This is a genomic window from Nocardia sp. NPDC047038, from assembly GCF_040644075.1.
Lineage (GTDB): Bacteria > Actinomycetota > Actinomycetes > Mycobacteriales > Mycobacteriaceae > Nocardia > Nocardia sichangensis.
Genome location: NZ_JBEYVQ010000025.1, coordinates 1 through 57,279 on the forward strand (window position 1 = coordinate 1; position 57,279 = coordinate 57,279).

The following is a 57,279-nucleotide window of genomic DNA, read 5'->3' on the forward strand; positions in this document are numbered from 1 at the left end:
GACCCGGTCGATACGGGAGAGTCGGTTGATGCGGCAACGCACCAGTACCGCGTGCACGGTCGAGGCTGCCATCCCGAGCCGGCCGGCGATCTGTACCGGTCCCAGCCGGTGACGCCAGCGCAGTGCGACGATGGCGCGTACGAGCTGCGGGGCGGTCTTGTTCGGGCTGGTATGCGGGCGTGAGCTGCGGTCGGTCATCCCGGCTACGCCCTCGGTCCGGTAACGGTCGGCCCACTTGCCGGCCGTGCGGGGGGAGACCATGAACATTTTCGCTGCCGCGCGGTAGGTCCAGCCGCGATCGACGATCAACCGTGCCAGCCGCAGACGGGTGATCGGGGTGAGTGTTGCGTTAGCGTGGGACACGAAGGCCTCCGGGCTCGTGAAGCGGTTCCTAGACAGCTCCACTTCACAACCGGAGGCCTTCACCTGTCAGCCGGACTCACCACAATGAGTAGACCGGACAACCTCCCTGGACATCACAGCAGCCCTGGATCGGGCATCCGGCGTATCCAGCGAGACACCACCGACTTCCCTCGAAGCGGAGCGAGATAGCCAGTGCTCGACTTCGGTCTTCACTCCTCGCTCTTTCAGAATTGGTTCCAAGCGGGCCATGTCGTGCGAACTTCGGCTTCGGCGGCGCGACACGCTGAGGTTTGCGCTTCTGCGTTTTCCTCTCCGCGAACGGCCAGCGTGCGAGGTGTTGTCTGCGCACTGTGTCGCAGGCTTAGGTGACCACACCGCTAAGACCGCGGCCGTGTAGGCGCGCCTGTGGACCATAGTCGGCAACAGAGGTGGTCGCGCCGCCGAAGTCGGGTTCGCTCGCGTTGACGGCTCCAGCCGTCCCGGCCTCGTGGGCCGGAACGGCTCGCACGCACGCGCGTCGGGAACCCTTCGATCGCCCCGTCGACTTGTTCTGGCCAGTCCCGGCGCGATCCCAGCGACGGGGACATCCCGAACTGGCCGTCTCCTCACGCAGCAGGACCGAACTCATCGACGTCGACACGCTCGTCGTTCTGGACCTCGCCCCGTCCGCGCCGGAGAAGCCACCTCCACCCATTCCTAATCCGCACCCGCCGCCCACGGCGAGGTGCCGATAACCGCGCCGAGTTGCAGTCCGGCAGGCCGTCGTGTGTTCCGTACTGATGGGGTGGATATCTCCAGGCGGTGAACGACGCCGCTTCGGCCCGCTCGACGACAGCGCGGCTCCAGCTCCACACTTGCCAACCTCCCCTATTCGGCGTATCGAAACCCGAAACGGTCAGGCCTTGCGAGGATCGGACGCGCTGCTGGCCCGCTCGGCGGTGACCTCGCTGAAATCCTCGGTGCGCCAACCCAACTGCTCGCTCCATGCCTCGATGTAGTCGGGCTGGTCGATGAGTGCGGGCAGGGGCGGGACACCGAAGGCATCGAGCACGGTGGTGTGCAGGTGTGCTGCGAGCGCGGCGTAGCGGTCGGTCAGCTGCCGCTGCACCTCACCGGCACGTTTGGCCGGCAACTGCCGGTGGGCGGCATACCAGGCGGCGTGGGCGTTGATGCGCTCGAGCGCGAACACCGCACCCAGATCCCGCAGGATGGCCTCGGCTTCGGGGTCGTCGGTGGCGGTGGCTGCCGCGATCACAGCATCGGAGGCCAGTCGGTCGGTCACGGCGATCGCCACCTCAGTGGCGGCGGTGTCGGCTCCGACGACGCCGCCCCCGGTGAGTGTGCCTTCTCTCGCAGCCGTGACGATCGCCTCCTCCCTCTCGCGCAGCATCGCGTTCCACCACGGCAGCGGTACGCGCTCGTCGACGACCCGCAGTTGGGAGATGTCGGTGTATCGGGGTGCGCGACCGGTGGCGACGAGTTCGATACTGCGACCGGCCGCCACCAACAACGCACTGTTGGCGCCCTCGGCGGTGACCGTCCCGGCCACCCGGGCAATGTAATCACCGAAGAAATTCATGCTCGATAAACCCTGCGCCCCAACAATTTCACGGCACGTTGTCAGCACGTCGCGTGCGGTGTAGGTGGCCAGGGGTTTGGCCAGCATCGCCATCGGCGCGGCAGTCGGATCCGGTTCGCCGCCTTCTCCAGTGGTGAACCGGCCGCGGGTGAAGTTGCTCAACGCGGTGGCGGCGGTGATGCGCGCGGCCGCGGAGACCAGGTCGCGCTGGATGCCGTCGCGGTCACCGAGCAGGACACCGCCAGCTGTGAGCCGCTGGCGGGCGTAGCGGGTGGCGATGCTCCATCCCGCCCGGGCGCTGGCCAGCGCCGCGCCGGCGTAGAGAGCGCGGCCGGAATCGATGGTGCCGATGGCCGCGTGGAAACGCCGGTGGCGGCTCAAAGCGCAGTGAAAGCGGCCCTCATCATCGAAATGGGCTAGCTGTCCGCACAGCAGCGCGTCCGCGGGCAGCGGCTTTTCGATGAACCGGAAGCCTGCGTGGTCCATTTCCGGTCCACCCACCGACGGCGGGAGCGCGGACAGTTCGATACCGTCGGTGAGTTGGCCGTCGGCGTCGCGCAGCACAACCAGAAACGGCCATACCCCTTCATCGATTCCGGCGACGACCAAGCGGGCCAGAACGATCCCGATCTTGGAGATAGTGGGATCAGCGATGTTCGGCATCCACTTGATCGCCGCCGCGCTCGGTGTGTGCAGCAGGAACCGGCGCTGCTGAGGTTGCCAGACCGCCTGGGTCTGCAGACCAGCCAAGTTCGTGCCGTGACCCAGTTCGGTGCCTGCGAACGCGCCGCTGGCGGTGCCGTCCTCGAGCGCGCGCAGCAAGGACTGCTGGTAGTCGGCTCCGCTACCCAAGCGCAGGATCGGTGCGATGCCGAGATTGAATCCGTGCAGCACGGTCAGCAGTCGCGGAGCGTGGATCGCGGCGGAGTCGTAGATGGCGCACAGGAGTGGGAAATTGCGGGCGATGTCGATGGCTGAGCCGCCGAGCGCGGCCACGACCTGGGCCATTAGCTCGTAACCGTAATGGGCGGTATCGGTGTAGCTGCGGCCCGGCACCGGCCGGTCATCGAGTGCGGCGATGAGGTCGCGGACGCGGCGCTGCTCGAGGGTGCCGGTACCAGCGAGGGTGTGGCGCAAGGCAGCGGGGGCCGGGCTGTGGGTGCGGGTGGAGTGGATGGAATGCCAGTAGGCGCGGCCATCGGCCGCGGCGGATGTGGTCATGACAGGTCCTCGGTGAAAGAGTGAGTGGGTGTGCGTCGCTGCTGGCTGACGCCGGTTACGACGTGGCGGTGTGTGACGGGCGTGGGAGGGTGTGCGCGCGTCGGGACGCAATCACTGGGCCGGTCGGGCGTTGCGCGAGTTCCCGTCCGCGCAGCGGTACCGGGACGAGGTCCAGAGCGGGATCACGCGCGGTCATCCGCGCGTACGCCCGGGCGGTCGACGGCCACGGCGTGACGACCCGGCCGGAGGCGGTCTTGTACCAACTCGGTCCTCCGGTAGGCCAGATGGTTCGAGAGATCGCAACCTGCAACCACCGGTCATAAGTCGCCATGGCGCGATGGCTGACCTCGAGCGCGGCCGCGCCCGAGGTTTCGCGCAGCCGGATCGCAGCCATGATGTAGCGCAGCTGGGATTCCTTCATGCCGATGTTGGATCCGGCAGCGTTGAAGGTATTCGGTCCGGCGACGAAATAGGTGTTGGGAAACTTCGGCGCGGCCAAGCCGAGGAATGTTCCGCCCCCGTTCTTCCAGTATTCGTGCAGCAGCATGCCGCCGCGGCCCACGACTGGAATCGGCTCCAGGAACTCGGTGGCGCGAAACCCGGTGGCATAGACGATCGTGTCGACCTCGTGCACGACACCGTCTTCGGTGCGGATACCGGTCGGGGTGACGCTGTGAATCGGGGTGGTGATCAGCTCGACGTTGTCGCGGCCGAGCGCACGATAGTAGCTGCGCGACAGCAGTATGCGTTTGGCGCCAATACGATGCCGTGGGGTCAGCGCGTCACGAAGCCGCCGGTCACGGACTTGCCAGCGCAGGTAGGCACGAGCGGCCCATTCGGCAGGGCGCGCCGACCATCCACCGGTCATCACCGGCGCCAGCACCAGATCGGCCGCGTAGTACACCAGTGCGCGATACAGCTCGTGGGTGATCGGGATCCTCCGCAGCAGCGCGCGGGTGAGCCACCCGAACTCGGGGCGGGGTTTGGGCAGCACCCAGGTCGGAGTTCGTTGGAACACGCGCACCTGCTCGGCGACAACCGCCAGTTCCGGGACCAACTGCACGGCGCTGGCACCGGTGCCGACGACCGCGACACGTCGGCCCCGCAGCTCTCGGGTGTGGTCCCACTGTGCGGAGTGAAACCAATCCCCGCCGAAGGTGTCGCGGCCGGGGATGTCGGGCAGATGCCGACGGTGCAGCATCCCCACGGCGAAGATCACGGTCTCGGCGTGGACGATATGTCCTTGGGCGGTGGTGAGCCGCCAGCGGCCTGTGTCCTCATCGAAGGCCGCCTGGGCGATGGCGGTGCGCAGACGCAGATGCGGGCGCAGTCCGTGGTCACCGACGACCTGGCGCAGATAGTCCAGGATATCCCGCTGTCCCGGGTAGCGGACTTCGCCGCGATAGGGTTGCGCGGTCAGCGAATACAGATGTGACGGTACGTCGCAGTTGCATCCGGGGTAGGTGTTCTCTCGCCAGACGCCTCCGACATCGTCGGCCTCCTCGAAGATCAGGAAGTCGTCGATCCCGTTCTCGCGTAGCGCGATTCCTGCCGCGAGTCCGCCGAAACCGGCGCCGACGATCGCGACTTTCGCCATGGTCTGTCGCGAATCCGGTGAGTTCATAGTTGTTGCCTCACTTGTCTCAGCTGTCGATACCCGCTCCAGCCGTTTTCCGATGTTTGGTGCGACAGTTCGTTTGTCGCTGCTCGCCCCCCGTGGCTTCGTTTGTCGCCGGTTCGTACGTGTCGGCGCGACCCGGCGGCCGCATCATGGAGGGTGCTGATGGCGGCGTGCGCAGGCGGACGCGGTGAGGCGGCTATCGGTCAGGACATGCCGCGCCCGTGGGCCAGTCGGGGCCAGTGCGAGGGCTATTTCGGCGCGCGCTGGTGGTGGTATTTGCGGTGCGGCGTGATCAATATTCATAGGACCCGCTCTGCGTGGTCAGTATTCGAGCCGGGCGGGCTGCTTGCTTGCGGCTCGGAGTCAGGCCCTGGCACGGGTCGCGTGCGCCGTGGCGCGGACAGCCGCACATCGACCATCGCCTGAGGCGCGTCCCCGCGGGTCAGGACAGTCCAGCGGGCCGCGACGACAACCCAGTCCTCCGCGTCGTCCCAGCGCATCCGCCAGTGATTTCGGGCATGCTCGGTCCCGGATAGCAACTCCGCCCGTAGGGCGGCCAGCCCGGTGATGTCCTCTGGGTGGATCGTGGGCATCTGGTGCAGCCACCGGTCCAGGGGCGGCGGCCCTTGCGAGACCCACTCATGCAGCAGGCCGGTGCGTAGATCCACCACGCCCACGGCGTGCTGGACAGGAATTGGCACCGCTCGGATCAGCCGCGTCGTCATTCCGGGGGCAGGAACTGGATACGCGTCGCTGATGTCGTGGACCAGGGCTTGGACGGTGCGGGTGCGTCCAGTACCGCTGCCGCAGGCGGCAATGGAAACATGCAGCCGCGCTTGGCTCATCACCCCTGCGGTGATGGCGGTGCCCGACCACAATTTCGGGGTAGGGGTGTCGCCGAATAGGTGCAGAAATGCGGTGCGGTCCTCGATGCGTTCGAAATGACGCATGAGGTCCGGCAGCGTGCGGTCAGCCGACCGCATCGAGTCGCTGTCCAATATCCGTTCGAGTGCGCTGGTGGTGTGAACGAGTCCGCCACCGGACGCGGTCCACAGCATGGCGCCGACCTCCGGTCGCAGCGGCACTGCGGCATCGCGCGGGCCGGCCCACAGCTGCACTGCCCACACGTGATCGTTCGGGCCGAGGACCGGGACGGCGAACACCCGCATCGCTCCCCCTGAGGGTGGGTAAAGCGCGCGCACCTGCGGCGCGCCGGTGATAACGGTCTGCTCGATGATCGCGGGAATATGCTGCGCCGCTGCAGAACTGCCCGCCACGCGCGTTCGCGCGACTCGCGAGAATCGCCGGGGATTGGCACCTTCGGCCACCACCGATCGCGGCAAGCCGGGCAGGAATGTCTCCACCAGCACCCACGCCGTCTCTTTTGGTCGGCGGAGACTATCGCTCGCCACGGCCGGTGCGGCAGCTGATTTCTGTTGGGGCCGTGAGCTCTGAGGGCCGGAGGGAATCATCGACGGCTCCTCGCGCGGCTGCGTGCGCAGTCGCGGCAGCACTGACGAGCACATCGGGGTTGATGCCCGCCGATCGTGAGCGCGACGTTGCCTATCACCGTGCCCACCGCGATGACAACCGGATAGACCGACTCGAAGATCAGCACGGTCAGCTCCCGCTGCGCTCCGGTGGCGCACCGGTGTCGGTGTGGGGGGCCGTAGGTCGTGGTGGTGGGGCGGCCACGCCGATCGCGGCGTTGATACTCACCGCCGCGACCGCGAAGGCGGCCAGGATCAGCAGATCCGCGCTCATTGCGCTACCCCACTATCGGTGACCCGCACGGCCAGGCGGATCACGCCGTCAGCCGCGCCTCCACAGCCCACCCAGTCGCCCGAGTGGGCGGGCACGAGCATCACCGTGTTGGTGCTGCTCGGCGGATGCGACGGTTCGGAATTCGGCGACCAGATCGTCGCCCATCCGACGGCGGCCGCGGCAACCACCGCGGCGAGGGCTGTGACCACACTGCTCAACGTCTGCCACCGCCTCGGCAAGGTGTCGTCATCCGGATGCTCTGTATCGCAATGCATCACGATCTCCTGCTCTCGCGGCTTGGGCGGCGGCGACCGCCGAGGAGCGCAGCGATCCGGCCCCTTCTGCGGGCACGGCGGTGCGAACCGACGGCGGGCACGACCCGGTCGCTGGTGTTGGTCAAGGCCGTCACGACGGTGTCCTGGTCACCGTCGAGGCTGGGAACGTGCACTGCGACCGGATCGCTGATCCCTGCCGCCGACAACTGCGCCACCAGCTCGTCCAGACGCATCAGGATCGGTCCGATCCCCCGTGCTGCCGGTGCACCGAGGACGATCGCCACCGCAGCGCTCGCCGACCGTGCCGCTGCTGTGATCGTCGCCAGGTCGATCTCGCCCCGTTGCTGCCGCAGCACGGTCACCGGATGCCCCTCACGCAGCAGAACGATGACGAGACCGCCTGCTTCAGCGTCGTTGTCGTCGATGACGGCGCGCGCAGCGTGCAGGGCGGCCGAGATCGTGTTGGTATTCGGCTGTTGCGGCATCTAGTCGCCTACCGCATCGTCGTGGGGCGGGAGAGGATCGATGCGTTCGCGCATCAGCCGTTCGACCTCCGCCAGTGGCGACAATGCGCGCTCTGCCAGCCGCATCGCGGCCGGTAGCTCGCCGCGGCGGCGATGGGCTTTCGCGATGAGCATCACCGACGCGGACAACTGCGCGAGTAACAGCGTCTCGCGCGCCGCGTCGTGGGCTGTGGCCGACTGTTGAGCCAGCACATACGCCGTCCGCGCAAGACTGGCCGAAGGTGCCCCGTCCGTCTTCGGCCAGGGACCGCTGCCCCGGGCCATGCCGGATCGGGCAACCTGCTCGGACGCCGTGGCCAACGGCCCACCGGAGGCGGGTTCGCAACGCAGCGACCAGATCGCGAGAACTCCGGCGACTCGGGTGGCCGACCACTGCCAGCTGTGGCGATCCGCAGCCTCGCAAAGTTGCAGGCGGTGATGGAACTGCGCGGCGTCTACCAGCGCTCGCTGCCACATCGCCGGGGAGGTCAACAGGATTGATTCCCGCTCCCATCGGCCCATGATGCGCACATGTCGCCACTCCGCCGCCGCTTCCAACCGCGCCTGTTCGCTGGAGTCCCAATCCAGGCGCAGCACCGGCAGCAGGCAATCGCCACCGAGTTCCGCGTCCGATACCTCCGGTCGCAGAAGCGTTGTGCGCGGATCGCGCAGCGAGAAACCGGCGACAGTCGAATCATTCGCGCTGAAGCGTGGCTGCAGCATCATGCGCGGCGTGCGCAGCCGACGGACGAACTCTCCCTCGCTTACGCTGGCGACCGCCGCGGCCCGCACGATCCTGCGCAGCAGATCGAACTCGGTCGCCGGGTCCGCATCGCGGCGTTCGACCTGCGCGAGTTCATGCTCCGCGCCGAGCGGCCCCGACGCGAGAAGACCATCTGCGGGCACTATCCCATAGCGCCCTAACCGGTCCGGTCCGCAACGACCATCATCGTGGTGGCGCGGCTGGCCGTCCTCGGAGGAGCTCATCGTGAATCCGCCCCTCGATGGTGGCGGCCGGGCACATCGCTCCACCCGCCGACCAGTGGCTCGGTTGCCGCATTCGAACGCCCGCTCGTGTTGTGCGCGCACCTCTTTGTGGCAGCGGAGATCGATGCTGGGGAAGTCGCAGACGCCGAGGTGCGCAGACACCCGGCGGCCGCGACGCCTACCCCCAACGACAGCACGGCCACCAGTACGAAGACCGCGTGAAAACCGTCGAGAAACGCCTCGAGCGGCCGGGCGGTGGCCATGGCTGCGATGCCGACAACACCGCCGAGCTGACTGACAGTGAGTATCCGCCAGAACGCAGCCGCACACTCCCCGGCCTCAGCCACCTCGGCGCAGATCACCGACAACGCGGTGATCGCGGTGCCCATGCCCAGTCCCACAAGCGCAACCACCATTCCCCATGCCGGCCACGCAGGTTCGGCACCCACGGCTGAGCTGCCCATGACAGCGAACCCCCCGGCGACCGACGTCATCCCGCCGGCGCACCACCACCGTGCTGAGGAGTCGTTGATGAGGTGACCCGCCACCACGGCCGCGAGCATTGCCTCCACACCCGCTGATCCGACGCAGGCGGCCGCAGTTGGCAACGACACTCCCCACACCGAGGTCAGCAGCTGCGGCGCGGCCAGCAGATAGCTAGATGTTCCCGCACCAAGGCAGAACGACACCAGACTCGCCGTCGCGAGACGCCGCCGCCATCGCCGCACCTGCAGAGCCGGACGTGGATGCCGCGCGCCGCGCGCGACGACTGTGGCTGTAGCTGCTATTCCGCAGGATGCCACCAGCCACCGGGCCAGTGGATCGCGGGCTCCGCCCTCGGCCAGGGCCGCAACGACCGCACCGACACCCAGTGAAAAACCGGTCGCGCCGAGCAGCTCCGGCAGCCCTCGCGGACTGCGCTTCGGTGACGCCATGACATGAGCTGCGGTCGTTGGTGCGGCAGCGGCGCTCGAGGCTACGACATATGGGGTGCGGTCGTGCGGTTCGGCACTCATTGCCCGTTCCCCGCAAGGTCGTGCGAGGCCGCGGCGAACCAGTCGGCGGCCTCGTCGGTCTGGCCGTTGGCGCCATACCCGGTGTGCGCGACAGTGACGGTCGCGTAGTGCAACAGGGTTGCCGGATTCAGCAGGTCCGCGTTCGCCGCGATCTCCGCGCCGACCGCGGCGCCGATCTGATTGACCAGCTTCGGGATCTGCCCTAGCGGGTCGGCAGCGATCGCGCCGACGATGTGACCGACTCTTTCCGCCGCGGCCTGGGTCTGCTCCGGCGTCGCCGTGGGAGTGCGTGGATCTGCCGCCTCCGCCAGGCGCTGCGAGACGGTTTGCGCGGGTGCATAGTTCACCTGGCCGGCCGGATCAACGGTGACATCCGACAGCAACACTGCATTGGCTGCCTCGGTTACCGTCTGGCCCCATGCCCCTGCCAGGCTGCCCGCCGCCGTGATCGGGTCCCGCAGGTCGGCCTGCGCTGCGAGTCCGGCTGCCGTGCGCAGCGCCGCGGCATGACCGGGGGCATCGCACGCCAGATCACCCGCCGCGCAGAACTCGCCCACTCGCCCGGCAAGGGCACCAAAGTCGGTGCCGCGGTCGGCGATGCCGCCGCTCCCTGGGACCGGCGACAGCCGCACCTGTGCCGTGTGCGTGCCGTCGGTGCCCGGCGGGGCACTCGGCGACGCCTGGCCCGCCAGACCCGGTATCGGCCCTGTCCCAGCCGGTCGGGTGGGATCACTCAGCAGCGCAATCGCGGCCACTCGATCCGCAGGCACCGGACCGATACCTGCGCCGATGTCCTGTGCGAAACCGGACACGACCGCGGCGCCGCCGGAGTATCCCGCGGCCGCGATCTGCGTGTGTGGGCAGTGGTCCACGACCTGGGCTGCCGTGGCGTCCAGTCGAGCGCGGGCCTGATCGGTCGAGGAGGCGAACGGATCGGTGCCCGGTCCGGTGCCCAGCACACCACCGAACGACGCTGGGTAGGGAATGTAGACGCGGTCCACGCTCGCTCCCTCGGCGAGCATCGGGGCGAATATCCGGCCGAGCATTCCCGAATCCGCCGTAGGAGAGGCGGTCGGCGACGACTCGGAGGTACCCTGCACGCCCAACACCAGCAGCGCCGGACAGCCGGGCAGCGGGACGGGGCCCTCGTCTGCGGCCGCAGCGCCGGCGCCCGTCGCCATCACAGCGGCGGTGGTCACCGCCACCGCTCCCCATGCGCCGGTTCGTGCGCTCATATGGCAGCGGCGACGCCTGCTCATGCGCTCACCGCCGCAAATGCGCGAGAAAAGGCTTCTTGCGCAGCGTCATGCACGCTGCCGAGCGCCACACGGACGTAGGTCACGATGCGAATGCTGGAATAACGCAAAGGGATTCCCCTATCAAGGATCGAGAAGCATCGGTGCATAGACACCGCAGCGAGGTTGAAGTCTTCGCGGTTTCCCGGGCTCTGCGATGAGCCCGGGAAACGTGGAGACTCCCAGGAGCCAGCCCGCAGCGTGTGGGCCGGATCCCGCCACGCCGCTAGATCACGCCGAACGAGTGCAGAAGCGAAATCCCGTTCGCCAGGAGCGACAGGCCGCTCGAGACGAGATTCGAAACTGCGTAGGCCAGGCCGAGTATGTCCATGAGTTAGGTATTCCTTTCATTACTGACGCACGATGTCCGTACATCGAAATAATGGCCGCACGATATGAACTGATCACATTTCACACCGAGCTCCAGTGGTCGCACGACAGCGAATGGAAGGGATTCCCACACACGTGCAGCGCACAGCGCAGCAACGGAGCACGCGAATTTCCCACCGCCCCCGGCGAATTGTCAGCCTTACACATCTATAAACGGGCAGATTCCCACGGCAGCTACCGCCTGGATGTCCGACCGGATACTGAATGTTCGGGCTACAAGCAGTCTTCGGCAGCAAGATGTACGTGTCAACGCTCTTTGGGTACCCACTTTGTACACATTTTGCAGAAAGACACCCAGACCGTCAGCACCACCGACATATATCGGCAAATTTCACCCACGCTGGGTACATTTTTCCTTCGCATGTTGACTGCATCCAGGTGATCGCACAGGCCTGCTCTACACTCGCACCGCCGGCGACAAAAGGGCCAGCCTACTGCGATCACCCGCGAGCCCCAGTTGCCGGACACCGGAAGGAGCGGAACGCGCCGTATTGCAATATCGGTGCGCTGCTGAACGCCTCGACTCTGACGGTGGCCGCTACAGTTGTAAATGATCGGCAACGGCGGCAATTTACCGTTGGAGTCGGACAGATCGAACCCCATACCCTCCACGTCACGACTGGCTGGGCCCCCACGTCATGGTCTACCGGCAGCGTCCGCGTCGACAGGTGACCGATAGCCAGCGCCGACGCGCTAAGACGGCACCGCGATTCTCGCGATGAGACCGACGCGGAAGTCTGGCAACCCTGCCCTCACCTCACCTGAAACTCGTGCCGAGCATCGTCCCGCCACAGGCTGCCCACCTACCCGTGACGGTAGGGGCAGTTTGGCGCTGTCACGCCGTACAGGCATACACCAGATGAGGTCCCGAATCAGTGGCGCGAGGGCCGACAGGGACCCCGTATGAGGTAAGCAGCTCGATCGCGGAGCGGTCTTCGACATGGGTGTAGCCCAATTCCTGCAAGATGTCGCGTATCTCATCTGCGGTGAAGAAAGTGAGCCACGGTTCGCCCGCTGCGGCAACGCGATCAGCACGTGCTTGCACCTGGGTAGCCGTGGCATCGTCGGGACTCGCGGCGACCGGGTAGAAGTAGTCGAAAACTACTTCGGACTTGGCGTGGCTGGCGATGTACCGGAGCGTGGCGTCGACCGATGCCCTGGTCAGGTAAACGGCAACGCCGAGCCAGATGTACACAGCACTGCGATTGCAGTCGAAGCCCGCTCCTGCCAACCCGGCGGCCAGTGTGGTGTTCTCGAAATCGACTGGAACGAAGGTCAGCGAGTCCGGAATTGCCATGCCCGCTCCGGACACGCGTCGACGCTTCCACTCCTGAGTGGTGGGGTGATCCACTTCGAAGATTCGCGCCGTTGTCCCGTCATGGCGGTAGGCGGTCGTGTCGAGTCCGGCGCCGACGATCACCACCTGGTCAGTGCCTCTGGAGATTGCGGCCGCCACGGTGTCGTCTGCGAATCGACTGCGCGCATTGATGAACAACCTCCTTTGACGAACCAGATCCGGATCCAGACCGTGGTCGAACTCCGTTTCGGCTAAGACGGATTTACCAAGGATTCTCACAGCGAAAGGATCGGTGAACACCCGTGGCTCGTCGGCGAGCTGGTGGTAGGCCCGCGCTTGCGCAACAGCCATCGCGGTTGTGCTCGGACGTCCGGTCTGCATCCTCACCCTCCCATTGCTGGACAACCACGCCGCTCGGGCGTCGGGCGCCATCAGCCCGATCAATGCTCAAATACCACCAGTGGCGCGGTCAGCATCCGGCGAACGTAGCCGGGTCGCAACATCAATCGCCCTGCGGCAGCAATCAACTCGGCTCGAGCATCGAGTCACCTCCCGATGTCCGCTAGCGACACATTGCCATAATCGTAAGATTCGCCGGAATAGAGAATTACCTACGCCTATACTTACCTATACCACTGACAAACCTTTGTGACCGATCGCCGGGCGGGAGTAATGGCACGTCCAGGTGGACACACTGATTGCAGGCAGCAAATTGGCGCACTTCGAACTGCCGAAAGGGTAGGTAGCTACCTACGGACTTACCTACCTATCATCACAGGATACGGTTGGCACGCCTGCCCGTCGTCGATCCTCAGTTGCCAGTCCATGCGGATCGACACGAGAAGGGTTCATATCGAGACACCCACGTCGCGATGGCGTTTCCGCCCCAGTCGGGCGTGAGTGTTGACAACCACGAGTTAGGTCGGCCAGCAGCACTTAGAAGACCGACCATCCTTTTTCGGTTATAGTCCGCCTATGCATAAACCAGGGGTGGGGCGTGTGGGAGGTGTACCGACCCCGACTCAGAACTTTGTCGGACGCGATCGAGAGCTGGAGCAGATCCAGGGCTACCTACTGGCCCAGCGGCTGGTCACGCTTGCAGGTCCGGGTGGGATCGGGAAAACAGCCTTGGCGGCTGAGGCGATCCGGCGCATCAGAGCCAAGGACCGCGGCACTCAGGTCCACTGGGTACCACTCGCACGGCTGCCAGCTGACGCGGACTACGCCGCAGTCGAGCGGGAGACCACCCGAATCGTGTTCCAGGGCGAGTTCTCCGGACGATCAGGGTGGGAAGCTCTAGTCGACGCATTGAACAGCGCCGGCCCCGATGAGCCAGGTCGACCCCAACGCACCATCGTTGTCTTGGACAACTGCGAGCACGTGCTTGACCCCATACTACTTTTCGTCACGGATCTCCTCGATACGCTCCCGGATCTCACCATCCTGGCCACCAGCCGGATCTCCCTCGGCTGGGCCGATGAGCGTGTAGCGAATGTTCCACCGCTGACCAGGGAACAAGCCGCCGCGTTGTTCCGGCAGCGTGTCGAGCTCACCGGCCACCAGGTGATCGGCGAGGAAGAGTCGGGGATTGCTGCTGAGATATGCCGACACGTGCATCACCATCCCCTCTATATCCGGTTGGCCGCCGCCCGGCGGCGTTACCAGTCGTTGGCCGGGATCAGAGATGAGCTTTCGGGCCGAGCCGACGACCAGCGGATGCAGTGGTCGGCCGGGCCACGTGCGGGGGTCGATCCCCGCCACAGGAAGGTCACTGACGTCATTCGGTGGTCGTACGAATTGTGTTCCGATCAGGAACGACTGCTGTTCGACCGCATGTCGGTCTTCGCATCTGGATCCGACACCCATCCCGACGACGCGCGCGCCGCCGCCGCCGATGTCGGAGCTGATCTGCATGCGATCCAAGCCGTGTGCGGTGGCGAAGTCGACGATTTCGGCGACAACAGGGATGTTCGTCAGTCGCTGCCGCGCAATGAGATACAGCAGCTGCTCGACAGGCTCGTCGATCAATCGCTGGTCACTGTCCACATCACCACATCGACGGTGCGCTACAGCCTGCTCGAGACCCTACGGATGTTCGCGTGGAAGCAGCTGGGTCGACGCTCGGATAGCAGCGGAGAAGATCAATCGGTCTGCCTGGCTCATCGACATCTGAGGTACTACCGCGATCGAGTCACCGATGCCGCAGACCGCTGCTTCAGTCCGCAAGAGCGAGAACTGCTGGACTGGGCCCGCGCATCCTGGGACAACATCCTCACTGCTATCGAAACGTCCCGCTCTTCTCCCAGCACGGCCGTGGCGGGTCTGGAAATCTGTGTCGGACTGATAGCTCTCCGTGTCCCCTTTGTACAAGGGAGAATCCAAGATATCCGGCGATTGACGGAGCGGTGTCTGCGTGCCACCGAGACGCTCAGCCCACAGCCGACGGCGCTGCAGGTATCTGCCAAGTCGGTGATCGCGTGGCTTGCCGTGCGGCAAGGGCAAGACGCTCATCGTCTGATCGAGGACTGCGTCGCCGACTGCATTCCCGATACCGACATGGCCAGCTGGCGCAAGCACCCTGAAATCGACTTCGGCCTTCCTCCGCGACTGGATTTGGCCCGTGGCACAGAAATGGTGATGCGCGATCGGGATCCGAGAGCAATCGGAGTGCTCGAGCGGGCCCGGGACAAGTTCGGTGATCTGGGCAATCGCGGCGGCGAGATGATGGCCGGCATGTTCGCCGGCTTCGCGGCGGCCCTGCTCGGATCATCGGAACAAGCTCACGCGATTTCCGAGCGTTGCCTCGAGCAAGCGCAAGTATCGGGCGCACGGTGGGCGGCTTCGTGGGCTGAGCTCAGCCGTGCCGTCGCCCTACTCAAGCATGGCGATCCCAATGAGGCGTTGGCGATCCTGGATGACGCCTTGCGTCATCAGCTGTCCGTGCGTGATCAGTGGGGTGCGGCGTGGGCGGTCGAGCTGCGGATTTGGGCATTGGCAGCCCTCATCACAAGGAACGGCAGCAGCCACACGCAGAATCCGTCTCTGGCAAGGGAGATCGCTTACCTCGCTGGGGGCATGGGCGCTGTGCGAACTCGCCTGGGCATCGACATCGCATCGATGGGGTCGTTCGCTGACCAGTCGCGCCAGGCTCGCGCGGCATCCCGCAAGGTGCTCGGTGCTGCCGCCTACGCGGATGCCGAGAAACGCGGTGCACGCCTCGACCCGGTGAACAACGAGGTGCACCGTGTCGCTCTGCGCGAACTGAGGATGAACTTCGCACCGCTGCCTGCACCCGAGCCGTGGCGCACTCTATCGGAACCCCAACTCGAGATCGCCATCCTGATTGCTGCCGATTACACGAATCGTGCCATCGCCGCACGTCGAGGCGTCTCCCGGCGAACGATCGACGCGCAAGTCGCGGCCATATTCCAGAAGCTGAAGATCAACTCGCGAAAAGACGTAGCAGCGAGCATTCCTGCACATCTCATGCCCAGAATCGACGCCGCAGCACGAGAACGGCCTTCAGCTTCGAATCCTGACGGCATGACATAGGTAAGTGACCTCGGTAGGTATCTGCCGGTCATTCCGCATTCCATCTTCGTTGCGTGCGTGTGAGAGTCGCGCTTAACGACCACAGCTTTCCCGCGATGGAAGGGCGCCATCCGAAGCCGGTGAGTGCTCCCTTACCGCTGGACGCTACAGGCACCGCACGAAGGACCACCATGTCACAAGCTGCTGTCTCGCGTGATGCGATTCTGATCGTTGGTGCTGGGCCAGCGGGTTTGACTCTCGCCCTCGAATTGCTGCGCTGGGGTGTGCCGTGTCGCGTGATCGACAAAAGGTCCGGTCCTGCCACGACATCAAGATCCTTCACCGTCCACATACGAACATTGGAAGGATACGACAGGGCGGGGATCGTCGCGCCACTGCTGGATAAGGGCATCTGGAGCGGCGGTATGGTCTTCCATTTCGAGGGGGCCGAACACGAGGCGGAGCGGCTCGCCTTCGAGCAATTGAGCCACCGATATCCGGGCATCCTCCTGCTCGAGCAGGACCGCTTGGAAAGCGTACTGCGTGCCGAGCTTGCCACACGCGGCGTCCTCGTGGAATGGAACACCGAACTACGCGCCCTCACCACCAGTGACAGCGGATGCATCACCGCGACCCTTGTTCACACAGACGCCGACACCCGAGTGGTAGCGCAGATCGTCAACCCTGACTGGCTGGTGGGATGTGATGGAGTGCGAAGCACCGTGCGCACCCTCCTCGGGCTGGATTTCCGAGGCGACGAGTACACCGGCAGCATGAGGATGATGGATGTCCCGGTGGTCGGCCTTCCGCCCGAAGACAGGGACATCCATTACGACATCCATCGGGGGGAAATGCTGCTCACGGCACCGTTGCCCACCGAAGCGCAGCTTCCAACCAACTACCGTGTCCTGATCCACGACCCCACACCCGCACGGCAAGCCAAACCCGAGCTCCACGCCGCTCGCGCAGAGTTTCAGCAGGCCATAGACAGGCACTTCGACGGCACCGTCATGCTCGGTGAGCCGAAGTGGGCCACTGTCTTCGAGATCTGGCGACGCGTCAGCTCTGCCTACCGCATCGGCAGAACCTTCCTCTGCGGCGACGCCGCACACGTTCATTCACCTGCCGGTGGCCAAGGCATGAACGCCGCAATCCAGGACGCGCTCAACCTCGGCTACAAACTCGCAGGCCTAGCCGCAGGCGAGGCCCCGGAAGAGGTACTGGACACCTACGAGGCGGAGCGCAGGCCGGTCGCCGAGCAAGTCATCGACGGCACCCATAAGCTGCACAGCTTCATGATGTCGCACGGCAAATCCATGGACGACCGCCGCGCGATCATCCGAGCACCAGGCTTCAAACAAGCCGCCGCCAAGCAAATTTCAGGACTGTCATACTCCTACCGCGAGGTCACAGCCCAGCCCCCCGGCCTACTAACATTGGGTGGCCTCAGAGCCGGAGACCGCGCCCCTGACGTGGCCATCACGCCGACGCTGTGGCTTCACGACCTGCTGCGACATCCGGGCTACACACTGCTGGTCTTGCAACGGCATCCGCAGTCCACGCTGGCGGCATGGGCCACGCACGCTGCGCAGCCCTACAGTCGACGACTGCGAGTGGTAGCGATCACCTCGACTGACTCAACCAGGCGCTGGCGGCCCCCATGGCGCAGGGAACGGCGCCGGCACTGCCGATCGTGGCTGGGCTGGCCGCCGCAGAGGATCAACCGGGGCGCGCTCCCTCGCGCATCGAGGTTGACCCCCGAGGTTGACGCGGCCGCGCCAACCCATGCCGTAATCGCCGAAAGCAACGATATTTTCGACACGTACGGCGATTCCGCCACGGACTCGCTGTGCCTGGTGCGACCGGACGGACATATCAGCCTGCGGTGCCGCGGAAACGACAAACCCGCACTACTCGCCATGCTGCAGACAGCACTGATAGCGGCGGCACCTGACCTAGACGACACCCCGCTCCCGCTGAGCCACCGCTGGTCGCGCACGGCGCTGAGAACAGCTGAAGACCGGCCATGACCAAGATCGCAAACCTCTGTCTATTCGCAGTCCCGACACGGCACCGTGGGCACGCCAAGCGTGCGCAATCAGTGTTTCGGCCACCCGGAGTGTGCCCACAACATCGATCCATCCCTCGTCGCGGCACAACCAAAGCCATCAGCGCAGAGAAGGGGCCGTAGGCGCCGTCCACAACCGGCTTCGGCAGCAAGCAACCCGATTGCTCAGCAAGCCACGGCGCGGTGACGAGTCAGTTGCCTCGGCGGCTACAGGTACATGACGAGGGCAGCACACCACAGAAAGACGAAGGCAACAATGAGAAAGTTGGTCGAGCGAATAGAACCACTCGGCACCGGCCCGAACCCGTCGACCCTCGGTGAGTACATCAACTGGGTCCGATTGACCAGCGTCGTGCCAGAGAAGGTCCGACACCTCTCACCCCGGGGCAACGAACGCGGACTTACGTTGATACAGCTAGGCGCATTGCTCGATTCCTCTCTCAACACCGTCCAGAAGTGGATCCGCGACGAACGTACACCCTCCGACACCTATATCGACCTGCTCATCGAGCAACTGAGCGTCCCCTGGTACATCGCGGACGTCATGCGGGCGTTGGTCACCCCGGATCTCTACCCGGTCTCGACCGAGGAGTGGCCGGAGTTGACCGACGACGACCTCTCCTACCTCGAAAACCACAAAGGCCCAGCGTGTTTCCAAGGACTGCTCTACGACATCCCGCCCGGCGGGGCGAACCAGCCATGGTGCGACGTGTTCCCCATGCTGCGGCCGGCACCCCGGGGCTCCAAACGCGCAGTAAACATCATCGACCTGATGCTCAATCACCCCGACTCCGAAAGATTCAGAAAGCGATTCGAGCGCATACAGGTCCTACTCTTCGGCCTACGCATTTTCCGCCCCTTCGCCGACCCCACCAGATTCGCTGAAGTCTACGCAGCCTGCGCCAGATCACCGCACTTCGCAAGACTATGGAAAAACGATCCCCTACCGGAGATCATCGACGACACAACCGTCGGAATATATAACGCCGAAACCGGCCAATACGACATCTACGAAACCAGACAAACCGACGCCCACTTCCCACCCAGCCAACTCAAGACCTACTCGCTCTACCAGCCCACACCGAGACGCAATGACCTACCAGGCACCGCTGGATCGCTCGTTCACCAGCCGATCGCCCCCGCCTGAGAACCTTCGGTTCATGACCACATAGCCGAAGCCACCCAGAACGACAACCGCTCCCCAGTCACCCACTCGCTACTGGGGGCTCTGTCACGCGCCGAGTTCGCGTGATAGTTCGAAAAATACACCCACGCTGGGTGGATTATCGAAAAAGTCACCCACGGTGTACACGCTAAAAGTCTTGACTACCCACCAGCCACGAATGAATGCTTGGGAAGCAATCAGCCGTTTGCCCGACAACACCAGCACAGCGAATCGCCGTTGCCGACAAACGCCCTCAAGCAGCCTGACGCATGTCATGTCGAACAGACATAGCGCTGCGCCTTTGACATCAAGGTGGTCGAAACTTTGCGTACGCGAATGCAGCCATCGCAGGCGCACCTTATGGTGCCGCGTTGCGGGAAGACCAGCACACTGCTAGAAGAAACAGATCGCGTCCACGGACGGATCTGGCCTGCTGGACCCGCCAGCCACCTTCGCCTCTTCTCAGTGTCATCCGATCGGAACCTGCTCCGATCCTCCCCGCATGCGCGATGGCGGCCAAGCGCGCCGCCAGTCGCACCGATGCGGCACGGCGAGCTCGCCAGCGAGTGATGACCGATGAGCCAAGCACAGCCAGAGCATCCCGCAACCGCCCGGACACCGCATTGCGAGAAACCAGCATTGAATTCGGCCAGACATTGCCGACCGATGCTGCGGCCTCACGATGAATCAGTCGTGGGTTTCGACGACCTCTACAGTGCGCGTCCGCGAGTCGTCCAGTTTCCCGGCATCCCCTTTCACTACCCCACCACGGTCATCGAGACACCGATCGGGGTGGCACACTGTGCAACAGCAACCATCGATCAACGCGGCCGCGTCAGCGACAGATCAGCCATCAGGAAGCTCGACTGGCATCCCGGCCAGCCAGTAACAATCGAGCACCAAGACCAACTCGCAGTCGTACACCCTGCCGACGACGGTCGCTCGGCAGTCGGCCCAACCGGATACATCCACCTTCCGGCGAACCTCCGTCACGCCTGTGGCATGCAGCCTGGTGACCGGCTCCTACTCGTAGCGTCGCTTACTCTCCAGCGGCTCGTCGTGTACACGACGCCGCTGGTGGCCGCTGCTATCTCACAATTCCGGCCCAATCCATGGGAGCCTCAATGACTTCCGAAGACGTCAGTACAGCGCTGCACTTGATCTCGAGACTGGGGTTGAGGCTCGAAGACCTGCTCGACGAGTCGACACGACAAGGGCCTGCACCAACTTTCGCACAGTACATCGCACAGGTCTCGGCCTCGGCGTCGGAAAAAACTCTCAAGAACTACGGATCCTATTGGAAGGTCCTCGAGCAGAGGTGGGGTGATAGACCCATCACCGAGCCGACGTACACCGAGATCGAACAACTCGTCAGCGAACACCGGGTACGCGCGGGTGCTGCCGGACGATCGAATTCCCGCGGCGGCGTCGGCGCCGCGGCGACCTTGGTATCAGCAATCCGCAAGCTTTACCGCCACGCCGAACTCGACAGGTTGATCCACCCACTCGACAACCCGGCCGCGAAAGTCAGAAGAGCGCGCCAGCCCAGAAGCCCGAGACACGCGCTCTCTCTCGACCATATCCTCGACATCGGCCGTGTTGCCGCGACGACTGGCAATGATCGTCCACTGGACGCGCTGATCGTGCGCATCCTGATCGAAACCGCGTGTCGCCGCGGCGGACTGCTCGGCTTGACCGTCGATGACCTCAACTCCCACGACTGCCTTGTCCGCCTTCGAGAGAAGGGCGGAACCGTCCGATGGCAACCCGTCTCGCCAACCTTGATGGGGAGGATCCGCGAGCACATCGAAGCCCGTGGCGGTACGGAAGCGACGCGGCATGTCCTCCGATACCGGGACGGAAGACCGGTCGGAGTATCCCGCCTAAACAACCTCTTCGAGCGCATCAGGAAATTCCTTCCGTGGGCATCGTCGGTTGGAGTTTCCGCGCATTGGGTCCGCCACACGACGCTGACCTTCATCGAACGAGAGTTCGGAATGGCGGTCTCCAGCGCCTACGCCGGCCACCAAGACAGGCCCGGGGCGGGCCCGACCACCCTCACCTACACCAAAGCCAGCCTGCTCGACGTCGTCGAGGCGCTCGTCGCCCTGACCGGCGAGGCCCACCCGCTGCTTCCCATCGGCACGCGACATCCACTGTCGACCGACGGATCGCGCAGGCCCGGCGAGACCGACACGGTAGGGTAACGCGCTATGAACCCACTTTTGTGGCGACTTCGCTGCGGAATGGGTGTTCTAACGCATGTTCGAATCTCGCAAGCCCATCATCGCCGCCGTCAACGGCCCCGCCGTCGGCGTCGGCATCACCATGACGCTCGCGGCGGACTTCCGCATCGCCGTCGACACCGCCCGCATCGGGTTCGTCTTCAATCGACGTGGCATCGTTCCCGAGTCCTGCTCCAGCTGGTTCCTGCCCCGGCTGGTCCCCATGCAGACCGCACTGGACTGGGTGTACTCGGGCCGCCTCGTCGACGCGAGCGAGGCCTGCGAAGCGGGATTGTTCTCCGCGCTGCATCCGGCGGACACCCTGCTCGACGAGGCGCGTGCGCTCGCGCGCCGCGTCACCGAGCATTCCGCGCCGGTCTCGGTAGCCCTGTCCCGGCAGATGCTGTGGCGCAACCTGGGCGCCGAGCATCCGATGATCGCGCACCGCATCGAGTCCCGCGGCATCTACCACCGAGGCGCGAGCGCCGACGCCAGGGAAGGCGTGACCGCCTTCCTGGAGAAGCGCCCCGCGCGCTTCCCCGACAGCGTCGATCGCGACCTCCCGGACCTTTTCGGCGACGATCTCGCGGTCCCGCCGTTCCGGCCGTGAGTCTCTCGGCGCTGATCACCGACCTGTCGGTGCGTCAGGATCCGTCGACGGTGGCGAGGAACTCCCGCAGCAACGCGGTGATCGCCGCGGGTTGTTCCAAGCTGCTGGTGTGACCGCAATCCGCGATGGTGTGCAGGCGCGCGCCCGGGATCGACGCGGCGATGCGCTCGGATCGCGCGGGCGGCGTCGCGCTGTCGTCGGTGCCGACAGCGACGAGCGTCGGCATCGTGATGGCCGCGATCTCGTGTTCCACCGAAGCCCGGTCTGCCACGCCGAGGACTGCCCTGCGAACGGCGGCACGATCACAGCGCCGCAGGCGTGCGGCCCGCGCATCGATGACGGGCCGATTCGCGGGGTCGGCGCGGAAACTCGGCCCGAAAAGGTGCGGTTCGATCCTGCCCAGCACCGGTTTCGCGCCGAACAAGCGCAACGCGAGCGCGAGCCGCTTGTACTCCCCGATCTTGCCGGGGTCCTCCGGCTCGGCGCTGCTGCCCAGCAACGTCAGTGAGCGCAGCAGCGTGCCGTGCCGCGCCGCGATCCGCTGCCCGACGAAGCCGCCCATGGACAGACCGACCCATTGCACCGGAGCGATCCCGAGTCGCCGGATCACCGCGACGGCGTCACCGGCGAGGGTGTCCATGTCGTAGCCGTGAGCCGTCGCCGGGGTCGCGCCCTGGCCTCGCCAGTCGATCGCGACGCAGCGATAGTGCTCGCGCAGCACCTCGATTTGCGGCTGGAACATCCAGCCGCCGAACAGCAGTCCGTGACCGAACACCACGGTGGCCGCCTCCGGGCGGTCGCGCGGCGTTCCGGTGTCGGCATAGGCGATCGGCGCGCCATCGACCGTTATCGTGGGCATGAGTTCGTCCTGCTCCGAAAAATCGCGCTACACCGAAATGGACAGTTCCGCGGGTCCACGCACGTTGATCCGTCCGTTCCAGCGCAATTCGTCGATGGTCGCCTCGGGGAACCGCCGCACGAAGCGAGTGAAGACGGCCCGGGCCTCGAGCCGGACCAGCGCCGCGCCCAGGCAGTGATGGATGCCCGCGCCGAACGAAAGGTGCTGCTGCGCGTTCGGCCGGTCGAGGCGCAGCTCGTCGCCGTCGACGCCCCAGAACTCGGGATCGCGATTGGCGGCGCCGACGCAGGCGAGCACCAGGCTGCCCGGCGGAATCACCGAGCCGCCGATCGGCATGGACTCCACGGTGATCCGGCGCATCAGTTGCACGGGGGTGTCGTATCGGAGCAGTTCGGCGACGGCGTTCTCGGCGAGTGCGGGGTCTTCCCGGAGTCGTCGTGCCTGGCCGGGTGGCGCAGCAGGGCGAGGACGCCGTTCGCGAGGTGGTTCACGGTCGTCTCGTGGCCAGCGATGTAGAGCAGCATGACCTGGGCGACCAGCTCGTCCTCGCTCAGCACATCGCCATCGTGTTCGGCGGTGATGAGCCTGCTCAGCAGGTCGTCGCCGGGTGCGGCGCGTTTCCAGCGGACCAGGTCGCCGACCATGGCGAACAGTTCCTGGTTGGCGGACCGGACCTTGGCCTGCAAGGCGGGATCGGGCAGGGGTTCCAGCGCCAGCACGAGTATCGCGGTGAGTTCGCGCAGCCTGGTGTGCTCGACCACCGGGACGCCCAGCATCTCGGAGATGATCGCGAAAGGCGCCGGGAACGCCAGTCCCGCGACGACATCCGCGGTGCCCGCCTCGGCGATGCGGTCCAGGGCGGCGTCGACGAGTGCCTCGGCCCTGGGCCGCAACGCCTCGATCGCGCGGGGCGTGAACGCCTTGGCGACGAGGCGGCGCAGGCGGGTGTGATCGGGCGGATTCCGGTCCAGCATGGACAGTCCGCGCATCATGCGGTTTTCCTTGCCGAGTTGGCCGCTGTCGCTCTTCCAGGTCGGCAGACGGGTCAGATCCTGTTCGTCGACCGACTGCGCCGACCGCTGCAGCGCGGCGGCATCCTCGTACTTCGACACGATCCAGAATCCGAGCGGGTGCTCGTGCACGGGTGCGGTGGCCCGCAGCCGGTCGTAGTGCGGATAGGGATTCTCGGCGAAGCCCGCGGCGAACGGATCGAACACGAAGCTGTCGGTGGTCACGGCCACTCCTCCAGGTTCACGAGTTGACCAGTTTCACGTTGCGCATGGTGACAAGTGCGGTGGCGCACAATGTTTCGTCCTCGTCGCCGACCGAGAAGACGTCCGCGGCCGCGATGGTGATGAGTGCGCCGGGCTTGATCACCCGGCCTCGGGCGACGACCTTCGGCCCTTTGGCCGGGGCGAGGATCTTCACCGTGTAATCAATCGTCATGTTCGCCCATCCCGGCTGGAGCAGGGTTCCCGCCGCGGAGCCCGCGGGCTACCCGTACCAGGCCGCGATCCTTGATGAGGTCGGGTGCGTAGTGCACGACGTTCGGGTACTCGTGGCGACGCATCCACAGGAAATGCGAATGCGCCAGGCCGCGCAGCGTTCCGCGCAGACCACCGCCGGAAAGGTTCGAGGAGTGCGGATCTCCTTCGCGATCGCTGTATTCGTGATGCCGCCGATGCAGGGCCACCCAGGACACCACGCCGCCCTGTCCGGCCATCGAGCCGAGCACCGCCAGCACCGCGGCGACCCACGGCGCCGCCGTGAACGTGCGATGGGTGAACAGCCGGTGGTAGCCGACGGTCACGCCGAGGCCGGTGGCCAGCCACATCGAGAACAGCAGCAGGAATTCGGTCAAGCCGAACGGATGCACCCGGAGAAAGGCGAACGCACCAGCCGTGCCGAGAATCGGCAGAATATCGAAGAGCAGGAAGTGCCGACGTTGCAGCCGATGAATGTAAGGACTGCTGATCGTCTTCCTGCGGGGTTCCGGCTTCTCGCCGTTCGGATCACTGTCTTCGGCAATCACTCGACTACACCTCGTCGGTCCAGGGGCCCGATCTCGCCGGCGGGACCACTCGACCGTAACCCCGCCGGCGAGAGGAACTTCGGCAGAGCAAGAGCCCCCGATCGTGGGATCGAAAGCGTCTATGTCACCACCACGCCACGACGCGCAGCGGAAACGAGCTCATCCCGCGCACCGGCGCAGGCAGTGCGACGAGTCTGGCGCCGGTGCCGGGGAGCGCGTCCAGGTTCGTCATCTGCTCGATGATCGGGATTCCCGCGCCCAGCAGCGTGTGATGGCACGGACGTGTCGGCAACGACGTGTCGTCGACGTCGAGCGAGTCGATGCCGACCAACGCCACATTGGCGGCGACCAGCGCATCGGCGACCTCACCGATCAGGAACGGATGCCCGGGCTCCCGGTACGCGGCCGAACCCCACTCGGCCGACCAACCGGTGTGCACCAGCACCGCCTTGCCCCACAGGAGCGCGGGATCACCGAGCAGATCAGGGCCCACAGCGCGCAGTCCCCGCGCGCGGATAAGGACGATCGGCACGTTGAACAGCCGTTCCAACGGCAACTCGGCGATGTCGGCGCCTTCGGCGTGGAAATGGTAAGGCGCGTCGATGTAGGTCCCGGTGTGGCCGACCATATCCACGCGTGCGATGTCGTAGGCCATGTCGATCAGCGGCGATCGGTCGCGCGCCACGGCCGTGGTGACGCGTGGTGCGGGCAGGCCCGGATAGGTGAGCATGCCGTCCGAGACCGGATGCGACAGCTCCACGATCGCTCGGCTCATATCTGGGACGCTACCGGCCGATCCCGTGCCCGTACACGGAGTCGTCGCGGGGCCGGACGCGGTGAAAGCGCCGATCGCGATAGGCACATGCGCGTCGCGTCGAAGAAGCGCAGAATGGACACCGGAAGGTCATCATGCGAGCGCTACAGGGCTTGCTCGGCGTCGTGCTGGGTATCCTCACGGCCGTGCTCGGCACGGTACTGGGGCTGGTCGCGGCCGTACTGTGGCTCGTCGGCGCGATCCTGTGCGTGACGGTGATCCTGCTTCCGCTCGGTCTGCCGGTCACCAAACTCGCCCGCCGCCTGTTCACCCTCTCCCGGCAACTCATGCATCTGCCCTGACGGCCGTCGCCGCGGGTCGGTCGATCAGGTTTCGTATGGCTTCGATGACGGGGCCGGGCATCTCCTCCGGCAGGAAGTGTCCGCACCGCACGGTCCCGGCGCGAAGATCGTTCGCCCATCCCGACCAGATCGATAGGGGATCGAACGGAAGCACGACCTCGCCCGGATCCTGCCAGAGCGCGGCGACGGGCATGGTCAACCGGCGGCCCGCACGACGATCGGCTTCGTCGTGGACGTTGTCGATGGAGGCGCTGGCCCGATAGTCGGCGCACACCGCGCGAACGGCGCCGGGCGCGCGGGCAGCCGCGAGGTATGCGGCGCGGGCTTCCGCGGGAATGGCGCCGGGTATCCGGCACCAGTCGTCGAGGAAGTGCCCGAAGAACAGATCAGGGTCGGCTCCGATCATGCGCTCGGCCACGTCGGAAGGTTGTGCGAGCAGGTACAGATGGAAGGCGAAGATGCCGGATGTCCCGTACAGGGTGGACCACATGTCCGCGGCGGGCAGCACGTCCAGAATCGCGAGATGGCTGATCGCGTCCGGGTGGTCCAAACCTGCACGGAACGCGACCAATCCTCCTCGATCGTGGCCGGCGAGCGCGAATCGCTCATGGCCCAGCGCCCGCATGAGCCCGATGATGTCGGCGGCCATCGTCCGTTTCGCGTAGGTGCTGCCATCCGGCTCGCCGACGGGCTTGTCGCTGTCGCCGTAGCCGCGCAGATCCGGGCAGATCACCAGATGGTCGCGAGCGAGGTCCGTCGCGACGTGCCGCCAAGCGAAATGGGTCTGCGGAAAGCCGTGCAAGAGCACGATCGGGGCGCCTGCTCCGGCCATGGCGACGTGGAGACCGATATCGCCGACCGTCACGCGATCGTAGGCGAATCCAGCAATCCTGTTGCGCATCTCTCGGACAGTAGGACATGGCACCGACAAGCTCTGGGCACGTGCGCCGGCCGCGCCCCGACCGAAAATCATTGCGGCGCTGACGATCGTTATCTCGAGTTCAGACCCGTCGAAAAGCAGCGAGAACTGAGATCCGCGGCTTATCGCGTGCGGCCGAACAGTAGCCGCTATCGGGAGTGGCTAACCCCCGCCGGGATGCGGGAACAACAACGGTGCGAGGAAACGCCGGGCGAACTCCTTCGCCGCCGCGGCGTCGGCGAGCGGGAGCGCGCCGCGCGGATTCGAGATGAACGACATCGTCAGGCGGACGAACAGCTCGGCGACCACCTCGGCGTCGAAGACGCCCAGCTCGCCCCGCTTCTGCCAGTGCACGATGAAGCCCGCGACCAATGCCCGTCCCTGCTCGATGAATTCGTCACCGGTGAGGAAACGGGTGAGTTCCCCTGCCGCGGACGAGACGCGAAGGCTGCCCGTCAGCAACCGGGGGGCCTTCGCCTCGCTCACGAACGCCGAGAACATCTCCCCGCCAGCGCCCCCAGGCACGACGGGCGGTTGCCCGGTCTGAGACGGCCACTCCCCGCCGGGGGCAAGGCAGGCCGCACCGCTCTGGAAGACATACCGGACTGGGTATGCAGGTGTCGAAGCTGGTGCTTGCCAAGGTGATTCAGCGGATTCGGCTGCACGGCTCGGCGATTCACCGGCTCGGGCAGGCGGCGCGGCAGGTAGCGTGTGCCGATATGGCGACCCCCTTGGCGTACACGGCCACCTACTCCCATCCGGCCGACGCGCTTCGCGCGGCGCTGGCCGACGAGCGGTACTGGAAAGACCGCGTCGAGGAGGTCGGCGGAGTTCTCGTGGAGTTCGATGCCGCCGAGGACCGTTTGCACGTGCGAATGGTGCAGACCATAGCGGCGGCCGAGTTGCCCGGCGCTGTCACCGCGGTGCGCCCCGAGGGCCTGGTCGTCACCCGCACCGAGACCTACACCCAGGAGGGCGGCAGTTTCGACGCCGACGTCGAGGGTGTGCCGGCGCGGGTGAGCGGCACCGTCCGGCTCACCGAGCAGGATGCCGCCGCGGTGGCGGTCGTGGACGGCGCGGCCGAGGTGGGGATCCCGTTGTTCGGCAAGAAGATCGAAGCGGCCGTCGTCGCCCGGCTGGTCGACATGCTCGCCGCGGAAGCGGAATTCACCGATACCTGGATCACGAACCACTGACACGTCGACCGGCACCCGGAGCCGATCGGGCAGTCGATCGGGCATCAAGGATCACGCGGGGGGCGGCCACCTCACCGGTCTCGTGCTCTGTACCGGTCGCGGTCCGACGACCCAGCGCCGGCGCGATCAACTCCACGGTGTCGTGCAGGATCTGCTCGTAGTCGGCGCGGTGGAACTCGTACGGAAGCTCCAGTCGCAGTTCCGAAGTCTGCGCGAGCACCGGATCGGCCCGCAGCCGATCGATGATCTCCTCGGCGGGCCCGACCAGGTCCGGGGCGAACAGGACGCGCCGCGGCCCCTGCGGCGCGAGGGTGCGCTCGCGCCTGCTCTCCGCGTACTGCCGGTACCGCTCGCGAGTCGCGCGGTCGGCGCTGTCGAACGGAACGATCACCCGTCCCACCGCGACCCGGGCGGGCCGAGCCGGATCCACCAGTCCGCGGTACTCGTCGATCAGGCTCGACTGGGTGGTGGTGAAATCGTCGCTGTGCTCGCCGAACACGATGTTCCCCGTCAGGAGGTTCAGCCCGTTCTCCCCTGCCCAGCGCACCGAACGGGTGCTGGCCCCGCCGTACCACAGCCGGTCGATCAAACCGGGATTGTGCGGCTGTAACCGCGGCCGCTGGGTGTTGCCCGGGGAGTGGATCACCGTGTCGGCGTCACCGAGATAGTCGCCCCGCAGGTTCTCGATCAGCCGGGCGATCCGTCCGTAGGAAAGGTCGTAGGTGCGCCAGTCCCCGTCGAAGACCAGGCCGCCGAGCAAGTCGGCATGCGGCGGCGTGCCCGCACTGAAACCGGCTTGCAACCGGCCCCGCGACAGCACATCCGCCAGCGACAGATCCTCGGCCAGCCGGAACGGGCTTTCGTAGCCGATGGGAATCACGGCCGTGCCCAATTGGATTCGACTGGTGCGCTGACCGGCGGCGGCCAGGAACACCGCTGCCGACCCGACGCCGTGCTCGAGATGACGCTGCCGGATCCACGCACCGTCGAAACCGAGGCTTTCGCCGTACTCGAACAGCCGTAGCGTGTCCTCGAGCCCGGAGTACGGATCGTCGTCGGGATAGTTGCCCGGCGTCAGGAACGACAACGTCCTGATCCGAGGTGTCGTGTCGCTCATCGGTTCAGCCGCGCTCGTACGGCAGCTTCTCACCGGCTTCGATCGCGACCGGGAGCCGGTTCTCCGCGGGCGGCAACGGGCAGGTCGCCAGGTCGGTGTAGGCGCAGGGGAGATTCGCGGCCCGATTGAAGTCCAGCTCCACCGAACCGTCGGCATCCGGCGGCGACAGCTGCAGCACCCGGTTGGCGGCGTACGTGGTGACCCCGGAGGTTTCGTCGGTGAAGAGCACGGTCAGGGCGCCGGGGTCCTTGCCGGGGAAAGCGGTCAGGCGCAGCGGCCGTCCGTCCAACTCGAACTCGACCTGCCCCGGCGCGTCGTAGACGTGTTCCAGTCCTTCGACAGCGGCGCCGACCGTGGTCGGCTGCGGCTCCGGGAAGGCGACATATCGCCCGGAGACCACCCACTTCGGGTGCGGCGCGTAGGCGGGCGTGCCGCGAAATGCCGTGCGCAGCGGGTTGTCCGGGTGCCGTGGCCGAACGATGTCGTGCCCGCCGCGCTTGGCGACCTCGATCACCGCGTCACCCCAGACAGCGTTCACGCCGCCGCGTTCGGGGATGACCCCGAACACATGCCTGCCGCGCACGGGTGTCCCGTCGACCACCAGCTCCTCACCGTCGTCGAGCACCACCGTCACACCGTCGGCGCCGGTGGACCAGGCACCCGGCGCGTCGGAGAATCGCTGCGGCGTCTCGGCCAGCCAGTGCAGATCGGTGATGGCCAGGAATCCGTGCGGGTCGGCCAGTCGCGCCTCTTGTCCGCGGTGCCAGTCCTGCCAGTCGGCGACGAAGGCGTCGGTCGGAGTTGCCGCGGCGGCCTGCGCTGTCATGTGGTGCTCCTCGTCTGAAGCCGTGTCCGCCCCGGTTCGGTGCCGTCGCCACGATTCGAGCCGAGACGTGCAACACCGCTCCGGACGACGAACGGAGGTGATACCGGATTCAACCGCACGCGCCCGTGCGCGAACAGAATTGCGATCAGCCCGAACCCAATCGCCGCTCACGGAGCATTCATCTGGTCGTGTGCGCACCGCCGTTGACGTGAATCGTCTGGCCCGTGATGTGCCGGGCATGCGGGGAGGCCAGGAACTCGATCAGCCCGGCGACGTCATCAGGCTCACCCGCGCGTTTGTCGTGCGTGGAGTCGATCAACCAGCTACGCCGTTGCTCGCTCAATTGCCCTTGGAAGAAATCGGTGTTCTCGATGTAACCGGGCGCGACCGTGTTCACCGTGACACCCTTCGGCGCCAGTTGCGCCGACAAGCCGGCCGACCACGCCGCCAGCGCCGCCTTCGCGGCGCCGTAGGACCCCGCGGCATACTCCGCGCCGATCGAGCCGACATTGATCACCGCTCCACCGGGTCGCAGCCGCTCCCGCAGCGCCGAGGTGGTCAGGACCGCACTCAAGAGATTCGTCGACAGGTTCGCCGTCCACTGCTCGGCCAACTCCGCCAACGACGCCGCGGCACCGTTCCCGACGACAAGATCGGTGTTGCCCCCGGCCATGTTCACCAGCACATCCACTTCGGGCCCGACCGATTCGGCGAACCGCTCCACCTCCGTTGGAATCGCCGCATCACAAACGATTCCCCGCACTCCGAGTTCCTGTGCCGCCCGCTCCACCCGTTCCTTCGAACGCCCGGTGATCACCACGTCCGCCCCGCCTTCGGCGAACCGCTGAGCCACCCGGCGTCCGATTCCCCCGCTCGCACCGGTGACGACGACCGTTCCGCGCATTCTCGTCTCCTCTCGGTATATTTAGCGCTAAATGTACCGAGGGGAGAGACTTCCGGCAATGACGCACGAAGCACACGACGAGATACCGTCGCCCGCCCGGATAGCCGCGGCATGGCGCCGCGAACTGCCCGGCGCGCGAGTCGAGTCGATCGAGATCCTCACGCCGCTGTGGCGACTCGCCAAACTCCTCACCGACGAGCGACAGCGCACCCTCCAGCGGCTCGGCATCGATGAATCGACCCTCGACCTGCTCAGCACCCTGCGCCGATCCGGTCCGCCCTACCAGCTGACCACCCGCCAGATCGCCGCCCGCAGCCTCGTCACCGCGGGCGCCGTCTCCCAGCGCCTCGCCCGTGCGGAAGCGGCCGGGCTGATCACCCGCGAACCGACCTCGACCACCCGGCGTGGCGTCCTGGTCTCGCTCACGCCGGACGGCCATCGCCACATCGAACAGGTCGTGCCCGCCCTACTGGAGCACGAAACCGCCTTCACCGACCAACTCGCCGCCGACGAACGCTCCGTGCTCACCGCGGCTCTGCGCACACTCGAGGCGGCGATCCGATCCGCCGAACCGGCATAGACCCCCGCGCCGACTCGGTCAGGCGCCGGACAGATCCGCGGACCGGTCCCCGATTTCCACGCCTTCGGGCAGTCGCACTTCCGCCACCGGTTCCGGCCGGTCGTCGTATTCCAGGCGCAGGGCCCGGCAGATGGTGGCATGCATGTCGTAGAGGGTGGTGATGTAGGTGAACTCCATGATCTCCCAGTCGGTCAGCTCGGCGTTCAACACCGCGAACACTTCGTCCGGAACGCGTCCGCCGCCGTAGACGAGCGCGTCGGTGTAGGCCAGCAGGGCCCGTTCCAGCGGGGAGAAGACATCGCTGACCCGCCAGTGCGGGATCGCCGCGATCTTCTCCTCGGGGACGCCAAGCGATCGCATCTGCTTGCGGTGCTGGGAGAAGACGAATCGGCTGCCGCGGGTGTAACCGGCCCGGCTCTGACCCAATTCGCGCGAGGCCGGATCGAGGATCGCGTTGCGGTAGACGGCGAACCGCGCACAGCGTGCCGGAATACGTCCGGCGATTGAGCTAACACGGTCCACCAGTCACCGGATGTGGCATGGATCGTGCCGTGATCGACGGCGGGATCCTTGCCGGGGCCGAACAGCCGGTCGTGGAAGAAGAGGATTCGTTCGATGTGATTGCTGACACGTCGCCTGTCGAGGCTCGCTCCGCCGACCCCGGCACCAGGGCATTCGAGCGAAGCCCCGGTGCCGAGAAGACAGCGTCAGAGAGGTCGCGGCTCCGGTGTTCCGGCGTGACCGCGCCACGCCGCACGTGGCCCGATGCCGTGGAATCGCCCGCTCCGCAGCGAGTCGGCCAGCGCGTCCTCGACAGAGGAGTGAACGGGCCGCAGGGCGTCGAGGTCGAGGACGGCCACGACGCGCGCCACTACCAGCCGGTCACCGACCACTCGCAGCCGGACGCCCCGGCGCAGGCATGCCTCGGATTCTTCGGCCAAGATCAGCAGCGAACGGCAGGACATGAAGCCGAGACCGCTCGCATCGATCACGATCGACCCCGGCGCCGCGGTGGTCGCTCCGGCCTCGTATAGCAATCGCCGCCACGCGGGCAGCGTGTAGGCATCGACTTCACCATGGACGTGGACGACGGTCGCGTTGCCGCGGTGTTCGATGGTCGCGTCCAGTCCGAGGAGAGCGTCTTTCCACCCGTCCGACGAGGGTTGGGCGGCGCCGCCGAGACCGTGCAATTCTGTGCTCATAGGGCACTCGATTCATTTCGCGCCTAGCGCGCTCGATACCGGCCCACCCTGCATCCTCAAGACAGACCCGTCCCTTATTGCTAACAGAGACATGCCCATCTGTACAGCGGTGCGGATCCGAGCGGTTACCTGGACAGGTCGTGGGACGGGCTGCGGTACCTGTTGGAGTCGGCCGAAGCGGGAGGCCGCGCGCTGCTCAGCAGGCGCCCAACTGCGGAACCGATCGACGGCGACCCGTCACGGCCGGATAGGAACAGCACGTAGCCACGCCGGGCCGTCACGGATTTCCCATGGCCGCACGCCGATCGTATGAACGGTTCCTGCCGACCGTGAACGCTGACATTTGTTCAAGACGAATCTTCGGTCGCCCAGCAAGGTAGTCCCTGCACGGACCGTCCGAAGGAGAACCAATGGCTGAGACCAGCGCCGCTGCGGCGTCGAGTCGGTGTTCGGATCCAGATCCGAAGTGGCAGTGGAGTTTCGGATCGAAGATGCCCAACTGATCGGCGATTTCAGCAAAAGGGAGGCATACTCATGCGGATCCTCATCTCCGGTGCAAGCATCGCCGGACCGGTGCTGGCGTACTGGCTCACCAGGCACGGCTTCTCCGTCACCGTCGTCGAACGCGCGCCGACCCTGCGCAAGACCGGCGGCCACGCGGTCGACCTGTTCCGGCCCGCGATGGACATCTCGCAGAATATGGGCGTGCTGGCGCGCATCCAGGAACGGGCCACCGGCACGAACCGGATGACACTCCACCCCGAAGGCGCGGGGCGGCCCGCCAGCGTGGATCTCGCCAAGATCTTCGGCGCCACTTCCGACCGACACGCCGAGATCATGCGCGACGACCTCAGCGAGATCTACTATGACGCCGCCTCCGACGACGTCGAATATCTCTTCGGCGACTCGATCACCGCGATCTCACCCGAGGGCGAGGTGCGGTTCGAGAAGTCCGCGCAGCGCCGCTTCGACCTCGTCGTCGGCGCGGACGGGCTGCACTCCACCGTGCGCCGCCTGATCTTCGGCGAGGAATCGCGCTTCAGCGCCTTCGCCGGGGCCTATCTCGGGGTGATGACCCTGCCCGGCGCCTACGGCTGCGACAGCGAACTCCACATCCACGTCGGTGTCGGCCGCACCGCAGGGATCTACGGTGTACGCCACCTCGGCGAGGCGCGTGCGTTGTTCCTGTTCCGCGGCAACCGCGAACTCGACTACCACCGCCACGACGTGTCACGGCAGAAAGAGCTGCTGCGTAGAGCATTCCACGGTTTCGACACCGACGTGGACCGCTGGCTCGACGAACTCGACCACACCCCGGCGTTCTACTTCGACTCCATCACCCAACTCCGCATGGACACCTGGTCCCGAGGCCGGGTGACGCTCGTCGGCGACGCGGGCTACTGCCCCGGCCCGGCCGTCGGCGGCAGCACCACGCTGGCCGTCGTCGGCGCGTACGTCCTCGCCGGAGAACTCGCACGAGCGGGCGGCGACCACGAGCGCGCCTTCCCCGCCTACGAACACGCGATGGCCGAACACATACGCGGCGGCCACGCGGTCGCGCTCAGCGCAGCCAAGACCCTGATCCCCACATCCCGCCTCGGTGTCTCGGGACTGGTGCAGGCCACCCGACTGTTATCCGCCCTGCCCGCAGGCCCCGGCCGCGCCTTCCTCCGCCTCGCCACCAAAAGCACACGCGTCTACAACGCTATGACCGTCGACGACTATCCACCACCGCCCACCGCATCAGGAGGCCTGGGTGGCGACCCGTTCAGCCCTCGGACGTCAGACCCTCGAAGGTCAGGGTGAGCAGACGGCGAGCATGGTCGGCATCGCCGTTGCCCGCGTGTGCGATCGCGGAGACGAGGGTCATCAATTCGGTCACCTCGAGATCGGCTCGAATGAGACCGGCGGCTTGGGCATCCCGCAACAGCGGCATGGCAGCGGCATCGGTCATGCGATGCCACGCTGCGACTTCCGGGGTTTCGTCGCCGTCGCGAAGTCCATATGCGTTGACGAACGCCTCCCGCAAGCCTCGGCTGACCGCGATGTGATCGATGACCGCATTCAGCCAGCCGAGCAAGGCGTCACCGGCCGCATCGCCGCCCGCTAGCTCGGTGGCCGCGGCACACAGCGCGTCGATCCGCTCGCGGTACACGGCCGTGATCAGGTGCCCGCGTGTCGGGAAATGCCGGTACAGGGTGGCATTGGCGACACCGGCGGCGCGAGCGATGTCATCGAGCGAGGCGGCGGCGCCGAAACGATTGAACGCGCGCTCCGCGGCGGCGAGGAGCCGGTCACGGTTGCGCCGGGCGTCGGCGCGCGGCCGCGCGCCCGGGGACGGCTCGGAGGTGGTCGGCACGAGATCTCTTGTCTATCCGGGGACAGTCCCCGTATCGTACGGCACCATAGCGGGGACAGTCCCCGTTTATCGGTTCAGGAGAGTGACATGAACAATCCGCTGAGCCCGGCCGCAGTGAGCGAGGCGATCATCGACGCCAGGGCGACCGGTGATCTCGACACCGCGCTGAGCTACATCGCCGCCGAATCGCGGGACCAGGGACAGTCGATGACCCGGGAAGACTGGCGGCGGAAATGGCAATCGATGTGGACCGGCGCGCCGGATCTGCAGGTCGTCGTGGAAGCGACTATCGAAAGCGGAGAGTGGGTCGCGCACCGGTACACGGTTCGCGGCACGCACACCGGGGATTTTCTCGGCCTGCCGCCGACCGGTCAGCGATTCGAGACGATGGGCATGGACATGATCCGAGTGCACGACGGCAGGCTCGTCGAGCACTGGATGGTCGCGGAACCCTTCCAGGCGGCCGGATAGGCGACAGAGCGCGAGCTACGCGCGGGCGAAGTTCGCCCTGCGCGGCGCTCTCAGTAGAAGACCGGACCCGGGACGCCGCCGCCGACCGCGATGGCGTCGCCGGTGATCGCGATACTGCGGGGTGACGCGAGGAAGGTCACCACGTCGGCGACTTCAGCGGCGTCGATGACCCGGCGCAGCGTATTCTTCGCCAGCTCGGCTTCGAGTTCGGTGACCGTATTCCCCGACTCCTCGGCTTGCGCGGTCAACCGCTGGGTCAGGCGTTCGGTCCTGGTCAGCCCCGGATGCACGACCGTCACATTGATGCCCTTCGGACCGAGCTCGTCCGCCAAATTCTTGGTCAATGCCGAGACGCTGATGTTCCGAATCGTCTGGGCGATGGAATTCGCCTGGCGCGCACCGAGTCCACTGATGTTGATGATCCGACCCCAGCCCTGCTCGACCAGATGAGGGGCGACCGCGCGTGCGGTGCGCAGATATCCGAGCACCTTGATCTCCACTTCACGCCGCACCACATCGTCGCTGGTGGCCGCCAGGTCGGCGCTCGCGCCCGCACTCCACGGCGTGGCGGCGGAGTTCACCAGGATGTCGACGCCGCCCAATTCGGCGACGGTGCGCTCCACCAGCGCCTCGACCTGGCCGTCGTCGCCGGTGTCGGTCGGTATCGCGACCACTCGCCGACCCGTCTCCTCGGTCAATGTCCGGGCAGCGGCCGCGAGCGGTTCGGCCGCACGCGCCGCGATCACCACATCCACACCTTCGTTGGCGAGCCCGCGAGCGACAGCCAATCCGATCCCTCGGCTGCCGCCGGTCACGATCGCGCGTTTTCCATCCAGATCGAGATTCACCAGGCTGACGCTAACAAGCCTGTCGATCCCGGTAACCGATCCCGCTCGACATGATCGGAACTACGCGCTGCCCCGCGTCCATTTCCGGTTCTTCCGGGGCGCGGCGAAGCTCAGCCGTTGCCGTAGACGCGATCCGGCGAGATCAACACCACCGCCCGGCGCTCGGCGGCCATCACTCTGTCGTACTCGTCCCAATCCTCGTGCACGCCACCGGCCGCGGTGAACACCTCACGCAGCAGCAACCGCAACCGCTCGGCATCGACCCCGGGGGCCGGGTCGTCCGGACCGGCGATCCATACCGGCCCCTCGGCGGCGCACCATTGCCAACCGACACGGACCACGATCGTGGCACGCGCCCGGGCCCGCAGGTTGTCCAGTTTGCGCACGCCGCCGCGTACCACCATGCCGACCACGTCGGCACCGGTCGCCGGGTGTCGCAATACGCCGGCGTTGACCAGCGACGACTGGATCGTGTTGTCGGCTCGAAGGGTGGAGACGACGCAAAGTCCGTGGTCACCGGCGATCAGCCGGGCGAAGTCCGCGAGATCGGTCACGCCGAAAGTCTACGTACTCGAGCGGGCGCGGGCCGTCGGTAACAGCGAGTTGCGCAGTGCCGCTGATATTTTCCGCACAACCCGCTCGGTAACACACCCGGCCACGCCATGCGCGCGCCGTGGCAGTGCTTGCTGCCCGGGCTCAGAGAAGATCGCGGCTCAAAGTCGGCCGACGATTCGTTCGGGCGTAACCCGGACGACGACCATCGGAGTATCCCCGTAGGTGGCCGCGGCTTCCGGATTGTGCTCGCGATAGGTCTTGCCGGTGTACTTCAGCGCCAAACGATCCCGTATTTCGAGACCGCCTTCGGTGGACAGGGTCGCGGTACCGTGGATCGCGGCGTAGGTGTAGGGCTGCTCGGGTGGGTTGACCAGCACGCCGACTCTGGCGTCACGGCGCAGGTTGCGCTCTTTGCGACTGCCCTCCCCCACGACGAAGAGGACATCGTCCCCGTCTCGCAGTATCCACACCACCGACTGATGTGTGCTGCCGTCGGGCTGGATCGTGGCAACGACACCGAATACGGGCGAGTCGAGGACCTGCCGCAACCTGGCCGGGGAAATGCCCGACGCCGCCGACTGCAACCGTCCGAGCAGCTTCGTCGTCTCGCCGTACAGTCGCGCGGCCGCGGCGGTGTCGAACTCGGGTCCGTGCACGTCCAACGGCTGTCCCTGCGCGATCGCGGTCAGCGCCTCGACCGGCGGATCATCCAGTATCGCGAGGATCGGGCGGATGGCCTCGTCGATCGGTCGTGCGGTGTGGCGCATCGTTTCGATCCTGGCCGCCATCTCGGCGTCGTAGTCGCCGGACAGGGCGGTATTCACCACCCCCGGATGCACCAGCACGTATCGCACTCGCGCCGACGCCGGCCTGCGCGCGAACTCGATGCCGAGCAGATCGTTGAGCTGACCGCCCTGCGCGAGCGCGTGCAGGCCGTGGTAATCGCGCTCGAGACCCAGGTCGTCCCAGCGGATCTCGCCGGTTCCGCTGCCCGGACCGGCCACATTGACGATGACCGGGTTCGGGGCGGTGTTCAGCAGGTCGATCAGTTCGTAGCTGAGCACGAATCGGCTCAGGTAGAACAGCGCGAAGGTGTATTCGAACCCTTCCGCGGTCACCAGCCGATCGGACCGGTAGTGCCTGGCACAGAGCACCAGGGCATCCACCGTGGTGAAACGGGTTCGGATGGCGTCGATGGCGGTGCGGGTCGCACCGATCGAACTGAGATCCGCGGGCACGAAATGCGCACGGTCGCCCGCCCCGAGCTCCTCGGCTGCCGCGAGAAGGCTCTTGCCTTTCTCGGCGTCTCGCCCGACGACCACGACGGCGTCTCCAACGGCAAGCCGCTTCAGGGCGACAGCCCGGCCGATCCCATCGGTACCACCAACGACCACAACATGTTTCATGACACGAAGTTAACCGACTAGTTCAAATAAGTCATCTTAGTAGTACTGCTCATCACACTATTTGGTTCAATGAAGCCGAACTACGGACCGAGCAGAGATCGGTATATACATCAAATTGGTTTGATGTAATGTGGGCGAGGTGGGTACCACGGATCGAGTGCCGGTTCCGCTGCTGATGCGCATGACAGCACATCCGCTGCGGTGGGCGTTGATGACCGAGCTGGCGGCGAGTGATCGCCGGGTGCGGGAGCTGGTGCAAGCGGTCGGGGAGCCGCAGAATCTGGTGTCGTATCACCTACGGCTGCTGCGGTCGGCCGGGTTGGTCGACGCGCGCCGCAGCAGTTTCGACGGCCGCGACAGCTACTACCATCTCGACCTGTCCCGGTGCGCGGCCGCATTCGGTGACGCCGCGGTTGCTTTGCATCCGGCGCTGGCTCCGTCCGGCCGCCCATGGCCGAAGGACTGTTCGGTGTTGTTCCTGTGCACCGGTAACAGTGCCCGGTCGCCGATGGCCGAGGCACTGCTGCGGCACCGCGTGACCGGCGTCCGGGTCGCCAGCGCGGGCAGCCATCCCAAACCGCGGATCCATCCGAACGCGGCGCGGGTGCTCCGGGAGGACTACGGGATCGACCTGGGTGCACAGCGACCGCAGGCGCTCGATGCGGTCGCCGACCGCCGCTTCGATTACGTGATCACGTTGTGCGACAAGATCCGCGAGGTACCCCGCGACCACGGCCGCGCCGTCGCGACGCATTGGAGCCTGCCCGATCCGGCCACGACCGGCGACACCGACCGCGCCACATATCCGGAGTTCCGTCGTCTCGCCGGCGAACTCGACACCCGCATCGGGTTCCCACCCATGCCCACCCCCATGTCCTCGGCACACAACAACTAGGAGATCCGGCCATGACCACGACCGCACCGATCGAACTCGCCCGAGTCCGCTACCTCATCGACGATGTGGCCGCGGCGGTCGAGTTCTACACCACCCACCTCGGGTTCACCGTCGACTTCGACGCCTCCCCGGCCTTCGCCGCAGTGGTGCGCGGCCCGCTGCAGTTGCTGCTGGCGGGGCCGAAGAGTTCGGCGGCACGCCCGATGCCCGATGGCGCTACCCCGGAACCCGGCGGCTGGAATCGTCTCCAGCTGGTCGTCGACGATATCGCCGCCGAGGCCACGCGGCTGCGAGCCGCGGGCGTCACCTTCCGCAACGACATCGTGGACGGCCCTGGCGGGCAACAGGTGCTCCTCGAGGACCCCTCCGGCAACTTTGTCGAACTGTTTCAGCCCGCGCCCCGCCCGACAGCACGCTGAGAGCATCGACTCATGCCGGTCGACAAGCTCGCCGCTGGTGTAGCGGCCACCGATGGTCACCGCGCGCCGCGGTGGCGTGATCCGCGGCTGATCGCCGTCGTGCTGCTGCCGGTCGTGTTCGTGGCCGGCGCGGTACTCGTTCCGCACCTGGGTGCCGACCAGATCCGCAGTTGGGCACAAGAAACCGGTCCGTGGCTGCCGCTGGTGTTCTTCACCGCGCACGCCGCGGCGACCATCGTCCTGCCACGGATCGCGTTCACTCTCAGCGCCGGACTGCTGTTCGGTCCGGTCACCGGCGTCGCCGTCGCGATCGCCGCGACCACGGTCAGCGCGGTCGTGGCGTTCCAGCTCGTGCGCGTGGTCGGCCGCGAGGCCGTCGCGGCCCGGCTGCTGACCCATCCGGCGGTCGCCGCGGTCGACCGGCGCCTGGCCCGCCGCGGCTGGCTGGCGGTGGGGTCGCTGCGGCTGATCGGCCCGGTGCCGTTCGCGCTGATCAACTATTGCGCCGGCCTGTCCTCGGTCCGGCTCGCGCCCTACCTGGTCGCCACCGTCGTCGGCGTGCTGCCAGGAACGATCGCGGTCGTCGCGCTCGGTGACGCTCTGACCGGGCACACCAGCCCGGCCTTGCTCGCGACCACCGTGGCCTGCGCCGCGATCGGAGCGGCCGGACTGCTCGTCGATGCCCGTCTCGGCGCCGACGAACCAGTAACGAACGCGCCTACGACACCGGCAGCCGGCGCTACCTCCGATCCAGCCTGCTCATCCGCGGATGCGCCGACAGCTGCAATTGCCCGGTCCAGCTGTCGGTTTCGTGTGCGATCACCTCGTTGACCCGGTAGGAGAAATCCCGCAGCAGTCCCATCCTGCGGTCGATCTCCCCATTCGAATTGGCGGGCGCGCGGGAGACCGAAGCCCACTCGAGTTGGAAGTCGCACAGCATCGCGTTGATCGACTGCGCGCTGCGGATATCGCGCGCCCACGCCGTCGAGACACCGAAGAACCGGTCGCATGCCGCGCTTCCGGCGGCGCAGGCGAGCAGGATGTATCCCCAGCTCGGGTCGATGGCGTGGACTCCGGCGGTGGTCAGCAGGGGCACCAGGATTCCGAGTAAGCCGAGCACGATCATCGCCGCGGTGAGGGCTAGGCTCGCCCGCCGCTTCGTTAGACCGTCCCGCGAATACCACTCGCGCGCGTCCATGGCGTACGCCTCGACACGTTGGAACAGCCGGGCAAGGGTCTCATCGGAACTCGACCAGTCGGCGGAACGGAGGTCCAGCGAACGCGGTACTCCGAGATCCTGCGAGCGATCCCCGCCGATGGGCGATCGGTGCTCTGTCACGGCCCGTACTGTATCTCGCCTACGGCTCCAGAATCACCTTTCGGCCGTTTGCCAGGCGGCCGGAGCGGCGTCGGCAACCCCACTCGGCACGTCCGATCGGCACCGCCGGATGCACCGTTTCATGTTGTGCGGCAAGGTTTTTCAGCTCGCGGCTAGATCGTGGACTGATTCCGCATCGACCGCGCCGAGGTGTTGCGATGCGTGGATCGACGAAAGTTGCGACTTAGTAACGGATTCGGGCGACGCGTGGTCTCCAGGTAAGTCGCCGGTCAATTCCGGCACCGCTGCCGGAAAGATTGCGACGGCACCGAATCGGATTGTGCTACAGATTTTTCGACGGCCGCCTGCGATCCGGGCGAACGGCGCCGCACCGATCCTGTCCGACGTCGGCAGAATGCACCGAACTCTTCCCGAACGCGGTAGTCCGTCTGCTCGAATGTTCACACAGACCTGGAAGCCGAAGTGCCGGGCGAAGGGTGGGGTGGCCGGGTGAGCCGATCTCCATTTCCGCACCTGCGCCCAGGCGCCCCACCGAGATTTCAAAATCGCGCTGATCGCAACCATTCTCCGAGCGTTCGGCAGCTCTTAACGTCCGGATAACCCTGCTGCCTACCGTGCGTGAGGCCGACCGCAGTCGGGACCGCCCTGTCCACCCGGGTTCCCGACGGCGAACCCTTGTCCTCGAGTTCGGAGCGAAGTGCAGCCAACGCCGTGGTCAGCAAAGGACACTCGACTCGAGCGAGAACCGAGCGCGGCGCCGGGACGGCACGGCCAATTCCGTGCATCCCTGTCGGCGTTGCGGGGCCACTGGGGCTACCTGTGCGCCGTGGCCGGCAGTATCGTCACGCTGATCCTGCTGTTCCAGCCGTGGCTCAGGGCTGTGGGCGCCGACGGCAAAGCCAGTGCCGATGCCTTCGGCCGGATCACCGCGACCACTTCCTACCTGAACGTCTGGTCGTCGTCGCAGCCGCCCACCGCGCGGATCAGCGGCGCCCTGGCACTGCTGTCCGCGGGCGCGATCGTCCTCACCGTCTGCGTGGTGGTGGTGAATCTCCGGCTTCGCACCGAGGTCCTGTCACGCACGGCGACGGCGTGCGCGGTGACGACCGCGGCGCTGGTCCTGCTCACCGTGCTCTACGTCAACAGCAAGGCTCCCGAGCTGCGCGCCATGCTCGCCCGCTCCACGGACTTCGGCGGGCAGGTCGGCATGGTGACGAGTTGGGCGTTCGGCAACGGCAGCCTGATCGCGCCGGGAGTCCGGCAGGTCTCCTACAACACCGCGGGACTCACCCACTGGGCTCTGCTCGCAGGTATCACTTCGCTGGGCTCGGCCGTCATCGCCGTCGCCCAATGGGCCTACAACCGTCCGGCCAGGTCGCTGCGCCTGCCGCGGCCGGCGGCCGGTGCGTGTTCCCGCGAACCGGCCGGACGCGTCGAGTGAGCAGGCCCGCGGGCCACCTCACGCTCCGCTGACGCCTCGATCTGCCCGCCGGCCGGACACATGGCCGGCCGTCGCATCGGCGGCCTCCACGATCCCGCGCGACGGACGGCCGATCGCCGAGGGACTTCACGATGCTGAAAGTAATCGGCGTAGCGGACTTTCGGCCCTACGGGCACGACCCACGCTGCGGGCACAGTCTTGCCAGGTGAGTCGGTGGGGCGAGAGCAGTGGAGGATGGGATGTCGCTGGTGTCGGAGGTGTGGTCGTCGACGTCGTTCCCGGAAGTCGCCGTGTTCGCCACCGGCCGGGTACCGGCCCTCGAGCGGGAGCGCTTCGCTGGTACGGTCGGCCGTCTGCTGCGGCGATTCCCTGTCGCGGGCGCCGCCCGCCTGCGGATCACGGCCCCGGACCACGACGACGGCCCGATGGTCGTCCAGGTGAATCTGTCCGTCGGTGACACCTGCGCGCGGATCCAGACGTTGGCGCATCGTCGTGGTGACGCGTTGCCGACGGTGATCCGGTTGCAACGGCAGATCAAGGCGTTGCAGAAGCCGTGGGAGCCGCGGCCGTGGCCGGATTCGGACCGTCGGCCGCTGGACACACCCGGCCCGGGAGAACTGGTCCGCCGCAAGGCGGTTGCGCTGATGACGGGCTCGCTGCCCGCGGCGACGGCGCTCTTGGACGCGATGGATTACGACGCGCATCTGTTCACCGATGCCGAGACCGGTGAGGACGCCGTCGTCTACCGCGCCGGACCGTTCGGGCTGCGGATGGCGCGCCAGCACAGTGTCCATACGCCACACTCGATCGTCGGCAGTTCGGGACTGTTCACCATCAGCCCCCGACCGGCACCGGAGCTCACCGAAACACGAGCAGCGGAACGGGTATGCGAATACGGGTTGCCGTTCCTGTTCTACACCGACCCACCGTCGGGACGCGGCCGTCTGATGTATCGCCGCTACGACGGCGGCCTGACGCTCGTCGCACCCCGCACCGGCGCCATCGACACGGCGACCGCCTGAAAGTCGTCACTTCCCCGGCGTTATCCGTCCGGCCTCGGTCGTCGCTGATCGCGACCGGGCCGGGCCGGGCCGATCATCTCTCCCTTCCGAAGCAATGCGCAAAGAAAGGCGGACACGACGTTGGCGCGTGATCTGACACAGCTGGAGATCCTCACCGAGCTCGAACCTTTCGCGGGTGCCGCGTTGAACCGGCACCTGTCCATGGTCAAGGAGTGGCATCCCCACGACTACGTGCCCTGGGACGAAGGACACAACTTCGCGATGCTAGGCGGGATCGATTGGGAGCCAGGGCAATCACGGCTCTCGGAGGTGGCGAAGGCGGCCTTGATCACGAATCTGCTCACCGAGGACAACCTTCCGTCCTATCACCGCGAGATCAGTGCCGGCTTTTCCCGAGACGGCGCGTGGGGGTCGTGGGTGGGACGATGGACCGCCGAGGAGGCCCGCCACAGCATCGCCCTGCGTGACTACCTGGTCGTCACACGGGGCGTCGACCCGGTCGCGTTGGAGAACGACCGTATGGCGCACATGTCCACCGGCTTCGGTGCGCCGGTGGAGCGAGCGGACACCGACTTCGACGGCGGGTTCCTGTACTCGGTGGCGTACGTGTCCTTCCAGGAGTTGGCCACCCGCATCAGCCATCGCAACACGGCGGCGGTCTGTGACGACCCGGTCGCCGACCGCATGCTGCAACGCATCGCCGCCGACGAGAACCTGCACATGATCTTCTACCGCGGCATGTGCGGCGCCGCCTTGGATCTGGTGCCCGATCAGGCCATCGAAGCGATCGACCTGATCGTGCGCAACTTCCGGATGCCGGGCACCGGCATGCCCAACTTCCGGCGCAACGGCGTCCTCATGGCCAAACACGGCATCTACGATCTGCGCCAGCACCTGGAAGAAGTGCTCCAACCCGTCATCCGGCAGTGGAACATCCTCGACCGCGACGACTTCGGGCCACGCGGCGAGCAAGCCCGCGAACGACTCGCCGCCTTCTTGGACGACCTCACGGAAGTGCGCATTCCCCGGTTCGAGGAACAACGCGACCGTGCCCTCGCTCGGGAAGCACGCCGGGGTGTCGGCGCCGCTGCGGGATAGTACGCCCGGGTAGGTCCTCCCCGCCGAGACGACCGTCAGCCCACATAGCGACGCGCGGGGGAACGGCGCTGCGATTCTTCCAGCAGAACGAGGCCCGCCTCCACTGGCGGTGGCAGGACTTTTCGTTCGCGCAGCACCCACGGCACCCCACGCAGTGTGTCCAGGACGGCCGCGGCGGTCGTCAGGTCGGCCGGAGCCGATCCGAGTACGACGGCGGTCCGCCGGGCGGCGCTACGGGCCGGGCGGCGCAACCACAGCGTCCACAACGTGTTCCGGATGCCGAGCCTGCGACGGTGCGTCGGATCACGGGTGGTGGACGGCTCGTGGTGGATCAGGATGTCCTCCATCCAGCACATCCACCAGCCGTGCGCCGCGAGGTCGAGGGCGAGCAGTTCCTCTTCGCCCGCGAACCACAGACGCCGGGAGAAGCCGCCGACCTCCCGGAACGCGCTGACCCGGAAGGCGGACAGCGCGGCCATCACGCCGAGCAGCGCGGGGCCGGGCAGCCAGTCGGGCCCGACGACCGGTGAGTCGCGCAGTTCCGGCGTGATCGGGTCTTCTCGGAGATCGGGGGCGACCAGGCATCGTCCGGTCACCGAGCCGAGGCCGGGGTATCGGTCGAGCACATCGGCGGCGCGGGTCAAGGCGCCCGGCTGCCATCGGGTGTCGTCGTCGCAGAACGCCACATACGGCGTTGTCGTCCGCTCGACCGCGATATTCCTGGCCACCGCGCCCAGGTTCTCCGCCGAGCGGATGAGTATCACCGAGGGGAAGGCCGCGGCGACCGCGTCGGCGGTGCCGTCCGCGGACCCGTTGTCGACGAGGATGATCGGCGCCGCGTCGGGCAGCGCGGTCATGTGCGCCAAGGTGCGCAGCAATTGTTCGCGCCGGTTGCGGGTCATGATGACGACCGTCATTCGTTCCGTGACCATCCGTCACTTCCTTCCATGGGCGAGTTCCAGCGTCCTGGCACGGCGCTCGACCTCCGGCGGCAGTGTGCGCCGCTGCGCCAGCGCCCTCGGCAGGCGGCGAACGACCCCCGCGAACGCCAGCAACATTCCGGGGTCCCGCGCCGCTCGGCGCAACAGGCTCGCGGACTCGGCAGCGGACCGCCGCAACGGCCGCCGCATCCAAGCGATCAACGCGTTGTTGCGCTGTTCGGTCCGTCTGCGCCACGCGTGCGGCGGTCGCCGCGCCGAGGGGTGGTGATGGGCGCGCACTCGCGCCACGTAACAGAGGTCCCAGCCGCACGCCGCCATATCGAGTGACAGCAGGCGTTCCTCGGCGCCGAAAAGCAACAGCGGGCTGAACCCGGCGGCCTGCAGATACGCCTCTCTCCGGACGATCGCCGCGCAGGCGAGGAAGCCGAGAACCAACGGGCCCGGCAGACCGGGGGGATGCCCGAGCGGGCTGCTCGCCATCAGTTCGTTGACGGGATCGTCACGGTGGTCGGCGCCGACGAGCGTGCGTCCGGCGATCAGGCCGAGTCGCGGATGGGCATCAAGCACCCGCTCGGCTTCGCGCAGCGCGTCCTCGGCCCACCACGAGTCGTCGTCGCTGAACGCGACGTAGGGCGTGCGGGCCAGTGCGACGCCGAGGTTGCGCGCCGCCGCGCCGAGATTGCGGGGCAGCCGGACGACGCGCACATCCGGGAATGCCTCCGCCGCGCCGACCGTGCCGTCGACCGAAGCGTTGTCCAGTACCACGATCGCGGGAGCCGGGCGCAGTGCGTCCAATTCGGTCAAGGTGCGGGCCAGTTCGGCCGCGCGGTTGCGGGTGGCGATGACGACGGTGGTCTTCGCCACCGTCGGCGCGCTCACGCAGGCCGTCCCGCGAGCAGTTCGTCGAGCAGGTCGCTGGTCAAGGCGTCGGCCGAGGGGAACTCCCGCCGCCGCGCGCGTTCGCGCCCCGCCGGTGCCAGGCACCAGCGCCACCACGGGTCGAACGCGCCCGCGTCGGCGGTCTGCTCGGCGGACACCAGAGCAGGCCAGTCCAGCGCCCTCGCCTGCGCGGTGACCTTCCCTCCGCCCGCGATGGGATCCACCGCGAGGACCGGGATCCCGGCTCGCAGGCCCAGCACCAAGCCGTGCAGTCGAGTGGTGATCACCGCGTCCAGGCGAGCGAACACCGACGCGAGCTGGTCGGGTGTGCGGCACAGGCGCCAATCGTCGGACGTCAATCTGGTGTCGAGCGGTAGTCGCGCGCAGTCGAGTTCGCGCAGCCACCGCAGCAACGCGCGATGCACCGACCGGTGCCGCCTGGCCACGCCGTACTCGGCCTGGCCAGGGGCGAAGACGACTCCCACCACGGGGACGCTCACCGTGGACGCCCCGACCGCCATGTCCGGTCGCGCGATGGACGGACCGTCGCGCGGCAAGATGCGGTGGAACCCGGTGACCGCGGCATCGGCCGGATCGAGGATGGAGACGCCCACCGCGATGCGTCGGCAGTTGGCGTACCGTTCGTGCAGGAACCGGACCTGTTCACCGTGCGCGGGCCCGCACACGAACACCAGGTGCGAATATCGCCCGGAGTCCGCGTCGTCCAGATGCATCCCGTCGGAACGAAACCCCGGGCTCCACGCCGTGTCGTGGGGTATCGCGGCGGAGACCAGCGCGTCACACACTCGGCTCATGCTCAACACGTCCCCGGCCGTCGCTTCCCCGTGCAGGAAGCTGGGCCACCCGGTGACAAGTACCCGCATGTCTCTGCCCATACCCGCTGCGCCCCAGGTCAATCAGCCGCGACGGCGACCTCTCCGCTCGGTGACCGCGAAGACCGGGGTGCGGCGTCCTAGCTCGGGGCCGGGCGCAGGTGCACGACCTTCGTCTGGGTCATCTCGTCCAGCAATTCCGGCCCGTAACCGAAACCGGACCCGCTGGCCCGCCGCGGGTGCGCCGCTCCCCCGGGCGCCCCGCCGAACACCGAGTTGATCTTCACCGTCCCCACCGGCAGTTCCCGCCAAGCCTGCTGCGCGTTGGCCATCGACGGCGTGAGCACGGTGGCCGCGAGCCCGTAGTCGTCGGTCGCGGCCTCGGCGATGCCCTGCTCGAACGTATCCACCACCCGTACCGGCGCGATCGGACCGAAGGTCTCCTCCCGCATGATCCGCATGGCCGGATCGCACTGTGCCAGCACGGTGGCCGGATAGTGCGCACCGGCGCCGTCCGGCAGCACTCCGCCCGTCAGCAGTTCGGCGCCGCGCTCCACCGCGTCGCGGACGTGCGCGTGGACCTGCTCGCGATGATGACGGTCGACCAGCGGCGCCGGGTTCCAGGACTCGGCTTCGGCCACCAGCGCCGCCAGGAAGGCCTCCGCGACGTCCCGGTGCACGAAGATCCGCTCGACGGACACGCAGATCTGGCCGGAGTTCGCGAACGCGCCGAGCGCCGCCTGCCCGGCCGCCCAGACGGGATCCACACCGGCGTCGACGACGAGCGCGTCGTTGCCACCGTTCTCCAGCAGTGCCTTCGCACCGGTGTCGGCGACGCTGCGCGCGATCGACCGTCCCGTGGCGGTGCTGCCGACATGAGCGATGACGTCCACATCGAGACGTGCGGCGAGCAGCGCGCCGACCCGGCCGTCGCCTTGCACCGTTTGGAGAACGCCGCCGGGAAGCGCTCGGGAAAGCAACTCGCCGAGCAGAGCTCCGGTGTGCGGTGCGCGTTCGCTCGGCTTGTACACGACCGTGTTTCCCGTCACCAACGCCGCGCCGAGCAAGCCGCAGGACACCGCGACGGGATCGTTCCACGGCGTCAGCGCGACGACGACGCCGCGGGGCTCCCACACCATGAGGTCGGTCGCCTCGAAAGCTCCTTGCAGACTTCGGCCTCGGTGCAACGGTCCCAGTTCGGCATATTGCTCGAGCGTCGCGGCACCGGCCAGCACCCCCTCCTTGCTCTCCGACCGCGGACGTCCGGTTTCGAGCCGATTGAGTTCGGCCAGTTCATCGGCATGCTCGCGGAGCAGGGCAGCACCGGCGCGGACCGCGACGGCCCGCTCGGCCGCCGTTGTTCGCGCCCAGCTGGTTTGCGCGCGATTCGCCAGATCAACCTGCCGATCGATCTCGGCGGCATCCGACATGGGTATCTTGCCGACGGTGGCGCCGCTGGCGGGATCGAAGATCTCGATTGTTTCGGTCGCGCGGAGTTCAGTGGCCGACGGGGCAGCGTGGGGTGCGCTCATATCGCGGGCCATTGCCTGGCATCCATGGTTCAAACCGGTCGCGTGCAGGCCGCATCGGTACCGCCGCGCAGCAGTCCCAGGACATCGACATAGCCACAAGTTTGCTGTCGAGCCGCGCCGACCAGGTTTGATCCGGCGGCAATAGGCAAGAGCTACCGGCATGGCCGGAAAGATCGAGCGGCTCACGGTGCTGCTGTGGCACGTGCACGGCTCGTGGACGACGTCGTTCGTCCGAGGGCGGCACCGTTATCTGCTGCCCGTGGTGGAAGGCGGCGGGCCGTGGGGCCGTGGACGGTGCGGCCGCGACTGGCCGTCCGCCGCGGAGGTGCCCGCTGACCACTTGCGCGAAACCGAGCCGGACGTGGTCGTGCTCCAGCGCCCGGAGGAAATCGAGCTCACCGAACGTTGGCTCGGTCGTCGTCCCGGGGCCGATATTCCCGCGGTCTTCGTCGAGCACAACGCGCCGCGGCCCAGCGCTGCCACCAGCAGGCATCCGCTGGCGGATCGCGCCGACATCCCGCTCGTGCACGTCACGCATTTCAACGACTTGATGTGGGACAGCGGACGCGCGCCCACCCGGGTGGTGCCGCACGGAATCGTCGACCCCGGCGCGCGCTACACCGGTGAACTGCCCCGTGGCGTGGCGCTGATCAACGAGCCGATGCGGCGCGGAAGGATCACCGGGAGTGATCTCCTGCCCGACTTCGCGATGGCGGGACCGATCGATGTGTACGGAATCGGAGCCGGCGACTACACGGCGAACAGGTCCACCGGGCACCCGATCCGCGGCATCGGCGACTTGCGGCAGTCGTCATTGCATCCGGACATGGCGCGCAGAAGGGTGTACCTGCACACCGCGCGCTGGACATCGCTCGGATTGTCCCTTCTCGAAGCCATGCACCTGGCCATGCCGGTGGTAGCGCTCGCCACCACCGAGGCCGTCATGGCGGTGCCGCCCGAAGCCGGTGCCGTCTCCACCGATGTCGCGGTGCTCACCGCGAAGTTCCACGAGTTCCTCCACGAACCCGATCTCGCTGCGCTGGCGGGCAAGTCGGGGCGGCAGTTCGCGCTCGAGCACTACGGCCTCGAGGTCTTCCTGCGCCGGTGGGATGCCCTGCTCGCCGAGGTCACCGAATGAAGGCAGTGTCCCGGAGAGAGAAGGCGGAATCATGAAGATCGCGATGGTGTCCGAACACGCCAGTCCGCTCGCGGTGCTGGGCGGCGTCGATGCCGGTGGGCAGAACGTTCATGTCGCCGAACTGTCCGCTGCCCTGTGCAGGCAGGGGCACGAGGTCACCGTCTACACGCGCCGCGAGGAGGCCGACGCGCCCGACATGGTCACCGCCGAACAGGGTTACCGCGTCGTCCACGTCCCGGCCGGTCCCGATCGGCCGCTGCCGAAGGACGAATTGCTGCCGCACATGGTCGAATTCGGCATTTTCCTGCGCGAGCACTGGCGTGACCTGCGGCCGGATGTCGTGCACGCGCATTTCTGGATGTCCGGACTCGCCGCCCTGTCGGGGGCGCGCCCGACCGACATTCCGGTCGTACAGACCTTTCACGCGCTGGGCGTGGTGAAGCGCCGCCACCAAGGCGCGAACGACACCAGTCCGGCCGACCGGATACGCCTCGAACGGCTGATCGCCGGACAAACCGACCGGATCATCGCCACCTGCACCGACGAGGTGTTCGAACTGGCCAGGCTTGGCGTACCCCGATCCAAGACTTCGGTGATCCCGTGCGGCGTGGACCTCGAACAGTTCGCACCCGACGGACCGAAAGAGTCGAAGTCGGCCGAGTACCGGATGATCAGCGTCGGCAGGTTGGTGCCCCGCAAAGGTTTCGACACCGCGATCACCGCGCTCACCGGACTGCGGGACGCCGAGTTGGTCTTGGTCGGCGGCCCGGACGATGCCGAGCTCGCCGACGACCCGGAGGGCAGGCGGCTGCTGGCCCTGGCGGACGAACTCGGCGTACGAGAACGGCTGCGCATGCTGGGCCGGGTGCCGAGGACCCGGATAGCTCCGCTCCTGAGATCGGCGGACGTGGCCGTGTGCACGCCATGGTACGAGCCCTTCGGGATGACGCCACTCGAAGCGATGGCGTGCGGCGTTCCCGTGGTGGCCACCGCGGTCGGCGGCCTCATCGATACCGTCGTCGACGGTGTCACCGGCAGGCTGGTTCCACCGCGGGAGCCCGCGGAACTGGCCGACGCGGTCGGCGAGCTGCTGACCGCACCAGGGGTCCGGGAGCGCTACGGCCGCGCCGGGCGCGAGCGTGTCGAGTCGCGCTATTCATGGGATCGGATCGCCACCGAAACCATCCACGCGTACCGCCGGGTGACCGCACGCGCGGGCGCGCGCAACGGACATGGGCCCACCGACAGCCGTTCGCTCGACGGCACCGGCGACAGCGGCAAGCTTGCTCCCGAGTCACCGTCGACAGATCGTGGTCTTCGCGCGAGCGGCCGCGGGTAGGCCACAGCATGTCCGAACCCTGCGAACGCGCGTTGGTCACCGGTGGATGCGGTTTCGTCGGATCACACCTCTGTGAGCAGTTGCTCGACGCGGGCACCGTCGTGGTCGCGCTCGACAACTTCGCCACGTCCACACCGGACAACGTCGCCCGGCTGCTGGCCCGTCCCGGATTCGACCTCATCCAGCACGACGTCACCGAGCCGCTGCCGACGATGGGCTTCTTCGATGTCGTGTTCCACCTCGCATCGGCCGCGTCGCCACCGGACTACCTGCGACTGCCGATCGAGACGCTACGAGCCGGCTCCCTCGGCACCGCCAACGCCCTCGATTCGGCCGAGCGGCATCGAGCTCGTTTCGTGCTCGCGTCGACCAGCGAGGTCTACGGCGACCCGGGTGTCCACCCGCAACCCGAGCATTACTGGGGTCACGTGAATCCGGTCGGGCCGCGCAGCGTCTATGACGAGGCGAAGCGGTATGCCGAGGCTTTCACGATGGCATTTCGCCGGGAGCGTGGCGCGAACACCGGGATCGCCCGGATCTTCAACACCTACGGTCCCCGCATGCGTACCGACGACGGCCGGATGGTGCCCACCTTCATCGCACAGGCGTTGGCGGACGCACCGCTCACCATCGCGGGAACCGGCGAGCAGACCCGCTCGCTGTGTTATGTCGAAGACACGGTGCGCGGCCTGCTCGCGTTGGCGTCGACCGACCATCCGGGGCCGGTCAACATCGGTAATCCGCACGAGATATCCGTCCGCGGCCTCGCCGAGGAGATCCGAGCGGCAACCGGCAGCCGTTCCATCGTGACGTATGTCGACAGCGCGATCGATGATCCGAAGCGGCGCTGCCCGGACATCTCGCTGGCCCGGCGCGAATTGGGCTGGTGGCCGTTGATCGGCAGGAAGGAGGGACTGCGCCGCACGATCGACTGGTTCGCCGGGCGCACCGCCGAGTCGGCCGAAGAGTCCGTGCGCTGAGCGGCGCCCGACGGCGGATCGGTTTAGTCGCGACTTCACCGGGTAGCGCCCCCCTTGTATGCCAGCGGGCGAACCGGGTCCCGCGCGTCTCGAACCGCGTCTCGAACAGAAAGGCGGCCCGTGCGCATTCTCGGAATCAACGCGGTATTTCATGATCCTGCTGCGGCTCTGATCGTGGACGGCGAAATCGTCGCGGCCGCCGAGGAAGAGCGGTTCACCCGTCGCAAGCACGGCAAGCGCCCGGTGCCCTTCTCCGCATGGGAACTGCCCGAACAAGCCGCCGCATGGTGTCTGGAGCGAGCGGGATTACGCCCCGACCAGCTCGACGCGGTGGGCTACTCCTACGACCCGGCACTGGTCGATCATTCACTCGGCGGTCTCGATCGGAAAAGCGAGGCGACCAGAACGGATTACGCGTTCCGAGCGCCCGCTTTCCTCGCGGCCGCGTTGCCCGGGCTCGATCCCACCATCGTGCGTTTCGTGCGACATCACCTGGCGCACGCCGCGTCCGCGGCCCTCGCGGCCCCGTCCGGCGACTCGGCGGTGCTGGTGGCCGACGGACGCGGCGAGAGCCAGTCCTATCTCGCCGGGGAATATCGAGACGGCAAGTTCGTGGAGCTGGCGGCACAGCGGCTGCCGCACTCGCTCGGATTGATGTACGAGGACCTCACCGAGCATCTGGGCTTCACCCGGTCCAGCGACGAGTACAAGGTCATGGCACTGGCCTCCTACGGCACCCCCCGATTCCTCGATCGGTTCCGCCAACTCGTGTATTCCACCCGGGACGGTGGTTTCCGTACCGAGGCCGTGAACTGGTCGGACTTCGCCCCCACGGTCATCGGCGGTGAGTTCGGCCGAGACCACGCCGACCTCGCCGCCAGCGTCCAACGACGACTCGAGGACGTGTTGCTCGAGTTGACCTCTTGGCTGCATCGACAGACCCGGCAGCGAACCCTCACGCTGGCCGGTGGCATCGCGCTGAACTGCGTGGCCAACAGCCGTCTGCACGCCGAAGGCCCCTACGAGCGGATCTGGGTCCAGCCTGCCGCGGGCGACGCGGGCACCGCACTGGGCGCCGCGCTGCAATTGGCGGCCGAGTTCGGGGAGCGGGTCACCCCGATGCGGGGCGCCGACCTCGGCCGCGAATGGACGGACGCCGAGCTGGAAACCGTGCTCCGCACGGCCAAGGTCCGGTACACGAAATCCAACGACATCGCGGCGGACGTGGCGCAAGCGCTCGCGGAAGACCATGTGGTGGCCTGGTTCCAGGGCCGGTCCGAATTCGGCCCGCGCGCACTCGGCCACCGTTCGCTGCTCGCTCACCCCGGCCGGTCGGCGAATCTCGAACGCCTCAACGATGTGAAGGGGCGCGAACAGTTCCGGCCGCTGGCACCGATGGTGCTCGCCGACCGGGCGTCCGAGATCTTCGGACGCGGGCCGCTGCCGAGCCCGTACATGCTGTTCGTGCACGACGTCGCGCCGGAGTGGCGAGAGCGGATTCCCGCCGCGACACATGTCGACGGCACCGCGCGGGTACAGACCGTCGATCCCGCCGACAAGCCGGTTTTGGCACGCATGCTGGCGGAGTTCGAGCGGCACACGGGTCTGCCGGTGGTGATCAACACCAGCCTGAACACGGCGGGCAGGCCGATGGTCGATTCACCGCGCGACGCCCTCGAATGCTTCGGTTCGGCACCCATCGATCTGCTCGCCATCGGCTCATTCGTGGTCCGTCGCCCATGAACGGCCCCACCGTGGACTACAGCATCGTGATCCCGACCATGGGCCGGGAAAGTCTTCGCGCGCTGCTCGAGTCGCTGGACACGGCGTCGGGACCGAAACCACGGGAGATCATCGTGGTGGACGATCGGCCCCGAGCCGGGGACCTACCGTTGCCCGCGACGGTGTCTTCGGTTCAGGTCATCCGCTCGGGCGGACGCGGACCCGCCGCGGCCAGGAACGCCGGGTGGCGGCATGCCGAAGGAACCTGGATCGCTTTCCTCGATGACGATGTGCTCACCGCGCCGGATTGGCCCGCCCGCTTGGCCGAGGACCTGCGTGATCTCGACGACAACACGGCGGCTTCCACGGCCCGCATCGAGGTTCCACTGCCGAAGCACCGCAGGCCGACCGACGCCGAACGCGGGATCGCACGGCTGGCCACGGCGCGGTGGATCACGGCGGACATGGCCTATCGCCGGTCCGCGCTGATCGCGGTGGGTGGCTTCGACGAACGGTTCCCGCGGGCGTTCCGCGAGGACGCCGATCTGGCACTCCGGGTCTGCCTCGCGGGTTACGTCATCGCGGCCGGACAACGCGTCACTCGCCACCCGCTTCGCGAATCGGGACCGATGGCCAGTGTCCGAGCACAACGCGGGAACGCCGACAACGCCCTATTGCGGCGGAAATACGGCGCTCGATGGCGGCAGCGGATCGGCGAAGAGGCCGGACTTCTCCGCCGCCACGCGTTCACTACGGCCACGGGGGCGGTGGCCGTGGCGCTCGGCGTCGCGGGCCGCAAACTGCCCGCCCTTGTTTTCGCGGCCATCTGGACGGCGCTGACCGGTGCGTTCGCAGCGCGCCGGATCGCACCCGGGCCCCGCACACCCGGCGAGATCGGCCGGATGACGCTGAGCAGCGCGCTGATTCCACCGGCCGCGTGCTGGCACCGACTGCGCGGCGAGCTGCGTCACCGGAACGCGACCCACGCCTCGCCGCTGGCGTTGCTGTTCGACCGCGACGACACCCTCATCATCGATGTCCCCTACCTCGCCGACCCCACCGAGGTCCAGCCGGTGCCGGGAGCCGCCGACGCGCTGCGGAAAGTGCGCGCGGCGGGCATCCAGCTCGGCATCGTGAGCAACCAGTCCGGCGTAGCGCGAGGATTGATCAGCCCCGAACAGCTCGCCGCGGTCAACGCCCGAGTCGAGGATCTGCTCGGACCGTTCGCGACCTGGCAGGTGTGCGTGCACGGCGAAGGCGACGGCTGCGGGTGCCGCAAACCGGAGCCGGGCCTGATCCGGCAGGCCGCGGCGGATCTCGGCGTCGACATCGGCAGGTGTGTGGTCATCGGCGACACCGGCGCCGACGTCGCCGCCGCGCAGTCCGCGGGCGCACGCGCGATCCTGGTGCCGACGGCGAGAACCCTTCCCGGCGAGGTGCACCGCGCGCGTCGCGAAGCGACCGTGGCGCGGGATCTGACCGAGGCCGTCCGGCTGGCGATGGCGGGTGTGCCGTGACCGGCCGGGCGCTGGTGGCCCGCATGGACAATTTCGGCGATGTGCTGCTGGCGGGGCCGTGCGTCCGAGCGGTGGCCGCGCAGGTGGATTCGGTGACGCTGCTGGCCGGGCCGCGCGGCCGAGCCGCCGCGGATCTTCTGCCGGGTGTGGAGCAGGTCGTGACGTGGCGCGCGCCGTGGATCGATCTGGAGCCACCCGCGGTCACGTCGGCGGGCATCGATGCCTTTGTCGAGCGGATACGCGCGCTCGAGGTGGATCTCGCGTTGATCCTCACATCCTTCCACCAGTCGCCGCTGCCGCTGGCGCTGCTGCTTCGGATGGCCGGTATTCCCTGGATCGGCGCGATCTCGGAGGACTACCCCGGTTCGTTGCTGGATCTGCGCCATCGCGTCGAGGGCGATCCGCCCGAAGCCGAACGGGCGTTGTCGCTCGCCGCGGCGGCCGGCTTCCGGCTGCCGCCCGGCGACGACGGGAAACTCGCTGTCCGGCAGCCGTTGCCGAAGGTCGGCGGGCTCACCGGCGAACCGGGTTACGTGGTCATGCATCCGGCCGCGTCGGTACCGGCGCGGCAGCCGTCGTCGTCCCGTTCCGCGGCCATCGTCGCCGCACTGACCAGCGCCGGTCACCGGGTGATCGTGACCGGCGCTCCCGCCGACCGGCCGCTCACCGGCGCCGTCGCGGGCAGACACGGCATCGACCTCGGTGGAGCCACGACCCTGCCCGAACTCGCCGCCGTGCTCCGCGACGCGAGCGTCGTGGTGGCGCCCAACACCGGCCCGGCGCATCTCGCCGCGGCCGTCGGGACACCCGTGGTCTCGCTGTTCGCACCGGTCGTGCCCGCCGAGCGGTGGGCCCCCTACGGCGTGCCGGTGGCCATGCTCGGTGACCAACGCGCGCCGTGCCGCGGCAGCAGAGCCCGGGTCTGCCCGGTGGCGGGGCATCCGTGCCTCGACTCGATCACCCCCGAGCAGGTCGTCACGGTGGCGGAAGAACTCGGTGCGGGCAGCCTCGCGCGCCTGCGGACAGGAGGTGCGGGGTGATCGAAGACCATTTCGCGGCTTTGCACGCGGCGCTGGACCGCACCAGTTGCTTCGCACCCGATATCCGCAGATGGGGCAGGCAACTCGCGGTCGTGCTCGCCAACGGTGGACGGTTGCTCGCCTGCGGTAACGGCGGCAGCGCCGCGGAAGCCCAGCACCTGACCGGTGAGCTGGTCGGCCGCTTCCGCAACGAGCGCCGTCCGTTCTCGGCGATCGCGCTGCACGCCGACACCTCGGCGGGTACCGCGATCATCAACGACTACGGCGAGACCGAACTGTTCGCCCGCCAGGTCCGCGCGCACGGCAGGCCCGACGACATCCTCGTCTTGTTGTCCACCAGCGGCACCAGCCACAACGTGGTTGCCGCGGCGAAAGCGGCGCACGACATCGGCGTCGTCACGTGGGCCATGACCGGGCCTGCGCCCAATCCGCTCGCGGCGCTGTGCGATGACGCCGTCGCCGTGGACGCGCCCACCACGGCCACTGTGCAGGAAGTGCATCTGGTCTTGGTGCACGCTCTGTGCTCGGCGCTCGACGATGCACTGGGGGTACCGACATGAAGCCGTTGGTCGTGGTCGGCGACAGCATTCTGGACGTCGACATCGAAGGCGTCGCGGAGCGGTTGTCGCCTGAGGCGCCCGTGCCCGTCGTGGACGTGGAACGCCAGTGGATACGCCCGGGCGGTGCCGGGCTGGCCGCCGCGCTGGCCGCGCAGTCGGTCGCCGAGGTCTCGCTCATCACGGCGACCGCCGACGACCACGACGGCCGCATCCTCACCCGGCTCCTCGACCAGCACGTTCGAGTCGTTCCGATCGCGCTGCGCGGCAAGACGGTTCGCAAGGCC

Annotated in this window: 55 protein-coding genes and 2 pseudogenes (1 of these 57 only partly in view); 24 read left to right on the forward strand and 33 right to left on the reverse strand. The window is 67.2% G+C overall.

The window, feature by feature from the left end; all coding sequences use genetic code 11:
- The 11 genes from ABZ824_RS36985 to ABZ824_RS37035 all read right to left on the reverse strand — a co-directional run.
- Nucleotides 1-363 (reverse strand): leucine zipper domain-containing protein (locus ABZ824_RS36985; RefSeq protein ID WP_356969355.1); only part of this gene is annotated, 363 nt, incomplete at its 3' end.
- 895 nt (nt 364-1,258) lie between these two features.
- Nucleotides 1,259-3,163, reverse strand: coding sequence for an acyl-CoA dehydrogenase family protein (locus tag ABZ824_RS36990; protein ID WP_356969246.1), 1,905 nt, complete (start codon nt 3,161-3,163; stop codon nt 1,259-1,261).
- Nucleotides 3,164-3,218: 55 nt separating this feature from the next.
- Nucleotides 3,219-4,787: an NAD(P)/FAD-dependent oxidoreductase gene (locus tag ABZ824_RS36995; RefSeq protein ID WP_356969247.1), complete on the reverse strand. Its 1,569-nt coding sequence runs from the start codon at nt 4,785-4,787 to the stop codon at nt 3,219-3,221.
- Between the two features lie 296 nt (nt 4,788-5,083).
- On the reverse strand, nt 5,084-6,154 hold the full coding sequence (locus ABZ824_RS37000; RefSeq protein WP_356969249.1) for a GAF domain-containing protein: 1,071 nt from the start codon (nt 6,152-6,154) through the stop codon (nt 5,084-5,086).
- A 250-nt stretch (nt 6,155-6,404) separates the two neighbouring features.
- Nucleotides 6,405-6,548, reverse strand: coding sequence for a hypothetical protein (locus tag ABZ824_RS37005; RefSeq protein WP_356969251.1), 144 nt, complete (start codon nt 6,546-6,548; stop codon nt 6,405-6,407).
- Entirely contained in the window at nt 6,545-6,823 is a 279-nt protein-coding gene (locus ABZ824_RS37010; protein WP_356969253.1) for a hypothetical protein, read from the reverse strand. The genes ABZ824_RS37005 and ABZ824_RS37010 overlap by 4 nt, the downstream gene beginning before the upstream one ends.
- Nucleotides 6,823-7,308 carry a hypothetical protein gene (locus ABZ824_RS37015; protein ID WP_356969255.1) on the reverse strand — a complete coding sequence of 162 codons (486 nt, stop codon included), beginning with the start codon at nt 7,306-7,308 and terminating at the stop codon, nt 6,823-6,825. Before ABZ824_RS37015 ends, ABZ824_RS37010 begins: the two co-directional genes overlap by 1 nt.
- Nucleotides 7,309-8,313: a hypothetical protein gene (locus ABZ824_RS37020; RefSeq protein ID WP_356969257.1), complete on the reverse strand. Its 1,005-nt coding sequence runs from the start codon at nt 8,311-8,313 to the stop codon at nt 7,309-7,311.
- On the reverse strand, nt 8,310-8,702 hold the full coding sequence (locus ABZ824_RS37025; protein WP_356969259.1) for a hypothetical protein: 393 nt from the start codon (nt 8,700-8,702) through the stop codon (nt 8,310-8,312). The genes ABZ824_RS37020 and ABZ824_RS37025 overlap by 4 nt, the downstream gene beginning before the upstream one ends.
- Nucleotides 8,703-9,325: 623 nt before the next feature.
- Nucleotides 9,326-10,528, reverse strand: a complete 1,203-nt coding sequence (locus ABZ824_RS37030) for a cutinase family protein (RefSeq protein WP_356969260.1) — start codon at nt 10,526-10,528, stop codon at nt 9,326-9,328.
- A gap of 1,321 nt (nt 10,529-11,849) precedes the next feature.
- Nucleotides 11,850-12,692, reverse strand: a complete 843-nt coding sequence (locus tag ABZ824_RS37035) for an SAM-dependent methyltransferase (RefSeq protein WP_356969262.1) — start codon at nt 12,690-12,692, stop codon at nt 11,850-11,852.
- 594 nt (nt 12,693-13,286) lie between these two features.
- On the opposite strand from ABZ824_RS37035, the gene ABZ824_RS37040 reads away from it, so the two are divergent.
- From ABZ824_RS37040 to ABZ824_RS37060, 5 genes and pseudogenes are all read left to right on the forward strand, one after another.
- On the forward strand, nt 13,287-15,863 hold the full coding sequence (locus ABZ824_RS37040; RefSeq protein WP_356969264.1) for an AAA family ATPase: 2,577 nt from the start codon (nt 13,287-13,289) through the stop codon (nt 15,861-15,863).
- 170 nt (nt 15,864-16,033) lie between these two features.
- On the forward strand, nt 16,034-17,872 hold the full coding sequence (locus ABZ824_RS37045; protein WP_356969266.1) for an FAD-dependent monooxygenase: 1,839 nt from the start codon (nt 16,034-16,036) through the stop codon (nt 17,870-17,872).
- Nucleotides 17,873-18,166: 294 nt separating this feature from the next.
- The gene (locus tag ABZ824_RS37050) at nt 18,167-19,057 is read left to right on the forward strand and encodes a helix-turn-helix transcriptional regulator (RefSeq protein WP_356969268.1); all 891 of its coding nucleotides are present in this window, start codon (nt 18,167-18,169) and stop codon (nt 19,055-19,057) included.
- A gap of 1,142 nt (nt 19,058-20,199) precedes the next feature.
- Nucleotides 20,200-21,282 carry a tyrosine-type recombinase/integrase gene (locus tag ABZ824_RS37055; protein ID WP_356969270.1) on the forward strand — a complete coding sequence of 361 codons (1,083 nt, stop codon included), beginning with the start codon at nt 20,200-20,202 and terminating at the stop codon, nt 21,280-21,282.
- Nucleotides 21,283-21,334: 52 nt separating this feature from the next.
- A pseudogene (locus tag ABZ824_RS37060) lies at nt 21,335-21,910 on the forward strand (enoyl-CoA hydratase-related protein); the annotation flags it as partial.
- A gap of 34 nt (nt 21,911-21,944) precedes the next feature.
- Here ABZ824_RS37060 and ABZ824_RS37065 read toward each other — a convergent pair.
- From ABZ824_RS37065 to ABZ824_RS37090, 6 genes are all read right to left on the reverse strand, one after another.
- The gene (locus ABZ824_RS37065; RefSeq protein ID WP_356969272.1) at nt 21,945-22,769 is read right to left on the reverse strand and encodes an alpha/beta fold hydrolase; all 825 of its coding nucleotides are present in this window, start codon (nt 22,767-22,769) and stop codon (nt 21,945-21,947) included.
- Nucleotides 22,770-22,796: 27 nt separating this feature from the next.
- The gene (locus tag ABZ824_RS37070) at nt 22,797-23,129 is read right to left on the reverse strand and encodes a cytochrome P450 (RefSeq protein WP_356969357.1); all 333 of its coding nucleotides are present in this window, start codon (nt 23,127-23,129) and stop codon (nt 22,797-22,799) included.
- Entirely contained in the window at nt 23,129-24,004 is an 876-nt protein-coding gene (locus ABZ824_RS37075) for a cytochrome P450 (protein WP_356969274.1), read from the reverse strand. Before ABZ824_RS37075 ends, ABZ824_RS37070 begins: the two co-directional genes overlap by 1 nt.
- 16 nt (nt 24,005-24,020) lie before the next feature.
- A complete protein-coding gene (locus tag ABZ824_RS37080; RefSeq protein WP_356969276.1) occupies nt 24,021-24,215 on the reverse strand; it encodes a hypothetical protein in 195 nt (64 codons plus the stop codon).
- A complete protein-coding gene (locus tag ABZ824_RS37085) occupies nt 24,205-24,801 on the reverse strand; it encodes a fatty acid desaturase (RefSeq protein ID WP_356969278.1) in 597 nt (198 codons plus the stop codon). Before ABZ824_RS37085 ends, ABZ824_RS37080 begins: the two co-directional genes overlap by 11 nt.
- Nucleotides 24,802-24,925: 124 nt before the next feature.
- Nucleotides 24,926-25,576 carry a cyclase family protein gene (locus ABZ824_RS37090; protein ID WP_356969280.1) on the reverse strand — a complete coding sequence of 217 codons (651 nt, stop codon included), beginning with the start codon at nt 25,574-25,576 and terminating at the stop codon, nt 24,926-24,928.
- 134 nt (nt 25,577-25,710) lie between these two features.
- Between ABZ824_RS37090 and ABZ824_RS37095 the strand changes: the two genes are divergently transcribed.
- Entirely contained in the window at nt 25,711-25,917 is a 207-nt protein-coding gene (locus ABZ824_RS37095) for a hypothetical protein (protein ID WP_355074149.1), read from the forward strand.
- Here ABZ824_RS37095 and ABZ824_RS37100 read toward each other — a convergent pair.
- Together ABZ824_RS37100 and ABZ824_RS37105 are read right to left on the reverse strand one after the other, a co-directional pair.
- Nucleotides 25,901-26,818, reverse strand: coding sequence for an alpha/beta fold hydrolase (locus ABZ824_RS37100; RefSeq protein ID WP_356969282.1), 918 nt, complete (start codon nt 26,816-26,818; stop codon nt 25,901-25,903). The genes ABZ824_RS37095 and ABZ824_RS37100 overlap by 17 nt on opposite strands.
- 180 nt (nt 26,819-26,998) lie before the next feature.
- Entirely contained in the window at nt 26,999-27,322 is a 324-nt protein-coding gene (locus ABZ824_RS37105; protein ID WP_356969284.1) for a hypothetical protein, read from the reverse strand.
- Nucleotides 27,323-27,447: 125 nt separating this feature from the next.
- On the opposite strand from ABZ824_RS37105, the gene ABZ824_RS37110 reads away from it, so the two are divergent.
- Nucleotides 27,448-28,032, forward strand: a complete 585-nt coding sequence (locus tag ABZ824_RS37110; protein WP_356969285.1) for a DUF2505 domain-containing protein — start codon at nt 27,448-27,450, stop codon at nt 28,030-28,032.
- Here ABZ824_RS37110 and ABZ824_RS37115 read toward each other — a convergent pair.
- From ABZ824_RS37115 to ABZ824_RS37125, 3 genes are all read right to left on the reverse strand, one after another.
- A complete protein-coding gene (locus tag ABZ824_RS37115; RefSeq protein WP_356969286.1) occupies nt 28,019-29,149 on the reverse strand; it encodes an LLM class flavin-dependent oxidoreductase in 1,131 nt (376 codons plus the stop codon). The two genes, ABZ824_RS37110 and ABZ824_RS37115, sit on opposite strands and share 14 nt — an antisense overlap.
- Before the next feature lie 4 nt (nt 29,150-29,153).
- A complete protein-coding gene (locus ABZ824_RS37120) occupies nt 29,154-29,975 on the reverse strand; it encodes a DUF1684 domain-containing protein (RefSeq protein WP_356969288.1) in 822 nt (273 codons plus the stop codon).
- 178 nt (nt 29,976-30,153) lie between these two features.
- On the reverse strand, nt 30,154-30,879 hold the full coding sequence (locus tag ABZ824_RS37125) for an SDR family oxidoreductase (protein ID WP_356969290.1): 726 nt from the start codon (nt 30,877-30,879) through the stop codon (nt 30,154-30,156).
- Nucleotides 30,880-30,937: 58 nt separating this feature from the next.
- Between ABZ824_RS37125 and ABZ824_RS37130 the strand changes: the two genes are divergently transcribed.
- Entirely contained in the window at nt 30,938-31,459 is a 522-nt protein-coding gene (locus tag ABZ824_RS37130; protein WP_356969292.1) for a MarR family transcriptional regulator, read from the forward strand.
- Nucleotides 31,460-31,477: 18 nt separating this feature from the next.
- Here ABZ824_RS37130 and ABZ824_RS37135 read toward each other — a convergent pair.
- Nucleotides 31,478-32,076: pseudogene (locus ABZ824_RS37135) on the reverse strand (carboxymuconolactone decarboxylase family protein).
- A gap of 90 nt (nt 32,077-32,166) precedes the next feature.
- A complete protein-coding gene (locus ABZ824_RS37140) occupies nt 32,167-32,661 on the reverse strand; it encodes an anti-sigma factor antagonist (protein WP_356969294.1) in 495 nt (164 codons plus the stop codon).
- Nucleotides 32,662-33,195: 534 nt separating this feature from the next.
- Between ABZ824_RS37140 and ABZ824_RS37145 the strand changes: the two genes are divergently transcribed.
- Nucleotides 33,196-34,467 (forward strand): FAD-dependent monooxygenase, encoded by a 1,272-nt coding sequence (locus ABZ824_RS37145; RefSeq protein WP_356969296.1) that lies wholly within the window; start codon nt 33,196-33,198, stop codon nt 34,465-34,467.
- On the opposite strand, the gene ABZ824_RS37150 is transcribed toward ABZ824_RS37145, so the two are convergent.
- Nucleotides 34,430-35,020, reverse strand: a complete 591-nt coding sequence (locus ABZ824_RS37150; RefSeq protein ID WP_356969298.1) for a helix-turn-helix domain-containing protein — start codon at nt 35,018-35,020, stop codon at nt 34,430-34,432. The genes ABZ824_RS37145 and ABZ824_RS37150 overlap by 38 nt on opposite strands.
- Before the next feature lie 87 nt (nt 35,021-35,107).
- On the opposite strand from ABZ824_RS37150, the gene ABZ824_RS37155 reads away from it, so the two are divergent.
- Nucleotides 35,108-35,491, forward strand: a complete 384-nt coding sequence (locus ABZ824_RS37155) for an ester cyclase (protein ID WP_355074170.1) — start codon at nt 35,108-35,110, stop codon at nt 35,489-35,491.
- 50 nt (nt 35,492-35,541) lie between these two features.
- On the opposite strand, the gene ABZ824_RS37160 is transcribed toward ABZ824_RS37155, so the two are convergent.
- The 3 genes from ABZ824_RS37160 to ABZ824_RS37170 all read right to left on the reverse strand — a co-directional run bounded on the left by ABZ824_RS37160 (nt 35,542) and on the right by ABZ824_RS37170 (nt 38,300).
- On the reverse strand, nt 35,542-36,339 hold the full coding sequence (locus ABZ824_RS37160) for an SDR family oxidoreductase (protein ID WP_356969300.1): 798 nt from the start codon (nt 36,337-36,339) through the stop codon (nt 35,542-35,544).
- A 110-nt stretch (nt 36,340-36,449) separates the two neighbouring features.
- Nucleotides 36,450-36,893 (reverse strand): pyridoxamine 5'-phosphate oxidase, encoded by a 444-nt coding sequence (locus ABZ824_RS37165; protein WP_355074173.1) that lies wholly within the window; start codon nt 36,891-36,893, stop codon nt 36,450-36,452.
- A 159-nt stretch (nt 36,894-37,052) separates the two neighbouring features.
- Entirely contained in the window at nt 37,053-38,300 is a 1,248-nt protein-coding gene (locus ABZ824_RS37170; protein ID WP_356969302.1) for a TIGR03618 family F420-dependent PPOX class oxidoreductase, read from the reverse strand.
- Nucleotides 38,301-38,439: 139 nt separating this feature from the next.
- On the opposite strand from ABZ824_RS37170, the gene ABZ824_RS37175 reads away from it, so the two are divergent.
- From ABZ824_RS37175 to ABZ824_RS37185, 3 genes are read left to right on the forward strand one after another with little or no spacing between them, the layout of a single operon-like run.
- A complete protein-coding gene (locus ABZ824_RS37175; RefSeq protein ID WP_356969304.1) occupies nt 38,440-39,195 on the forward strand; it encodes an ArsR family transcriptional regulator in 756 nt (251 codons plus the stop codon).
- 11 nt (nt 39,196-39,206) lie between these two features.
- Nucleotides 39,207-39,614, forward strand: a complete 408-nt coding sequence (locus ABZ824_RS37180) for a VOC family protein (protein ID WP_355074179.1) — start codon at nt 39,207-39,209, stop codon at nt 39,612-39,614.
- A 12-nt stretch (nt 39,615-39,626) separates the two neighbouring features.
- The gene (locus ABZ824_RS37185; protein ID WP_356969306.1) at nt 39,627-40,445 is read left to right on the forward strand and encodes a TVP38/TMEM64 family protein; all 819 of its coding nucleotides are present in this window, start codon (nt 39,627-39,629) and stop codon (nt 40,443-40,445) included.
- Here the strand turns inward: ABZ824_RS37185 and ABZ824_RS37190 are convergent.
- Nucleotides 40,354-40,953, reverse strand: a complete 600-nt coding sequence (locus ABZ824_RS37190) for an SLATT domain-containing protein (protein WP_356969308.1) — start codon at nt 40,951-40,953, stop codon at nt 40,354-40,356. The genes ABZ824_RS37185 and ABZ824_RS37190 overlap by 92 nt on opposite strands.
- Nucleotides 40,954-41,779: 826 nt before the next feature.
- Between ABZ824_RS37190 and ABZ824_RS37195 the strand changes: the two genes are divergently transcribed.
- From ABZ824_RS37195 to ABZ824_RS37205, 3 genes are all read left to right on the forward strand, one after another.
- The gene (locus tag ABZ824_RS37195) at nt 41,780-42,394 is read left to right on the forward strand and encodes a hypothetical protein (RefSeq protein ID WP_356969310.1); all 615 of its coding nucleotides are present in this window, start codon (nt 41,780-41,782) and stop codon (nt 42,392-42,394) included.
- Nucleotides 42,395-42,633: 239 nt separating this feature from the next.
- The gene (locus ABZ824_RS37200; RefSeq protein WP_356969312.1) at nt 42,634-43,416 is read left to right on the forward strand and encodes a sigma 54 modulation/S30EA ribosomal C-terminal domain-containing protein; all 783 of its coding nucleotides are present in this window, start codon (nt 42,634-42,636) and stop codon (nt 43,414-43,416) included.
- Between the two features lie 120 nt (nt 43,417-43,536).
- Complete coding sequence (locus ABZ824_RS37205) at nt 43,537-44,514, forward strand: acyl-ACP desaturase (protein ID WP_356969313.1); 978 nt, start codon at nt 43,537-43,539, stop codon at nt 44,512-44,514.
- Between the two features lie 35 nt (nt 44,515-44,549).
- Here ABZ824_RS37205 and ABZ824_RS37210 read toward each other — a convergent pair whose 3' ends face one another.
- The 4 genes from ABZ824_RS37210 to ABZ824_RS37225 form a co-directional block, all read right to left on the reverse strand.
- A complete protein-coding gene (locus tag ABZ824_RS37210) occupies nt 44,550-45,446 on the reverse strand; it encodes a glycosyltransferase (protein WP_356969315.1) in 897 nt (298 codons plus the stop codon).
- A gap of 3 nt (nt 45,447-45,449) precedes the next feature.
- Nucleotides 45,450-46,334 carry a glycosyltransferase gene (locus ABZ824_RS37215; RefSeq protein WP_356969317.1) on the reverse strand — a complete coding sequence of 295 codons (885 nt, stop codon included), beginning with the start codon at nt 46,332-46,334 and terminating at the stop codon, nt 45,450-45,452.
- Nucleotides 46,331-47,218: a polysaccharide pyruvyl transferase family protein gene (locus ABZ824_RS37220; RefSeq protein ID WP_356969319.1), complete on the reverse strand. Its 888-nt coding sequence runs from the start codon at nt 47,216-47,218 to the stop codon at nt 46,331-46,333. Before ABZ824_RS37220 ends, ABZ824_RS37215 begins: the two co-directional genes overlap by 4 nt.
- Before the next feature lie 89 nt (nt 47,219-47,307).
- The gene (locus tag ABZ824_RS37225) at nt 47,308-48,699 is read right to left on the reverse strand and encodes an aldehyde dehydrogenase family protein (protein WP_356969321.1); all 1,392 of its coding nucleotides are present in this window, start codon (nt 48,697-48,699) and stop codon (nt 47,308-47,310) included.
- A gap of 160 nt (nt 48,700-48,859) precedes the next feature.
- Between ABZ824_RS37225 and ABZ824_RS37230 the strand changes: the two genes are divergently transcribed.
- The 8 genes from ABZ824_RS37230 to ABZ824_RS37265 form a co-directional block, all read left to right on the forward strand.
- A complete protein-coding gene (locus tag ABZ824_RS37230; RefSeq protein WP_356969323.1) occupies nt 48,860-49,837 on the forward strand; it encodes a glycosyltransferase family 1 protein in 978 nt (325 codons plus the stop codon).
- Between the two features lie 31 nt (nt 49,838-49,868).
- A complete protein-coding gene (locus ABZ824_RS37235; RefSeq protein WP_356969325.1) occupies nt 49,869-51,176 on the forward strand; it encodes a glycosyltransferase in 1,308 nt (435 codons plus the stop codon).
- 8 nt (nt 51,177-51,184) lie between these two features.
- Nucleotides 51,185-52,156: an NAD-dependent epimerase/dehydratase family protein gene (locus tag ABZ824_RS37240; protein WP_355074197.1), complete on the forward strand. Its 972-nt coding sequence runs from the start codon at nt 51,185-51,187 to the stop codon at nt 52,154-52,156.
- A gap of 120 nt (nt 52,157-52,276) precedes the next feature.
- Nucleotides 52,277-53,899, forward strand: coding sequence for a carbamoyltransferase C-terminal domain-containing protein (locus tag ABZ824_RS37245; RefSeq protein WP_356969327.1), 1,623 nt, complete (start codon nt 52,277-52,279; stop codon nt 53,897-53,899).
- Nucleotides 53,896-55,395 (forward strand): HAD-IIIA family hydrolase, encoded by a 1,500-nt coding sequence (locus ABZ824_RS37250; protein WP_356969329.1) that lies wholly within the window; start codon nt 53,896-53,898, stop codon nt 55,393-55,395. The genes ABZ824_RS37245 and ABZ824_RS37250 overlap by 4 nt, the downstream gene beginning before the upstream one ends.
- On the forward strand, nt 55,392-56,435 hold the full coding sequence (locus ABZ824_RS37255) for a glycosyltransferase family 9 protein (RefSeq protein ID WP_356969331.1): 1,044 nt from the start codon (nt 55,392-55,394) through the stop codon (nt 56,433-56,435). Before ABZ824_RS37250 ends, ABZ824_RS37255 begins: the two co-directional genes overlap by 4 nt.
- Nucleotides 56,432-56,995: an SIS domain-containing protein gene (locus ABZ824_RS37260; RefSeq protein WP_355074204.1), complete on the forward strand. Its 564-nt coding sequence runs from the start codon at nt 56,432-56,434 to the stop codon at nt 56,993-56,995. The genes ABZ824_RS37255 and ABZ824_RS37260 overlap by 4 nt, the downstream gene beginning before the upstream one ends.
- On the forward strand, nt 56,992-57,279 hold the 5' portion of the coding sequence (locus tag ABZ824_RS37265) for a PfkB family carbohydrate kinase (protein WP_356969333.1). Its footprint extends 1,095 nt past the window's final position; only the first 288 of its 1,383 coding nucleotides appear in the window; the start codon lies at nt 56,992-56,994; its stop codon lies beyond the right edge, outside the window. Before ABZ824_RS37260 ends, ABZ824_RS37265 begins: the two co-directional genes overlap by 4 nt.

Coding starts and splice junctions, on each gene's coding strand:
- ABZ824_RS37015 (WP_356969255.1), bottom strand. CDS start 7,308: ATGCCGCAACAGCCGAATACCAACACGATCTCGGCCGCCCTGCACGCT.
- ABZ824_RS37145 (WP_356969296.1), top strand. CDS start 33,196: ATGCGGATCCTCATCTCCGGTGCAAGCATCGCCGGACCGGTGCTGGCG.
- ABZ824_RS37040 (WP_356969264.1), top strand. CDS start 13,287: ATGCATAAACCAGGGGTGGGGCGTGTGGGAGGTGTACCGACCCCGACT.
- ABZ824_RS37220 (WP_356969319.1), bottom strand. CDS start 47,218: ATGCGGGTACTTGTCACCGGGTGGCCCAGCTTCCTGCACGGGGAAGCG.
- ABZ824_RS37065 (WP_356969272.1), bottom strand. CDS start 22,769: ATGCCCACGATAACGGTCGATGGCGCGCCGATCGCCTATGCCGACACC.
- ABZ824_RS37020 (WP_356969257.1), bottom strand. CDS start 8,313: ATGAGCTCCTCCGAGGACGGCCAGCCGCGCCACCACGATGATGGTCGT.
- ABZ824_RS37155 (WP_355074170.1), top strand. CDS start 35,108: ATGAACAATCCGCTGAGCCCGGCCGCAGTGAGCGAGGCGATCATCGAC.
- ABZ824_RS37140 (WP_356969294.1), bottom strand. CDS start 32,661: ATGAGCACAGAATTGCACGGTCTCGGCGGCGCCGCCCAACCCTCGTCG.
- ABZ824_RS37005 (WP_356969251.1), bottom strand. CDS start 6,548: ATGAGCGCGGATCTGCTGATCCTGGCCGCCTTCGCGGTCGCGGCGGTG.
- ABZ824_RS37240 (WP_355074197.1), top strand. CDS start 51,185: ATGTCCGAACCCTGCGAACGCGCGTTGGTCACCGGTGGATGCGGTTTC.
- ABZ824_RS37125 (WP_356969290.1), bottom strand. CDS start 30,879: ATGCGCGGAACGGTCGTCGTCACCGGTGCGAGCGGGGGAATCGGACGC.
- ABZ824_RS37210 (WP_356969315.1), bottom strand. CDS start 45,446: ATGGTCACGGAACGAATGACGGTCGTCATCATGACCCGCAACCGGCGC.
- ABZ824_RS37035 (WP_356969262.1), bottom strand. CDS start 12,692: ATGCAGACCGGACGTCCGAGCACAACCGCGATGGCTGTTGCGCAAGCG.
- ABZ824_RS37200 (WP_356969312.1), top strand. CDS start 42,634: ATGTCGCTGGTGTCGGAGGTGTGGTCGTCGACGTCGTTCCCGGAAGTC.
- ABZ824_RS37080 (WP_356969276.1), bottom strand. CDS start 24,215: ATGACGATTGATTACACGGTGAAGATCCTCGCCCCGGCCAAAGGGCCG.
- ABZ824_RS37055 (WP_356969270.1), top strand. CDS start 20,200: ATGACTTCCGAAGACGTCAGTACAGCGCTGCACTTGATCTCGAGACTG.
- ABZ824_RS36990 (WP_356969246.1), bottom strand. CDS start 3,163: ATGACCACATCCGCCGCGGCCGATGGCCGCGCCTACTGGCATTCCATC.
- ABZ824_RS37050 (WP_356969268.1), top strand. CDS start 18,167: ATGAGAAAGTTGGTCGAGCGAATAGAACCACTCGGCACCGGCCCGAAC.
- ABZ824_RS37100 (WP_356969282.1), bottom strand. CDS start 26,818: ATGCGCAACAGGATTGCTGGATTCGCCTACGATCGCGTGACGGTCGGC.
- ABZ824_RS37110 (WP_356969285.1), top strand. CDS start 27,448: ATGCAGGTGTCGAAGCTGGTGCTTGCCAAGGTGATTCAGCGGATTCGG.
- ABZ824_RS37250 (WP_356969329.1), top strand. CDS start 53,896: ATGAACGGCCCCACCGTGGACTACAGCATCGTGATCCCGACCATGGGC.
- ABZ824_RS37170 (WP_356969302.1), bottom strand. CDS start 38,300: ATGAAACATGTTGTGGTCGTTGGTGGTACCGATGGGATCGGCCGGGCT.
- ABZ824_RS37070 (WP_356969357.1), bottom strand. CDS start 23,129: ATGCGCCGGATCACCGTGGAGTCCATGCCGATCGGCGGCTCGGTGATT.
- ABZ824_RS37185 (WP_356969306.1), top strand. CDS start 39,627: ATGCCGGTCGACAAGCTCGCCGCTGGTGTAGCGGCCACCGATGGTCAC.
- ABZ824_RS37230 (WP_356969323.1), top strand. CDS start 48,860: ATGGCCGGAAAGATCGAGCGGCTCACGGTGCTGCTGTGGCACGTGCAC.
- ABZ824_RS37025 (WP_356969259.1), bottom strand. CDS start 8,702: ATGGGCACCGCGATCACCGCGTTGTCGGTGATCTGCGCCGAGGTGGCT.
- ABZ824_RS37090 (WP_356969280.1), bottom strand. CDS start 25,576: ATGAGCCGAGCGATCGTGGAGCTGTCGCATCCGGTCTCGGACGGCATG.
- ABZ824_RS36995 (WP_356969247.1), bottom strand. CDS start 4,787: ATGAACTCACCGGATTCGCGACAGACCATGGCGAAAGTCGCGATCGTC.
- ABZ824_RS37095 (WP_355074149.1), top strand. CDS start 25,711: ATGCGAGCGCTACAGGGCTTGCTCGGCGTCGTGCTGGGTATCCTCACG.
- ABZ824_RS37130 (WP_356969292.1), top strand. CDS start 30,938: ATGACGCACGAAGCACACGACGAGATACCGTCGCCCGCCCGGATAGCC.
- ABZ824_RS37045 (WP_356969266.1), top strand. CDS start 16,034: ATGTCACAAGCTGCTGTCTCGCGTGATGCGATTCTGATCGTTGGTGCT.
- ABZ824_RS37225 (WP_356969321.1), bottom strand. CDS start 48,699: ATGAGCGCACCCCACGCTGCCCCGTCGGCCACTGAACTCCGCGCGACC.
- ABZ824_RS37010 (WP_356969253.1), bottom strand. CDS start 6,823: ATGCATTGCGATACAGAGCATCCGGATGACGACACCTTGCCGAGGCGG.
- ABZ824_RS37115 (WP_356969286.1), bottom strand. CDS start 29,149: ATGAGCGACACGACACCTCGGATCAGGACGTTGTCGTTCCTGACGCCG.
- ABZ824_RS37120 (WP_356969288.1), bottom strand. CDS start 29,975: ATGACAGCGCAGGCCGCCGCGGCAACTCCGACCGACGCCTTCGTCGCC.
- ABZ824_RS37180 (WP_355074179.1), top strand. CDS start 39,207: ATGACCACGACCGCACCGATCGAACTCGCCCGAGTCCGCTACCTCATC.
- ABZ824_RS37235 (WP_356969325.1), top strand. CDS start 49,869: ATGAAGATCGCGATGGTGTCCGAACACGCCAGTCCGCTCGCGGTGCTG.